This is a genomic window from Sphingomonas sp. LR55 (assembly GCF_036856015.1).
In the GTDB taxonomy this organism is placed as follows: domain Bacteria; phylum Pseudomonadota; class Alphaproteobacteria; order Sphingomonadales; family Sphingomonadaceae; genus Sphingomonas.
The window spans coordinates 2,501-60,171 of the sequence record NZ_JASPFO010000001.1 but is presented as its reverse complement, the minus strand read 5'-3'; the positions used below and the strand labels follow the sequence as shown (position 1 = coordinate 60,171).

39 protein-coding genes, 2 tRNA genes, 2 rRNA genes and 14 pseudogenes (1 of these 57 cut by a window edge) are annotated in these 57,671 nt (G+C 65.4%); 28 read left to right on the top strand and 29 right to left on the bottom strand.

The window, feature by feature from the left end:
- On the bottom strand, positions 1-205 hold the start of the coding sequence (locus QP181_RS00310) for an ArsR/SmtB family transcription factor (protein WP_333927195.1). 749 nt of this gene lie to the left of the window's left edge; only the first 205 of its 954 coding nucleotides appear in the window; the start codon lies at positions 203-205; the stop codon falls past the left edge of the window.
- A 193-nt stretch (positions 206-398) separates the two neighbouring features.
- Here QP181_RS00310 and QP181_RS00305 point away from each other — a divergent pair, with 193 nt between their 5' ends.
- From QP181_RS00305 to QP181_RS00295, 3 genes and pseudogenes are all read left to right on the top strand, one after another.
- Positions 399-770, top strand: a complete 372-nt coding sequence (locus QP181_RS00305) for a hypothetical protein (RefSeq protein WP_333927194.1) — start codon at positions 399-401, stop codon at positions 768-770.
- A gap of 114 nt (positions 771-884) precedes the next feature.
- Positions 885-1,103, top strand: a complete 219-nt coding sequence (locus QP181_RS00300; protein WP_333927193.1) for a hypothetical protein — start codon at positions 885-887, stop codon at positions 1,101-1,103.
- A pseudogene (locus tag QP181_RS00295) lies at positions 1,100-2,046 on the top strand (aldo/keto reductase). Before QP181_RS00300 ends, QP181_RS00295 begins: the two are co-directional and overlap by 4 nt.
- 154 nt (positions 2,047-2,200) lie before the next feature.
- Here the strand turns inward: QP181_RS00295 and QP181_RS00290 are convergent.
- The 5 genes and pseudogenes from QP181_RS00290 to QP181_RS00270 all read right to left on the bottom strand — a co-directional run bounded on the left by QP181_RS00290 (position 2,201) and on the right by QP181_RS00270 (position 8,153).
- Positions 2,201-2,515, bottom strand: coding sequence for a hypothetical protein (locus QP181_RS00290; protein ID WP_333927192.1), 315 nt, complete (start codon positions 2,513-2,515; stop codon positions 2,201-2,203).
- A 48-nt stretch (positions 2,516-2,563) separates the two neighbouring features.
- Positions 2,564-3,766, bottom strand: coding sequence for a prolyl oligopeptidase family serine peptidase (locus QP181_RS00285; protein ID WP_333929519.1), 1,203 nt, complete (start codon positions 3,764-3,766; stop codon positions 2,564-2,566).
- Between the two features lie 106 nt (positions 3,767-3,872).
- A pseudogene (locus tag QP181_RS00280) lies at positions 3,873-4,652 on the bottom strand (S9 family peptidase); the annotation flags it as partial.
- Positions 4,653-4,666: 14 nt separating this feature from the next.
- Positions 4,667-6,740 (bottom strand): annotated as a pseudogene (locus QP181_RS00275) (prolyl oligopeptidase family serine peptidase).
- 42 nt (positions 6,741-6,782) lie between these two features.
- Positions 6,783-8,153: a cytochrome P450 gene (locus tag QP181_RS00270; RefSeq protein WP_333927191.1), complete on the bottom strand. Its 1,371-nt coding sequence runs from the start codon at positions 8,151-8,153 to the stop codon at positions 6,783-6,785.
- 104 nt (positions 8,154-8,257) lie between these two features.
- On the opposite strand from QP181_RS00270, the gene QP181_RS00265 reads away from it, so the two are divergent.
- Positions 8,258-9,037, top strand: coding sequence for an SDR family NAD(P)-dependent oxidoreductase (locus QP181_RS00265; RefSeq protein WP_132897604.1), 780 nt, complete (start codon positions 8,258-8,260; stop codon positions 9,035-9,037).
- A 254-nt stretch (positions 9,038-9,291) separates the two neighbouring features.
- Here QP181_RS00265 and QP181_RS00260 read toward each other — a convergent pair whose 3' ends face one another.
- Both QP181_RS00260 and QP181_RS00255 read right to left on the bottom strand, forming a co-directional pair.
- Positions 9,292-10,911: a choline dehydrogenase gene (locus tag QP181_RS00260; RefSeq protein ID WP_333927190.1), complete on the bottom strand. Its 1,620-nt coding sequence runs from the start codon at positions 10,909-10,911 to the stop codon at positions 9,292-9,294.
- A gap of 56 nt (positions 10,912-10,967) precedes the next feature.
- On the bottom strand, positions 10,968-11,540 hold the full coding sequence (locus tag QP181_RS00255) for a TetR/AcrR family transcriptional regulator (RefSeq protein WP_333927189.1): 573 nt from the start codon (positions 11,538-11,540) through the stop codon (positions 10,968-10,970).
- Between the two features lie 95 nt (positions 11,541-11,635).
- Between QP181_RS00255 and QP181_RS00250 the strand changes: the two are divergent.
- From QP181_RS00250 to QP181_RS00225, 6 genes and pseudogenes are all read left to right on the top strand, one after another.
- A pseudogene (locus QP181_RS00250) lies at positions 11,636-12,887 on the top strand (acetyl-CoA C-acetyltransferase).
- Positions 12,887-14,423 (top strand): annotated as a pseudogene (locus tag QP181_RS00245) (acyl-CoA synthetase). The pseudogenes QP181_RS00250 and QP181_RS00245 overlap by 1 nt, the downstream one beginning before the upstream one ends.
- Complete coding sequence (locus tag QP181_RS00240; RefSeq protein ID WP_333927188.1) at positions 14,420-15,517, top strand: acyl-CoA dehydrogenase family protein; 1,098 nt, start codon at positions 14,420-14,422, stop codon at positions 15,515-15,517. Before QP181_RS00245 ends, QP181_RS00240 begins: the two are co-directional and overlap by 4 nt.
- 12 nt (positions 15,518-15,529) lie before the next feature.
- Complete coding sequence (locus QP181_RS00235; RefSeq protein WP_333927187.1) at positions 15,530-16,732, top strand: acyl-CoA dehydrogenase family protein; 1,203 nt, start codon at positions 15,530-15,532, stop codon at positions 16,730-16,732.
- Positions 16,733-16,769: 37 nt separating this feature from the next.
- A complete protein-coding gene (locus QP181_RS00230; protein ID WP_333927186.1) occupies positions 16,770-17,450 on the top strand; it encodes a succinate dehydrogenase/fumarate reductase transmembrane subunit in 681 nt (226 codons plus the stop codon).
- Positions 17,451-17,514: 64 nt separating this feature from the next.
- Positions 17,515-18,919, top strand: a pseudogene (locus tag QP181_RS00225) (coniferyl aldehyde dehydrogenase).
- Positions 18,920-19,101: 182 nt separating this feature from the next.
- Here QP181_RS00225 and QP181_RS00220 read toward each other — a convergent pair.
- A complete protein-coding gene (locus tag QP181_RS00220) occupies positions 19,102-20,028 on the bottom strand; it encodes an ATP-binding protein (protein ID WP_333927184.1) in 927 nt (308 codons plus the stop codon).
- 35 nt (positions 20,029-20,063) lie between these two features.
- Positions 20,064-20,840 carry a PAS domain-containing protein gene (locus QP181_RS00215; protein ID WP_333927183.1) on the bottom strand — a complete coding sequence of 259 codons (777 nt, stop codon included), beginning with the start codon at positions 20,838-20,840 and terminating at the stop codon, positions 20,064-20,066.
- Here QP181_RS00215 and QP181_RS00210 point away from each other — a divergent pair.
- Complete coding sequence (locus QP181_RS00210; RefSeq protein WP_333927182.1) at positions 20,821-21,066, top strand: hypothetical protein; 246 nt, start codon at positions 20,821-20,823, stop codon at positions 21,064-21,066. The genes QP181_RS00215 and QP181_RS00210 overlap by 20 nt on opposite strands.
- 16 nt (positions 21,067-21,082) lie before the next feature.
- On the opposite strand, the gene QP181_RS00205 is transcribed toward QP181_RS00210, so the two are convergent.
- Positions 21,083-22,594: an ATPase domain-containing protein gene (locus QP181_RS00205; RefSeq protein ID WP_333927181.1), complete on the bottom strand. Its 1,512-nt coding sequence runs from the start codon at positions 22,592-22,594 to the stop codon at positions 21,083-21,085.
- Between the two features lie 155 nt (positions 22,595-22,749).
- On the bottom strand, positions 22,750-23,907 hold the full coding sequence (locus QP181_RS00200; protein ID WP_333927180.1) for a lactonase family protein: 1,158 nt from the start codon (positions 23,905-23,907) through the stop codon (positions 22,750-22,752).
- Positions 23,908-24,386: 479 nt separating this feature from the next.
- On the opposite strand from QP181_RS00200, the pseudogene QP181_RS00190 reads away from it, so the two are divergent.
- Positions 24,387-25,674 (top strand): annotated as a pseudogene (locus QP181_RS00190) (MFS transporter).
- A complete protein-coding gene (locus tag QP181_RS00185; RefSeq protein ID WP_333927179.1) occupies positions 25,671-26,675 on the top strand; it encodes a helix-turn-helix domain-containing protein in 1,005 nt (334 codons plus the stop codon). The pseudogene QP181_RS00190 and the gene QP181_RS00185 overlap by 4 nt, the downstream one beginning before the upstream one ends.
- 16 nt (positions 26,676-26,691) lie before the next feature.
- On the opposite strand, the gene QP181_RS00180 is transcribed toward QP181_RS00185, so the two are convergent.
- The 7 genes from QP181_RS00180 to radA all read right to left on the bottom strand — a co-directional run bounded on the left by QP181_RS00180 (position 26,692) and on the right by radA (position 32,487).
- Positions 26,692-27,018, bottom strand: a complete 327-nt coding sequence (locus QP181_RS00180; protein ID WP_132739451.1) for a DUF423 domain-containing protein — start codon at positions 27,016-27,018, stop codon at positions 26,692-26,694.
- Positions 27,015-28,778, bottom strand: coding sequence for a cation:proton antiporter domain-containing protein (locus QP181_RS00175; protein ID WP_333927178.1), 1,764 nt, complete (start codon positions 28,776-28,778; stop codon positions 27,015-27,017). The genes QP181_RS00180 and QP181_RS00175 overlap by 4 nt, the downstream gene beginning before the upstream one ends.
- The gene (locus QP181_RS00170; RefSeq protein ID WP_333927177.1) at positions 28,778-29,209 is read right to left on the bottom strand and encodes an iron-sulfur cluster assembly scaffold protein; all 432 of its coding nucleotides are present in this window, start codon (positions 29,207-29,209) and stop codon (positions 28,778-28,780) included. Before QP181_RS00170 ends, QP181_RS00175 begins: the two co-directional genes overlap by 1 nt.
- Positions 29,206-29,772: a CvpA family protein gene (locus tag QP181_RS00165; RefSeq protein WP_333927176.1), complete on the bottom strand. Its 567-nt coding sequence runs from the start codon at positions 29,770-29,772 to the stop codon at positions 29,206-29,208. The genes QP181_RS00170 and QP181_RS00165 overlap by 4 nt, the downstream gene beginning before the upstream one ends.
- 59 nt (positions 29,773-29,831) lie before the next feature.
- Entirely contained in the window at positions 29,832-30,413 is a 582-nt protein-coding gene (locus QP181_RS00160; RefSeq protein WP_333927175.1) for a YkgJ family cysteine cluster protein, read from the bottom strand.
- Positions 30,414-30,416: 3 nt separating this feature from the next.
- Complete coding sequence (locus tag QP181_RS00155) at positions 30,417-30,737, bottom strand: hypothetical protein (protein ID WP_333927174.1); 321 nt, start codon at positions 30,735-30,737, stop codon at positions 30,417-30,419.
- 379 nt (positions 30,738-31,116) lie between these two features.
- Positions 31,117-32,487 (bottom strand): DNA repair protein RadA, encoded by a 1,371-nt coding sequence (gene radA / locus QP181_RS00150; RefSeq protein WP_132897587.1) that lies wholly within the window; start codon positions 32,485-32,487, stop codon positions 31,117-31,119.
- Positions 32,488-32,590: 103 nt separating this feature from the next.
- On the opposite strand from radA, the pseudogene QP181_RS00145 reads away from it, so the two are divergent.
- Positions 32,591-33,741, top strand: a pseudogene (locus tag QP181_RS00145) (glycosyltransferase family 4 protein).
- A 167-nt stretch (positions 33,742-33,908) separates the two neighbouring features.
- On the opposite strand, the gene QP181_RS00140 reads toward QP181_RS00145, so the two are convergent.
- Entirely contained in the window at positions 33,909-34,199 is a 291-nt protein-coding gene (locus QP181_RS00140; RefSeq protein WP_333927173.1) for a DUF2218 domain-containing protein, read from the bottom strand.
- Positions 34,196-34,786, bottom strand: a complete 591-nt coding sequence (locus tag QP181_RS00135) for a PadR family transcriptional regulator (protein WP_333927172.1) — start codon at positions 34,784-34,786, stop codon at positions 34,196-34,198. The genes QP181_RS00140 and QP181_RS00135 overlap by 4 nt, the downstream gene beginning before the upstream one ends.
- A 272-nt stretch (positions 34,787-35,058) precedes the next feature.
- Here QP181_RS00135 and QP181_RS00130 point away from each other — a divergent pair.
- The 6 genes and pseudogenes from QP181_RS00130 to QP181_RS00105 all read left to right on the top strand — a co-directional run bounded on the left by QP181_RS00130 (position 35,059) and on the right by QP181_RS00105 (position 39,741).
- Positions 35,059-36,376, top strand: a pseudogene (locus QP181_RS00130) (replication-associated recombination protein A).
- Positions 36,369-37,240, top strand: a pseudogene (locus tag QP181_RS00125) (hypothetical protein). The pseudogenes QP181_RS00130 and QP181_RS00125 overlap by 8 nt, the downstream one beginning before the upstream one ends.
- 32 nt (positions 37,241-37,272) lie before the next feature.
- A tRNA-Thr gene (locus QP181_RS00120) sits at positions 37,273-37,348 on the top strand.
- A 95-nt stretch (positions 37,349-37,443) separates the two neighbouring features.
- Positions 37,444-38,395 (top strand): annotated as a pseudogene (locus tag QP181_RS20200) (beta-N-acetylglucosaminidase domain-containing protein); the annotation flags it as partial.
- Between the two features lie 61 nt (positions 38,396-38,456).
- The gene (locus QP181_RS20195) at positions 38,457-39,440 is read left to right on the top strand and encodes a beta-N-acetylglucosaminidase domain-containing protein (protein ID WP_522731687.1); all 984 of its coding nucleotides are present in this window, start codon (positions 38,457-38,459) and stop codon (positions 39,438-39,440) included.
- A 31-nt stretch (positions 39,441-39,471) separates the two neighbouring features.
- A complete protein-coding gene (locus tag QP181_RS00105; protein WP_333927171.1) occupies positions 39,472-39,741 on the top strand; it encodes a GCN5-related N-acetyltransferase in 270 nt (89 codons plus the stop codon).
- Positions 39,742-39,747: 6 nt separating this feature from the next.
- Here the strand turns inward: QP181_RS00105 and QP181_RS00100 are convergent, their stop codons facing one another.
- The 4 genes from QP181_RS00100 to QP181_RS00085 all read right to left on the bottom strand — a co-directional run bounded on the left by QP181_RS00100 (position 39,748) and on the right by QP181_RS00085 (position 42,207).
- Positions 39,748-40,413, bottom strand: a complete 666-nt coding sequence (locus tag QP181_RS00100) for a UPF0149 family protein (protein ID WP_333927170.1) — start codon at positions 40,411-40,413, stop codon at positions 39,748-39,750.
- Positions 40,414-40,438: 25 nt separating this feature from the next.
- Positions 40,439-40,636: a hypothetical protein gene (locus tag QP181_RS00095; protein WP_165886517.1), complete on the bottom strand. Its 198-nt coding sequence runs from the start codon at positions 40,634-40,636 to the stop codon at positions 40,439-40,441.
- Between the two features lie 88 nt (positions 40,637-40,724).
- A complete protein-coding gene (gene rsgA, locus QP181_RS00090; RefSeq protein WP_333927168.1) occupies positions 40,725-41,747 on the bottom strand; it encodes a ribosome small subunit-dependent GTPase A in 1,023 nt (340 codons plus the stop codon).
- Positions 41,748-41,910: 163 nt separating this feature from the next.
- Positions 41,911-42,207 (bottom strand): hypothetical protein, encoded by a 297-nt coding sequence (locus QP181_RS00085; protein ID WP_333927167.1) that lies wholly within the window; start codon positions 42,205-42,207, stop codon positions 41,911-41,913.
- A gap of 291 nt (positions 42,208-42,498) precedes the next feature.
- Here QP181_RS00085 and QP181_RS00080 point away from each other — a divergent pair, with 291 nt between their 5' ends.
- Entirely contained in the window at positions 42,499-43,395 is an 897-nt protein-coding gene (locus QP181_RS00080; protein ID WP_333927166.1) for a glycoside hydrolase family 16 protein, read from the top strand.
- Here QP181_RS00080 and QP181_RS00075 read toward each other — a convergent pair.
- On the bottom strand, positions 43,380-44,624 hold the full coding sequence (locus QP181_RS00075) for an MFS transporter (protein WP_333927165.1): 1,245 nt from the start codon (positions 44,622-44,624) through the stop codon (positions 43,380-43,382). The genes QP181_RS00080 and QP181_RS00075 overlap by 16 nt on opposite strands.
- 280 nt (positions 44,625-44,904) lie before the next feature.
- Between QP181_RS00075 and QP181_RS00070 the strand changes: the two are divergent.
- From QP181_RS00070 to QP181_RS00035, 7 genes and pseudogenes are all read left to right on the top strand, one after another.
- Positions 44,905-46,998 (top strand): annotated as a pseudogene (locus QP181_RS00070) (TonB-dependent receptor); the annotation flags it as partial.
- Positions 46,931-47,953, top strand: a complete 1,023-nt coding sequence (locus QP181_RS00065) for a TonB-dependent receptor domain-containing protein (RefSeq protein WP_333929516.1) — start codon at positions 46,931-46,933, stop codon at positions 47,951-47,953. The pseudogene QP181_RS00070 and the gene QP181_RS00065, both read left to right, overlap by 68 nt.
- Before the next feature lie 215 nt (positions 47,954-48,168).
- Positions 48,169-49,746, top strand: a pseudogene (locus tag QP181_RS19830) (tryptophan halogenase family protein).
- Positions 49,746-50,456 carry a SapC family protein gene (locus QP181_RS00050; protein ID WP_333927164.1) on the top strand — a complete coding sequence of 237 codons (711 nt, stop codon included), beginning with the start codon at positions 49,746-49,748 and terminating at the stop codon, positions 50,454-50,456. The pseudogene QP181_RS19830 and the gene QP181_RS00050 overlap by 1 nt, the downstream one beginning before the upstream one ends.
- Positions 50,449-51,480: a cupin-like domain-containing protein gene (locus QP181_RS00045; protein ID WP_333927163.1), complete on the top strand. Its 1,032-nt coding sequence runs from the start codon at positions 50,449-50,451 to the stop codon at positions 51,478-51,480. Before QP181_RS00050 ends, QP181_RS00045 begins: the two co-directional genes overlap by 8 nt.
- Positions 51,477-52,989 (top strand): annotated as a pseudogene (locus QP181_RS00040) (tryptophan halogenase family protein). Before QP181_RS00045 ends, QP181_RS00040 begins: the two are co-directional and overlap by 4 nt.
- A 10-nt stretch (positions 52,990-52,999) precedes the next feature.
- Complete coding sequence (locus QP181_RS00035; RefSeq protein ID WP_333927162.1) at positions 53,000-54,046, top strand: LacI family DNA-binding transcriptional regulator; 1,047 nt, start codon at positions 53,000-53,002, stop codon at positions 54,044-54,046.
- Between the two features lie 89 nt (positions 54,047-54,135).
- On the opposite strand, the gene QP181_RS00030 is transcribed toward QP181_RS00035, so the two are convergent.
- The 3 genes from QP181_RS00030 to QP181_RS00020 all read right to left on the bottom strand — a co-directional run bounded on the left by QP181_RS00030 (position 54,136) and on the right by QP181_RS00020 (position 57,460).
- Positions 54,136-54,212, bottom strand: a tRNA-Met gene (locus tag QP181_RS00030).
- Between the two features lie 83 nt (positions 54,213-54,295).
- Positions 54,296-54,410, bottom strand: a 5S ribosomal RNA gene (gene rrf / locus QP181_RS00025).
- A gap of 254 nt (positions 54,411-54,664) precedes the next feature.
- Positions 54,665-57,460: ribosomal RNA gene (locus tag QP181_RS00020) — 23S ribosomal RNA — on the bottom strand.
- Between the last annotated feature and the right edge of the window lie 211 nt (positions 57,461-57,671).

Sequence of the window (57,671 nt, the reverse complement as noted above, 5' to 3'; positions counted from 1 at the left end):
CGACGAACACCCAGCTGCCCTCCTTGCGACGTTCCGCAAGCCCGGCATCGCACAGGATCTTCACATGCCGCGAGACGCGCGGTTGGCTCTGCCCAAGTACCTGCGCGAGTTCGCCGACCGACAGCTCCATTCGCCGCAACAGCGCAAGGATCCGCAACCGGGTCGCGTCCGCCAGTGCACGGAAGATTTCGAGCGCCATCGTCATGAAAGTTCATATAAAGATTTCTTTATATGAGGTCAACGCAGGCGTGCGCATCTTCCATTTCCGCCATAGGTCTCTGCGACTTATCGCATCGCGCGCGATCGTGACGGATCGGAAACGCTTTCTCCGCGTTCGATTGCGCTATGGGCTGGGGATTCCCCGGTCCACAAGACGACATCCACGGGAGTAGATACCTATGAAGAAGTTCCTCATCCCCGCCCTGGCGCTCACCGCCGGTCTCGCCGCTTGCAGCAACAACGCGCAGGACCAGACCGCACAGGCCGCCAACGCGATCGCCGCAGACGCCAGCGCCACCACCGCCAACGCGGTCGACGACGTCAGCGCAGCCAGCGATCGCGCGCTGGGTTCGGCAGAGCGCTCGCTCGACAACGCCGGTGCGAAGCTCGACAACGCCACCGACAATCTCGATGTGAAGGCCGATCGCGCCGGTGACCGGATCGAAGCCGGCGCAGACCGCGCAGGTGCGTCGATCGCCAACGGTGCCGACCGCGCCGCCGACGCCACCGGCAACGCGCTGACCCGCGCCGGCAACGCGATCAAGGACTAAGCCTTGCCAAGGCGCCCCCACCTCCCCGTCATCCCAGCGAACGCTGGGATCTTCCGGTTCGGGTCACGACGACCGGCACGGAGAGATACCAGCTTTCGCTGGCATGACGGTGTGATGGTGGGGGCGCTGTTCGCTATTTCTTCGTTGGCAGCCTGCTCACCGGCCAGCGAATCCGGCGCCGTCACCGCCGACGAAGCGCATCAGTTGAACGAAGCCGCCGCGATGCTCGATGCCAACAGCGTCGATCTGAACGCGGTCGCCGCCGCTCCTGGCGATACAGAACTACCCTCGAATCCCGAACTATCCTCGAATCAAAGCGATCAGACTCGATGACCCTTCGCCGCCTCGGCTCGACCGATCTCAGGATCGCCCCCTCGTCCTCGGCGGCAACGTGTTCGGCTGGACCGCCGACCGCGCCGCGAGCTTTGCGGTGCTCGACGCGTTCGTCGCCGGCGGCGGTACGATGATCGATACCGCGGACGTCTATTCGGCGTGGGTCGACGGTCACAAGGGCGGCGAGTCCGAGGCGATGATCGGCGAATGGCTGAAGGCCAGCGGCAAGCGCGACGACGTGCTGATCGCGACCAAGGTCGGCATGCTCCCAGGCGAAGGTGGCGAAAAGCTTGCCCCCGCGCGCATTGCCGCGGCCGCCGAAGCCTCGCTCAAGCGCCTCGGCACCGATCGCATCGATCTGTATTACGCACACCAGGACGACGACTCGCAAACGCAGGAAGCCGTCCTCGAAGCGTTCGGTAAGCTGGTCGATGCGGGGAAAGTCCGCGTCATCGGTGCTTCGAACTTCCACGCCGCCCGCCTCAAGTCCGCTGTCGAGGCCGCGAAGACGTCCGACCTGCCGCGATATCACGTGCTCCAGCCCGAATATAACCTCGTCAGCCGGACCAAGTTCGAAGGTGAATTGCAGGATTACTGCGTCACCGAGAATATCGGCGTGCTGCCCTATTACGGTCTCGCCTCGGGCTTCCTGACCGGCAAATACCGTACCAAGGACGATCTCGGCCAGAGCGTTCGCGGTGGGCGGATGGCCGAACTGCTCGAGGGCAAGGGCAAGGCCGTTCTCGACGCGATGGATGCGGTGGTCGAGGCCACGGGTGCCACCCATGCACAGGTCGCACTCGCCTGGCTGATCGCACAGCCCGGCGTGACGGCACCGATCGCCAGCGCCACCAGCGTGAAGCAGGTCGAGGACCTGCTCCCCGCGATGACGCTGGAACTGACCAAGAACCAGTTGGACTCCCTGACCGAAGCCGGCGCCTGACCCAACGACCCCCCGCAAGGGGGAGGTGGCTGGTACTTGCCAGACGGAGGGGGAGGATAGGGTCGCCGAGGTTGCGTGTTCCGCCCCCTCCGTCACCTTCGGTGCCACCTTCCCCCTTGCGGGGGAGGATCGATAGTCTAGCACCCAGCCCTCGTTACGATCCCCAAGGACTCGCCGTCTTCGGCACCGAAACACCCGGCGTCTTCGCGGAAGCGCCATCCAACCCGGCCAGCGGCAACGCATCTGCCGCATTTCCGCTCGCGACCGGCACCGACACCAGAATCGCGATATCCGCCGCCGCCTCGGGATCGGTCAGCCGATGGACGATGTCGCGCACCGTCGCCACCTCCCAACCATCGTCATACGCGATCGCGAGCTTGTGACCGACCGCCGGCAGCGCATCGAACTCGTAATCCTCCTGCCGATCCGCCGCAGCCCAGCTCGCGCCCATGAAAATCCGAACCAGCATCCGCGCACCTTCTCGTTTCGATCCGGCACCGCTCCGAGTGCCGGGCCGTTATTTAGCCAGCCCAAGTTGTTGCAGCATGAACGCCTGCCACTCGGAATTCTGGCGATAGCGTTCGAAGCGGCCGGACTTGCCGCCATGCCCCGCCTCCATGTTGACGCGGAACAGCAGCGGGTTGGAGTCGGTCTTCAGTTCGCGGAGCTTTGCGACCCATTTGGTCGGTTCGTAATATTGCACCTGGCTGTCCCATAGCCCGGTGCCGACATAGAGCGCCGGATAGGCCTTCGCCTTGACGTTGTCGTACGGCGAGTAGCTCAGCATGTAGTCGTACGACGCCTTCTGCGCGGGGTTGCCCCATTCGTCATACTCGAACGTCGTCAGCGGGATCGATGCGTCGAGCATCGTCGTGACGACATCAACGAACGGCACCTGCGCGATGATGAGCTTGTAATCCTGCGGCGCCATGTTCGCGACGCCGCCCATCAACAGCCCGCCCGCACTGCCGCCCATCGCCGCGACGCGGTCCTTGGCGGCGTATTTCTGCGCGACGAGATACCGGGTGACGTCGATGAAGTCGGTGAAGCTGTTCTTCTTGTTGAGCAGGTGCCCGTCGTCATACCAGCCGCGCCCCATCTCCTGCCCGCCGCGGATATGCGCGATCGCATACACCACGCCGCGATCGAGCAGCCCGATCCGGCCCGGATCGACGCCCGGATCGCTCGATATCCCGTAGCTGCCATAGGCGTATTGGAAGAGCGGCGCGGTGCCGTCTCGCTTCGTGCCCTTGGCATAGACCAGCGACACCGGCACGCGCGTGCCGTCCCGCGCCGGTGCCCATACTCGCTCCGTGACGTATTTCGCTGGATCGTAGCCCGGCACCGGGGCGACCTTCAGCACGCGGCGCTCGCCGGTTTTCGCGTTGACCTCATACGTGGTGGTAGGCGTGACGAGCGAGCCGTAGGTGTAGCGGACCCAAGGCGTTGCGATTTCCTCGTTGACGTCGAGCGACATGCGATAGGCGGGCTCGTCGGCAGTGACCGCAGTCGACTTGCCGGCGTCGTTCAGCACGCGGATCATCCGGTTGCCGCCCTCGCGCTGGTCGATCGCGACGAACCCGTCGAACGGCTTGAAGCTCTCGATGAAGACGGTGTCGCTGGCGGGAGTCAGGTCGCGCCACGCCGCCGTGCCCTTGGCCAGATCGGCGTCGGCGACAGTCACGAGCTTGTAGTTCTTCGCGTCCCTGTTGGTGCGGATGATCCAGCGGTTGCCGATGTGATCCGACCTGTAGCGGAACTCGCGCGCGCGGCGCGACGATCGTGAAATTCGTCGGGGCGGCGGCTGGGGCGCAGCGCTGCTCGTCGCTGACCGTGCTGCTCACGCCGATGCAGACGAACTTGTCGTCGGACGTGCGCGAGACGTCGATCGAGAAGGTGTCGTCCTTCTCCTCGTACAACAGCCGATCGCTGGCGACCGGCGAGCCGAGGACGTGCGCCTTCACGCGGTAGCCACGCAGCGTCACCGGGTCCTTTTCGACGTAGAGCAAGGTCTTGTTGTCGTCCGCCCAGACGACGTTGGGTTCGATGTTCGAAACGGAGTCGGCGATCGTCGCGCCGGTCGCGAGGTTCTTCACCTTGAGCACATATTGGCGACGGCCGACGGTGTCCTCGGCCCAGGCGACGCGGGCGTTGTCGGGGCTCACCGCCCAGTCGCTGAGCGCGAAGAAGCTGTGGCCCTTCGCCATCGCCGGCTCGTCGAACAGTGTTTCGGCGGGCGCGGTGCGGCTGCCCTTGCGGCGTTCCAGGATCGGATAATCCGCGCCGGTCTGGAACCGCGATCCGTAATAATAGCCGTTCTTCGCATAGGGGACCGAGCTGTCGTCCTGCTTGATATGCGATACGGTCTCTTCGTAGAGCTTGGCCTGGAGCGGCTTCAGCGACGCGAGTTGCGCATCCGCATAGGCGTTCTCCGCGGCGAGATAGGCGAGCATCTCGGGGTTCTTCCGCGTGTCGTCGCGCAGCCAGTAATAATCGTCCTCGCGCGCGCCATTGGGCGACGTCACCTGGAACGGCTTCTTCGCAACGCGCAGGGGCTGGACCTGCGCGACCGCCGCGGTCGAGACCAGCGCCACGCCGGCAAGCATCATGTACCGTATCGTCATTGTGCTGCTCCCTGTGCCGGTGCTGTTGCGACTGCCGGCTTCCGGTATCGATCGAACCAGGCGATGATCGCCGACGCCTTGGCTGCGGATTGCGACGGGCGCGCGGCAAGGCCACCGTGGCTCGCGCCTGGCACCTTCACCAGCGCGGTCGGCACGCCGCGGATCTGGAGCGCCGCATAATATTGCTCGGACTCGCTCACCGGGGTCCGGTAATCGTCGCCCCCGACCACCACCAGCGTCGGCGTCTTCACGTTGCCGACGATGCTCAGCGGCGAGCGGTTCCAATAGCTCATCGGATCCTCCCACGGCAGCTTAATGAACCAGTAGCGCGAGGTGAACAGCGTGTTGTCCATCGTCAGCGCCTCGCTGATCCAATTGATCACCGGCTTCTGCGTCGCAGCGGCCTTGAACCGGTCGGTCTTGCCGACGATCCACGCGGTCAGCAGCCCGCCGCCGGATCCGCCGGTCACGAACAGATTGTCGGGATCGGCAGTGCCCTCCGCGATCGCCGCATCGACCGAGGCGATCAGGTCGTCGTAATCGGCCGCCGGATAGGTCTTGTCGATCAGGTTGGCGAACTCGGCGCCATAGGAGGTCGAACCGCGCGGGTTGGTCCAAAGCACTGCATAGCCGGCGGCGGCGTAGAGTTGCATGTCGGTCGCGAAACCGGGGCCGTAGGCAGCGTTCGGACCGCCGTGGATCTCGAGGATCAGCGGCACGCGCTGCCCTGCCACGCGGCCCGGTGGCGTTGCGAGCCATGCGTCGATCGGGCGACCATCGGGCGCAATCACCGCGATCTTCCGCACCGGCGCGAGCGCCTTCGATCCGGTCAGCACCGCGTTGAGCGTCGTCAGCCGGCGCGGCTTGCCGCCCGCCAGCACCCAGACGTCCGCGGGCGTGCTCGCATCGCCGCCGGTATAGGCGATCGTGCCGCCCTTCGAGACCGAGAACTCGCCGCCGGTATAGGGCCGGTCGAGACCGCCGCCCGCGACATTGTCGATCAACGGCGTGACGCGACCGTCGACACCGATGCGCGCAACACGGCGCTGGCCGTGGTCGTCATAGCTTGCATACAGGCTGCGGCCATCGGCGGACCACACCGCGTCGTCGATCGCGCGGTCGAGCGTGGCGGTCAGCGAGCGCGGCGAGGCGGCGTCGCGGTCGCCGACATAGAGCTGCGTGTTCTCATAGCTGCGGCGTTTGTCGTCGAAGCCGAGCCACGCGATCTTCGCGCCGTCCGGCGACACCCGCGGCTGCGCATCGGGACCGTCGCGCGTCGTCAGCGTTCGCATCGTGCCGCTCGTCGCATCGACCGCGATCACGTCGGAGTTCATCACCTGGCGATCGGCCGCCGGCCCCCGGATTGCGGCGAAGACGATGCTGCGGCCGTCTGGCATCCACGACAGCGGGCCGCCATCGTCGAACTTGCCGTACGTCAGTTGGCGCGCCGCGCCGCCGTCGGCACCGACCACGAAGAGGTGATCATAGCCCGGCTTCACATAGCCCGGCCCGTCGTTGCGGTAGTTGACGCGGTCAATGATCGTCAGCGGCTCGGCCCATTTCGCGCCCTCGGGCTTGGGCGGCTGCGTGCCGAGCTTGGTCCCCTCGCCCGCTACCGTCGCGATATAGGCGAGCTTGGTCCCGTCCGGCGACCAGGCGAGCGCTTGCGGATCGCCCGGGAAGCTTGTCACGCGCGCTTTGCGCACCGCCGACCCAGCGGACGAACAGCTGCGACCCCTCGCCGTCGCGCGCGGCATAGGCGATCCTTGCCCCGTCGGGCGACCAGCGCGGGCTGCTGCCGTCGGTGGCGAACGGCGTCTGGCGGCCGCTCGCGACGTCGATCAGCCAGAGCGACGATTGCATCTTGTCGGTCATCACGTCGCCGGTGCGGCGGACATAGACGATCGTCTTGCCGTCCGGGCTGATCTGCGGATCAGCCGCGATCGTCAGACCGAACAGGTCGCTGCCGGTGAAGCTGCGGGTCGGGCCATCGGCGACCGGCGCGACTGGCTGTTGCTGGGCAAGGGCCGGCGTCGCCGCGAGCAGGAGGAGAGCAAGGGTCAAGCGCAACGAACGGCTCCTTCGAATGAACCGCGCGAAGATGACACACTATTACGAGGTGGCAAGCGGTACGAACGTCACCGGCAAACCATCCTTCGGGCGTGGGATCGGGAAGACCTGCCACGCATCGCCGCTGCCCGCCGCCGCCTCGATCCGGTAGCGCGTGAGCAGATGCGCGATCAGCAGCCGCATCTGCATCGTCGCGAAATGCAGCCCGATGCACATGTGTGCGCCGCCGCCGAACGGCACCCACGCGAACCGGTGGCGGCCCTTCGACGCTTTGGGCGTGAAGCGGAGCGGGTCGAACTTGTCGGGATCGGGCCAATGCTCGGCCATCCGGTGGGTATAGGTGATACCGGTGTTCACGCTCGTGCCCGCCGGGATATCGAACCCGCCGAAGCTGAAATCCTTCAGCGCGCGCCGCGGGATCGACGGGACGGGCGGCATCATCCGCAGCGATTCCTTGAACGCGTATTCGGTGAGGACGAGGCGATCTAGTTGCTCGGTCAGCGGCACATCCGGATCGAGCGCGACGACCTCTTCGCGTAGCCGCTCCTGCCATTCCGGGTTGCGCGCGAGCAGCATGACCAGGCTGGTCGCGGACGAGGTGATCGTGTCGTGCGCCGCCATCATCAGGAAATTCATGTGGTCGGCGATCGCCAGCGCGGTCAGCGGCGCACCGTCGTCATCGGTCGCGCGGCAGAATTGTGAGAAGAAGTCCTGGCCATCGCCGGTCCGCCGTGCGGGTATTTCGCGCTCGAAAAAGTCGACCAAATACGCGCGGGCACGCACGCCTTTGCGCATCTGCGTGCCGGGCCAAGGCTTGCGGATCGGAGAGACGCTCGCCTGGACCTCGTCGACGAAAGCCTGGTTGATCCGGTCTGCCTCCGCGCCAAGCGGCACGCCGAGGAAACTGGTCGCGGCGAGATCGAGCGTGAGCTTCTTGACCGCGTCATAGAAGCGCAAGGTCTGCCCGGCCCAGCCGCCGACCGCGGCCTCGATCCCGGCATCGAGTTCGGTCGCGTAATGCCGCATCGGCTCCGGTTTGAAGGCGACCGACAACGTCTTCCGATCAGCGCGATGCTTGTCGAAGTCCATCAGCATCAGACCGCGCGGGAACAGCAGGTTGAGCACCGGTCCCCAGCCCTGTTCGGACGAGAAAATCTTGTCGCGATCGAACAGCACCAGTTCGTTCGCGTCGGGCCCGAGCAGGTTCACGCCGGTGCCACCAAGCGCACGATTGCGATACACCGGGCCGTACCGCGCCGCCATGTCTTCCGAGAACGCGATCGGATCGGCGAGCAACTTGAAGGTGTTGCCGACGAATGGCAGGCCGTAATTGCCTGGGATGTGATCGAGCGCGCCCTTTCGCTGACGCGGGAGCCAGTGCGGGCTGGCGTTCTGCAACATGGCGTGGCTCATCGGCGGATCCTCAGCGACATGCCGGCTTGGCAAGCCCAGGATACGGGCATAACTAATGTTCTGCAACCGGGACACGAATCTCGGGGCTTTGACAGGAGAGATGCATGGACCTCGCAAACAAGGCTGCCGTCGTGACCGGCGGCGCATCGGGCCTGGGCGCCGCCACCGCACGCGCGCTGGCCGCCAAGGGCGTCAAGGTGGCGATCTTCGATCTCCAGGCTGACAAGGGCGAAGCGCTCGCGGACGAGATCGGCGGCGTGTTCTGCAAGGTCGACGTGACGTCCGACGACAGCGTCGATGCCGGGCTCGCGGCGGCACGCGCCGCACACGGCCAGGAGCAAATCCTCGTGAATTGCGCCGGCACCGGCAATGCGGCGAAGACCGCGGGACGATCGAAGCAGGACGGCTCGATCAAGCATTTCCCGCTCGATGCATTCGATCGGATCATCCAGATCAACCTGGTCGGCACGTTCCGCTGCCTCGCCAAATCGGCAGCAGGCATGTTGACTCTGGAACCCGGCGAGGACGGCGAGCGCGGCGCGATCGTCAACACCGCGAGCGCCGCGGCGGAGGACGGCCAGATGGGCCAGGCCGCCTATTCCGCCTCGAAGGCCGGCGTGGTCGGCATGACGCTGCCGATCGCACGCGACCTGATGAGCGAGGGCATCCGCGTCAACACGATCCTGCCGGGGATCTTCGACACCCCGTTGCTGGCCGCAGCCCCGCAGCAAGTCCGCGATGCGCTGGCCGCATCGGTGCCGTTTCCGAAGCGCCTCGGCCGGCCGGAAGAGTTTGCGGCGCTGGCGCTGACGATGATCGAATGTGGGTATTTCAATGGGGAAGACGTGCGGCTGGATGGCGCTATCCGGATGGCGCCGCGGTAAAGATGGCCCCACCCTTCCCACGGCCGGGCGTTCGCGGGCTCCTTTGGGAGAGGACCACAAAGACGGCGATGGGTGAGGATGGACACGTGCGCGGGGTACCAACCTCCACCCCGGCGGAGGCCGGGGCCCAATTGGGGGACGTTGGTAACTGAGGTCCGTGCTCCGTTACTGCGACCTTTCCAATTGGGCCCCGGCCTCCGCCGGGGTGGTATCTATTGAGCGGAGGTAGTGCTCGGTGTCGCGGAACCTGACGCTTAAGCCGCCCGAGCCAATTGCCGTCCCTTGATCATGTCCGCCGCCTTCTCCGCGATCATGATCGTCGGTGCGTTGGTGTTCGACCCGATCAACGTCGGCATCACCGACGCGTCCACCACCCTCAGACCCTGCAAGCCGCGCACCGCCAACGTCGCATCGACCACCGCCAGCTTATCGTCCGAAGTGCCCATCTTGCACGTCCCCACCGGGTGGTAGATCGTCTCCGCGGTCCGCCTTACCCAGGCGTCGATCTTGTCGTCGGTCCGGACGTCCTCGCCCGGCGACAATTCCCCCGCCCGGTACGGATCAAGCGCCGCCTGCCGCGCCACATCACGCCCGATCCCGACGCAGGCGCGCATCACCCGCCGATCCTCCGCAGTCGCGAGATAGTTGGCGACGATCACCGGATCGGCGAACGGATCCGCCGAGCGCAGCCCGATCCGGCCTCGGCTCTCGGGCCGCAGCTGGCACAGATGCAGCGTGAAGCCATCCTCGGTCGCCTTCACCTTGCCGTGATCCTGCATGATCGCGAGCACCGCGTGGATCTGCACGTCGGGCCGCGACAGACCTTCGCGCGATGACACGAACGCGCCCGCCTCGAGGAATTGCTGCCGCCCCGCCCCCTTGCCGCGCAACAGGTAATTGAGCCCGACGCCGATCATCCCGACGCCCTTGGTCATCGCGTACCCGGTCCGCAGCCCGCGCGATTTCCAGTTCATCACGACGTCCAGATGATCTTGCAGATTCTCCCCCACACCGGGCAACGCATGCACGACGCCGATCCCCGCCGTGGTCAGCCGATCGGGATCGCCGATCCCCGACAGCTGGAGGATGTGCGGCGACTGCACCGCCCCCGCGCACAACAGCACTTCGCGCGTCGCGGTCACGCTCTCTGCCCGCGCGCCCTTGTCGAGCACATAGTCGACACCGACCGCACGCCCCTTGTCGATCCGAATTCGCGTCGTCCGCGCCCCCGTCACGCAGGTCAGATTGCGCCGCCCCAACACCGGCCGAAGATACGCCGCCGCCGTGCTCCACCGCTTCCCGTCCGCCACCGTCAGGTCGTAGCGCCCAAACCCCTCCTGGCTCGCGCCGTTGAAATCCTCGGTCACCGGATAGCCCGCCTGCCGTCCCGCCTCGACCAGTGCGTCGTAGAATGGACTATCGGACTCGCCGCCCGAGATCGTCAGCGGCCCGCCGCCGCCATGCAGATCGCACTCACCGCGATGATGGCCTTCAAGCCGCTTGAAATACGGCAGCACGTCGTCGAACGACCAGCCCGGCAGCCCCATCTGCCGCCACTCGTCGTAATCCTGCGGATGGCCCCGCGTGTAGATCATGCCGTTGATCGACGAACTGCCGCCCAGCCCCTTGCCGCGCGGCCACCACAGGCGGCGATTGTCGAGATGCGGCTCGGGCTCGGTCGAAAAGCCCCAGTTGCTCGCATTCTTGCTCTTGATGAGTTCGCCGACGCCCGCGGGCATCCGCACGAGCACGCCGTCGTTGCGCCCGCCCGCCTCGAGCAGCAGCACGCTCACATCGGGGTCCTCGGTCAGTCGCGCGGCGAGCACACAGCCGGCCGAGCCCGCGCCGATAATTACGTAGTCATACGTCTGCATGCCCGCATCCTCTTGTTCACGCTCCGCTTTTTACGGAGTCGCGTCAGTTCGCTACGCTAGCGCTCGCACAGCAGGGTCAGCAATCCCTCACGCAACACGCTACGCTCGATCTCTTCGGCCGCAGCGACCTGGCTAAGCCCGATTGCCAAGAGCGCGTAACCCCGAATCCCTGCCTCAACCGGCTCGAACCCATGTGCCACGAGTTGCTCGACGAGGAACGCCATTACCTTGTCGTCATGCTCGCGGATCGCCGCCGCCACCCGCGCGTCGCTTTTCGCCCAGGCGCGCATCGCCAAGGCCAGCTGGGCCATGTCGTGGTCGCGAACGTGGTCGGCGAACGCACGGATCCGTTCGACCGGCGGAAGCCCCGACGCGGACAGCGTGGCGATCAACGGATCGATATGCGCTTCGACGAAATACCCGGCAAGCGCCGCATGATATCCGTCGAAGTCCTTGAAGTGATGATAGAAGCTCCCCGTCGATGCGCCCAGCGTCTGCGCCAGGCCGCGAAGTTTCAGCGCACGCAGCCCGCCGTCCTTCAGCAACTGCAAGCCGATTTCCAACCAGTCGCGCGGCGCCAGATCAGCGCGTGGTGTCGCCCCGTCTTCCAACAATACCCTGCTTGACAAGCCATTCCCCATAACGAATGTTACGTCGTACCGAAGCCGGACGCAATCCGGCTCAGGCACCACGACCGAACCGGCGGGTGCAACAGGAGAGCGATGTGGCCGAGGCACTGATCATCGACGCCGTCCGTACCCCGCGCGGTATCGGCAAGACCGGCAAGGGCGCGCTTGCGCACATGCACCCCCAACATCTCGCCGCGACCGTCCTGAAGGCGATTGCCGAGCGAAACAAGCTGGATACCGCCGATGTCGACGACATCATCTGGTCGACCTCGACTCAGCGCGGCGAACAGAGCGGCGATCTCGGGCGGATGGCGGCGCTCGATGCGGGCTATGACGTCAAGGCGAGCGGGACGACGCTCGACCGGTTCTGCGGCGGCGGGATCACCGCGGTGAACTTCGCCGCGGCGCAGATCATGAGCGGGATGGAAGACCTCGTCATTGCCGGCGGCACCGAGATGATGTCGCTGACCACGACGATGATGCAGGACGACATGGCCGCGGGGAAGCGCCCGCTCGGGATCGGCTCGGGCAACGCCAGGCTTGACGCGGCGCATCCGCAATCGAACCAGGGCATCTGCGCCGACGCGATCGCCAGTATCGAAGGGATCGACCGCGAAACGCTCGAAGCGCTTGGGCTGGAAAGCCAGCGCCGTGCCGCGGTAGCGATCGCCGAAGGGCGGTTCGATCGCAGCCTCGTGCCGGTCACCGACGATACCGGTGCGCTGGTGCTCGAGAAGGATGAATATCCGCGGCCCGATACGACTGCCGAGGGCCTTGCGGCGTTGCGCCCTTCGTTTGCCGGGATTGCCGACATACCGCTCGACGACAAGGGCACGACGTATCGCAAGCAGATCAACCGGCGTTATCCCGACGTCGATATCAAGCACGTCCATCACGCCGGCAATTCCTCCGGTGTGGTCGATGGCGCCGCGGCCGTGCTGCTCGCCAGCGCCGATTACGCCGCCAAGCATGGCCTCAAGCCCCGCGCGGATCGTCGCGATGGCGAACATGGGCGACGACCCGACGCTGATGCTCAACGCCCCCGTTCCCGCCGCGCGTAAGGTGCTGGCGAAGGCTGGGCTGACCGTCGACGACATCGATCTGTGGGAGATCAACGAGGCGTTCGCGGTGGTCGCCGAGAAGTTCATCCGCGACCTGAAACTCGACCGTGACAAGGTGAACGTCAACGGCGGCTCGATCGCGCTCGGCCATCCGATCGGCGCGACCGGCGCGATCCTGATCGGCACGATCCTGGACGAACTCGAACGCCGCGACCTGAAGCGCGGGCTCGTGACGATGTGCGCGGGCGGCGGGATGGCCCCGGCGATCATCATCGAGCGCGTCTGATGCACCCCGTCGCGCACGCGCTGACGACGCCCGACAAGCCCGCCTATATCATGGCGGCGACGGGCGAGACGGTGACGTATCGCGACCTCGACGTCCGCGCGAACCAGGGCGCGCATCTGCTCCGGTCGCTCGGGCTCAAGCGCGGCGACGGGATCGCGGTGCTGATGGACAATTCGCCGCGCTACCTTGAGGTGATGTGGGCGGCCGAACGCACCGGCGTGTACTGCACCTGCCTATCGTCGAAACTGACCGCGGCAGAGGCGGCGTACATCATTCGCGACGGCGATTGCCGCGTGCTGATCGCGAGCGAAGGTTGCGCAGAGGTGGCAGCGGCCCTGGTTCCGATGCTCGATGACGTGCGGCGCTACGTCGTAGACGGCGCGATCGACGGGTACGCGTCTTACGAAGCCGCGCGCGATGCGAAACCCGCCACGCCCATTGCCGATCCCTCGCCCGGCGGCATCCTGCTCTATTCGTCGGGCACCACCGGCAAGCCGAAGGGGGTCAAGCACGCGCTTTCGGAAGAGCCGTTCGGGACCAACGTCTCGCCGCTCGTGATGCTCGGCAAGGGGCTGTACGGCTTCACCCCCGAGATGGTCTATCTCTCGCCCGCGCCACTCTATCACGCGGCGCCGCTGCGCTGGTCGATGGCGGTGCATCAGGTCGGCGGTACCGTCGTCGTGATGGAGCATTTCGACCCCGAGGCTGCGCTCGCCGCGATCGAGCGGTTCCACGTCACACACGCGCAATGGGTGCCGACGCACTTCATCCGGCTGCTCAAGCTCCCGCCTGAAGTCCGCGCGTTACGACGTGTCGTCGCTGAAAGCGGTGTGGCACGCCGCCGCGCCCTGCCCGCTCCCGGTCAAGCAGGCGATGATCGACTGGTGGGGGCCGATCATCGGCGAATATTACGCGGGTACCGAAGGCAACGGGTTCTGCGCGATCTCCAGCGCGGAATGGCTGACGCACAAGGGCTCGGTCGGCCGCAACCTCACCGCGCAGACGATGATCTGCGACGAGGAGGGCAACGCATTGCCCCCGCGCGCTGAAGGCGACGTGTATTTCGCGGGCGGCGGCGCGTTCGAATATCACAACGACCCCGCCAAGACCGCGGAAGCCGCCAACGCGCAGGGCTGGACGACGCTCGGCGACGTCGGCTGGCTCGACGAGGAGGGCTATCTCTACCTCACCGACCGCAAGAGCTTCATGATCATCTCGGGCGGCGTGAACATCTATCCGGCCGAGATCGAGAATTTGCTCGTCACGCACCCGAAGGTCGCCGACGTCGCGGTGATCGGCGCACCCGACGACGAGATGGGCGAACAGGTGGTCGCGATCGTCTGCCCCGCCGACCCGACCGAGGACCGCGCGCAGCTCGCGGCCGAACTCAGCGCGTTCGCCCGCGCGAACCTCAGCCACGTCAAGGCGCCACGCCGGATCGACTTCCGCGAGACGCTGCCGCGGCACGAGACGGGCAAGCTCTACAAGCGCCTGCTCCGCGACGAATATTGGGCGAAGCCTAAGGAGTCCGCATGAACTTCGATTATTCCGACGACCAGAAATTCCTCAAGGACGAAGCGCGCAAATTCCTGACGGCGCATTGCGGCAGCGACCGCGTCCGCGCGGTGCTCGACGATCCCGCCAAAGCGCATGATGCGGACTTATGGAAAGCGGTCGGCGCACAAGGCTGGCTCGGCGCAGCGATCCCCGAAGAGTTCGGCGGACTAGGCCTCGGCCATATCGAACTCTGCGCGATCGCCGAGGAACTGGGGCGGGCCTGCGCCCCGATCCCGTTCGCCTCGACCATCTATTTCGTTGCCGAAGCCTTGATGCTCTACGGCAGCGACACCCAAAAGGTCCGATGGCTGCCGAGGATCGCGGCGGGTGACGTTATCGGCGCGTTCGCCACCTCGGAAGGCGCCGGCCCGGTCACCGCACGCTCGATCCGCACCACCGTCTCCAGCGGCAAGCTCACCGGCGAGAAGATCCCCGTCACCGACGGCGACGTCGCCGACCTGATCGTCGTCCTCGCGCGCGATGGCCCCTACCTCGTCGAAAACGGCGCTGGCGTTACCGCGGAAGTCCTCGAAACCCTCGACCCTACCCGCAGCGCCGCCCGCCTCACCTTCACCGACGCGCCGTGCGAAAGGCTCGGCGCCGACGACGGCATCGCCGCGATGCAGGCCGTGTTCGACCGTGCGGCGGTCCTCCTCGCGTTCGAGCAGCTCGGCGGCGCGGATCGCTGTCTCGACATGGCGAAGGGCTACGCGCTCGATCGCTACGCGTTCGGGCGGCAGATCGGCGGGTACCAAGCGATCAAGCACAAGCTCGCCGACATGTACGTGAAGAACGAACTGGCGCGCTCGAACGCCTATTACGGCGCGTGGGCGCTGAACGTCGGCGCCGCCGAACTGCCGCTCGCCGCCGCCACCGCGCGCGTCGCCGCGTCCGACGCCTATTGGTTCGCGTCGAAGGAGAACATCCAGACGCATGGCGGAATGGGCTTCACCTGGGAGTCCGATTGCCACCTGTATTACCGCCGCTCGCGCCAGCTCGCACTCGTCGCCGGCAGCCCCGCGGCATGGCGCGAACGCCTCGTCGGCCAACTCGAAATGCGCAACGCCGCCTGATCGGAGCAGATGATGGACTTCAAGGACAGCGACGCGGAAGCCTCCTATCGTGCAGTCGCGCGCGACTGGCTCGACGCGAACATCGCCGAGCATGACGCGGGCCACTACCCCGACGACATGGTTAAGGCGAAGGCGTGGCAGGCACGCAAGGCGGCGGGCGGCTATGCGTGCATCACATGGCCGCAGGAATGGGGTGGCGGTGGCGGCACACCGATCGAAAGCGTCATCTTCGGGCAAGAAGAGGCGAAACACGCGGTCGACGGCAGTTATTTCACGATCGGGCTCGGTATGTGCGTGCCGACGGTGATGGCCTATGCCGACGACGCGACCAAGCGGCGGTTCGTCGGCCCGGCGGTGCGCGGCGACGAGATCTGGTCGCAGCTTTTTCCGAACCCGCCGGCGGCTCGGACGTCGCCGCGATCCGTACGCGCGGTAAGAGACGGCGACGACTGGGTGATCAACGGCCAGAAGGTCTGGACCTCGGGCGCGCATTACAGCGACTACGGCATCGTCCTGGTCCGCACCAATCCCGACGTGCCGAAGCACCAGGGCCTGACGATGTTCTGGCTCGACCTGAAAGCGCCGGGGATCGAGATTCGACCGATCCACCAGATGTCCGGCGGGTCGAGCTTCAACGAAGTGTGGTTCGAAGATGTCCGGATATCCGACGCACAGCGCCTTGGCCCAGTCGACGGCGGCTGGAAGGTCGCGCTGTTCACGCTGATGAACGAGCGTCTCGCGATCGGCACGAGCGGCGGCGTCGGCCCCGCGGACATCCTCGCCTTCGCCGCCCAGGCCAACGGCGCTGACGGCCCGCTGCTGAAAGACACCGCGTTCCGCCAGACGCTCGCCGACTGGTGGGTGCAATCGGAGGGCCTGCGCAACACCCGGATGCGCACGATCACCGCGCTGTCGAAAGGCCAGGTGCCCGGCCCCGAAAGCTCGATCGGCAAGATCGTCGCCGCCAACCAGTTGCAGGCGATCGGCAACACCGCGATCGAGGCGGGCGATCAATACGGCATCATATCCGACCCCGCGCTGACGCCGCTCAAAGGCGCGTTCCACGCCGCGACGATGTGGGCGCCGGGCTTGCGGATAGCCGGCGGCACCGACGAGATCCTCAAGAACATCATCGCCGAACGTGTCCTAGGCCTCCCCGGCGAAATCCGCGTCGACAAGGACCAGGCGTTCCGGGATTTGCCGGTAGGGGCATGAAAATTAGCAATCGCGCCCTAGCCGTTGATCGTCGCCGATGACTGGCGATCATCCCGTCATCATACTTAATAACGGTGATGATCGAACGACGCGCCGCCCGTACAAGTCAACGCTTCGCGTCGCGCATAGAACGTCCGGCCTGGTGTTGCTGACGTTTGCCGCCCTACACATGGCTAATCACTTGGTGGGCCTGCAGGGTCAGGCCGACCATATCGCGTTCATGGCCGCGATCCGCCCCGTCTATCGCAACCCGGTCGTGGAGCCGATCCTTCTCACGCTGATCACAGTCCAGGTGTTGAGTGGTATCACGCTCGTCATTCGCGGCTGGCGCGGAAGAACGGGCATCGTGGCTTGGCTTCAGGCCATCTCCGGTCTGTACCTGTCGGCGTTTCTGCTCAATCATGTCGCCTCCATACTCTACGGGCGGATCGCGCTCGCGCTCGACACCGATTTTCGGTTCGCTGCGGCAGGCTTTCATGTCGCCGGATTCTACTGGTTTTTTGCGCCCTATTACCTGCTCGCGATCACCGCGCTTTTCACGCATCTGGGGTGCGCGGCCTATTGGCTGACGTACGCCCGAAGCCAACGGTTGGGAGCCGGCCTGTTGGCCGCTTTCTGCGGCACGGGCATCGTCTTCGGCGCGTTTGTAATCGCGGCCTTGTCCGGCTTGCTGTACGCGGTCGATATCCCGACGGCGTACCTCAGGACATATCAATAGCATCACCAGTCATGCGCTCGAATGCCTGAAAACTCCCCATTCCTAGGATGTCCCGATGACCGACATGCACACCATCCTCACCGCCCAGCGCGAAGCGTTTATGGCCGAGATGCCGGTCACCAAGGCCGTCCGCCTCGATCGGCTGAAGCGCACCGCGGCGATGGTGCGCGATAACGCCGCGCGGTTCTGCGACGCCGTGTCGGAGGATTTCGGCCACCGGAGTCGCGAGCAGACGATGATGACCGATATCGGCGCCTCGCTCGCGCCGATCGCGCATGCCGCCAAGCATCTCGACCGGTGGATGAAGCGCGACCGCCGTCCGGTCCAGTTCCCGCTTGGCCTGCTCGGCGCGAAGGCGTGGGTCGAATACCAGCCCAAGGGCGTGATCGGCATCATCGCGCCGTGGAATTTCCCCGTGAACCTGCTGGTCGGGCCGCTCGCGGGCGTGTTCGCCGCGGGCAATCGCGCGATGGCGAAGACGAGCGAGTACACCCCCGCCACCGCCGCGCTGTTCGAGGAGATCGCCTCCAAATATTTCGCGCAAGAAGAACTCGCGATCGTCTCGGGCGATGCGGAGGTGGGCAAGGCGTTCTCCGCACTCCCGTTCGATCACCTCATCTTCACCGGCGCGACCGCGATCGGCCGCCACATCCTCCACGCCGCCGCCGATAACCTGACGCCGGTCACGCTCGAACTCGGCGGCAAGTCGCCCGTCATCCTCGGCGCCTCGGCGGATATCGCGCGCGACCGAACGCGTGACGCTCGGCAAGATGATGAACGCCGGCCAGATCTGCCTCGCGCCCGATTACATGCTCGTGCCCTCGGCGGATGAGGCCAAGGTCGTCGACGGCATCAAGGCCGCGGCCAGCGCGATGTACCCCACCCTGCTCGCCAACGCCGACTACACCTCGGTGGTCAACGATCGCCACCACCAGCGCCTCACCGACTGGATCGCCGACGCTCGTGCGAAAGGCGCGACGGTCGAGGTCGTGAACCCCGCCAACGAGGATTTCGGCGCCGCCAACTTGCGGAAGATGCCGCTGCATATCGTCCGCGACGCGACCGACGATATGATCGTGATGCAGGAGGAGATCTTCGGCCCGGTCCTGCCGATCCGCCGCTACGACGGCATCGACGACGCGATCGCGCAGGTGAACCGCCGCGACCGGCCGCTCGGGCTCTATTATTTCGGCAGCGACGACGCCGAACGCCGACGCGTGCTCGACCGGACGATCTCGGGCGGCGTGACGCTCGACGACGTGATCTTCCACATCTCGATGGAGGACCTTCCGTTCGGTGGCAGCGGTCCGTCGGGCATGGGCGCGTATCACGGCATCGACGGCTTCCGCACGTTCAGCCACGCGCGCGCCGTCTTCAAGCAATCGAAGCTCGACGTTGCCAAACTCGCCGGCCTAAAACCGCCTTACGGCGCGGCCGCCGCCAAGACGATCGCGCGCATGATCCGCTGAGTATCCTTTTCGAGTAAGCAAACCTGTTTCCCCGCGAAGGCAGGGATCCAGGCTGTTCTCCCGCCTCTGCGAGAGAACAGGGCGCGGGGCAGTCGATTTTACAGACCGTGGAGGCCGGACCGTGTCCGGCATGACGGTGAGAAAGCCGAGGTGGCAGTCTCAAATCGAATGCGCGATCAGCCTTAGTCGACCGCGCGCAGTTTCGGCCGTCCCGCGGGCGATTGCCGCAGCAATTCGTCGACCCGCGCGGCCAGGTCGACCTGCCGAAACGGCTTGGCGAGCCGGATGATGTCGTCGGGGACATCCTCGCCCGCCGCCGCATAGCCGGTGACGAGCAGCGCCGGCATGCGGTTGCCTGACGATCGCAACTCCCCGATCAATTGGCCCCCGGTCATCCCCGGCATCAGGTAGTCGCTGACGAGAATATCGGCATCGACGCCCGATCGGATCGCCGACAGCGCCTGGCTCGCCGATGCCATCTCGATGACGACATAGCCGATGTCGCGCAGCATATCCGCGGTTGCCGCGCGCACCAGATCCTCGTCGTCGACCAGCAGCACCTTCGCGCCCTGTCGCGCCTGGACGGGTTCGGACGCGGTCTCGATCGCATCGACGGGCGTCTCGGTCGTCGCGGGCAGCCAAAGCTCCACTGCGGTCCCGGCACCCGGCTCGCTCGTCAGGCGTAGCGTGCCGCCCGATTGTGCGGCAAGACCATGGACCATCGACAAGCCGAGCCCGGTGCCTTTGCCCACGCCCTTGGTCGAGAAGAACGGCTCGGTGGCCCGTGCCAGCGTCGCGCGGTCCATCCCGGTTCCGGTATCCGCCGCGGTCAGCCGGACATAACTCCCCGCCGCGAGCCCGACCATATTGCGGTCGTCGACCACCGACTGACTGACCGACAGCGTCAGCCGCCCGCCCCCCGGCATCGCATCGCGCGCGTTGATCGCGAGGTTGAGAAGCGCCAATTCGAGCTGGTTGGGATCGACCCGCGCGGACGACAGATGTCGCGGCACTTCGAGCACCACGGTGATCGACGGTCCGAGCGATCGACGGATCAGGTCGACAAGCCCGTCGATCAACGCGCCGATATCGACCGCGCGCGGCTGCAACGCCTGGCGCCGCGCGAACGCGAGCAGGCGCTGGGTCAGCGTCGCCGCGCGCTCGGCCGCCTGTAGCGCGCCCCGATCATCCGCTGCGTCCGCTCGTCATCCTTGTGCCGCCGTCGCATCAGGTCGAGGCTGCCGACGATCGGGGTCAGCAGATTGTTGAAATCATGCGCCACGCCACCGGTCAGCTGGCCGATCGCGTCCATCTTCTGCGCCTGCGCGAGTTGTGCATCGGCTTCCTTGCGATCGGTCACGTCGGAGATGACGCCCGACATCCGTACCGCCGCGCCTTCGGGATCGTGGCGGACCCGGCCTTTGAGGACGACCCAGCGCTTGACCCCGTCGGCCGCGTCGATGCTGCATTCGAGATCGAGCGTCCCGATCCGCCAGGCCTCGTCGACCGCATGCTTCACGTCGTCGCGCTGCTTGGGATCGATATGCTCGAGAAACGAGTCGAGGTTCCACTGCGCAACCCCGTGCGGATACCCGAAGATATCGTCATGCCGCTGGGTCCGGCGCGTTTCTCCGGTCTTCAGGTCGAAGTCCCAACTGCCCATCCCTGCCGCATCGAGCGCGATTTCGAGGCTTTCACGCGCCAGCCGGAGTTCGGCGGTACGATCCTCGACCGCACGCTCGAGCGTGACCGCGACATCGCGCAGTTCATATTGCCGACTGCGTGCGGTCAGCGCCGACCGGATCGCGCCCAGCATCGCCTCGGCATGGAGCGGACGTTCGAGCAGCACGACATTGCCAAGATCGCGCAGGCGCTGCGTCGCGTGCAATGTCCGCGGCGTCTTGGTGCCGTTTGTCAGCACAACGAACGGGATATCCGCCCAGCTTGGTTGCGCGGACACCCAGGCGGTCAGCGCGGTCGAGATCCTCGGCGGTCAGCGCCTCCTCGGTGAGCAGCACCGTACCCGCCGCGACATCGAGGTGTCGGAGCAACGCCGCTTGATCGTCGCAGATCGTCGCAACGATCGCGTTTCTGTCGAGCAGGTCGGCCGCAATTGCCGCATCGCGGCCACGCGGCGCGAGAATTAGCACCCGATCCTGCATGCTAGCGCTGCACGTCCTCGGTCCCGATCCGGCTAGCCATGAGTGTTTTCCCTTCACCGGAGAATGTCGGCACGCCGGTCAGCACGCCCTGGAAATGCCGGAGAGGTTCGCCGACATGCAGACCACTGCTGCCGATCTGAAACTCCCGGATCGTCCGTTCGTGCCGTGCGGTACGCGTCTTGATCACCGAAATCGCCTGACGGACTTCGCCATGCGCCTCGAAATAGCGCAGTTGGACGATCGTATCGGACAGATAGCTCAGGTCGACATCGGACCGGACGTCCCCGGTGATCCCGTGCAGCCCGAGGATCAGCAGGCTGACGATGCCCTTCTGGCCGAGATAGGTCAGCATCTCGTGCATCTGCAGGATCAAGAACTGCTCGTTCGGCATCGCTTGCAGGTATGCGTTCAGGCTGTCGATCACGACGACCTTGGCACCGTGTACCTCGACCGCCGCACGCACCGCGTTCGAGAATTCCCCGGGCGACATTTCGGCAGGGTCGATCGCGCGCAACAGCAATTGCCCGCTGTCGACGAACGGCGCCATGTCCATGCCCAGCGCGGCACTCCGCTTGAGCAACGTCGGCAACCGCTCGTCGAACAGGAAATAGGCGGCGCGCTCGCCGCGCTTCAGCGCTGCGATCATGCACTGTACCGATGCGGTGGTCTTGCCGACGCCGGCCGGGCCGGTCAGCAGCGTGGCCGTGCCGGGAATGAGCCCGCCGCCGAGCAAGGCGTCGAGTTCGTTCGACCCGGTCGACATCGCCTCGTCCGAATAGGGATCGCCGTGCTCCGACGCGACCAGTCGAGGATAGACGCGAAGCCCGCCTCGCTCGATCTCGAAGTCGTGATAGCCGCCGCGGTACCGCACGCCGCGCATCTTGACGACGTGCAGCCGCCGCCTTTGCGACCCGAAGCCGGACAGCGTCTGCTCGAGCGACACCACACCGTGCGCGATGCTGTGCAACTGGAGATCGCTGCCGCTGCCGCTCTTGTCGTCGAGAAACAGCACGGTGCAGTCGCGCGTCGAGAAGAAGTGCTTCAGCGCGAGGATCTGGCGACGATAGCGGATCGCGCTCTGCGCGAGCAGGCGCAATTCGGACAGGCTGTCGATGACGATCCGCGCCGGGCGGATTTCGTCGACCTTTGCCATCACGTCGCGGATCGTCTCGCCGAGTTCGACTTCGCTCGGGTGGAGCAACGTCTGTTCGTGATCTTCGCTGAACCCGTCCGCAGGGACCATCTCGAACAGCACCAGCGGATCCAGCGACCAGCCATGCGTCTTGGCGACCGCGCGCAGTTCGACCTCGGTCTCGGCCAGCGTGATATACAGGCCGATTTCACCCGCCTCCACGCCAGCGAGCAGGAACCCCAACCCGAGCGTGGTCTTGCCCGTGCCCGGCGTCCCCTCGATCAGATACATCCGGTCCGGGGTCAGTCCGCCATTGAGGATATCGTCGAGCCCGTCGATCCCTGTCCGTGCCCGCGTCGGCAGGTCGTCGTCTTGTGCCAATTGGCACTCCTTCCTCTCGCCCGGCGCGCCAATATCGGACACCAATGCACGGCGAACATAGGAGATCGCGGGATAATCGCAAAGCGGGGGCGATGTCTGCATTACCGCTGGCTCAAAAGACGCGCAGATCGATGCCCCGGTCGCGTCGGATATGACTATTCCGGTCGCCCGAGGAACACGACGCCCGGTACGGACAGCGTCTCCCCGGTCGCCGCGAGACGGCCATCGCCGGCGACCCGGAAGACCACCAGCGTCCCCGATCGCTCGTTGCCCACGACCAACTGCCGTTCGTCATCGAGCAGCGCGAAGACGCGTGGCCAGTGCCCACCGCTGGCGATGTGCTGGAGCAGCGTCGGCACGCCCGCGGCGTCGAGTGCAAAGACGGCGATGCTGTCATGCCCGCGGTTCGAGACGTACAGCCGCCGCCCGGCGCGATCGATCGCGATATGCGCAGCCTGCGACGCGCCGGTATAGCCTTTGGGCAGGGTCGAGATGCTGTGACGGGTCACGAAGTGCCCGTCCGTGCGCGCATCGAGCGTATAGAGTGCGTTCGACAGCTCGCAGACGACATAGGCCAGCGGCTGCCGCGGATGCCGGGCGATGTGACGCGGCCCCGCCCCGGCCGGCGCGCGCCATGCGACCACCGGCGGCGCCACGCTTCGCGCCTGCGGATCGAAGCGATAGGCGAAGATCGCGTCGGCCCCGAGATCGACCGCATGAAGCCAGCGCCGGTCCGGACTGAACCCGACCCAGTGCGCATGCGGGGCTTCCTGGCGGTCGTGATCCTTCCCGGTACCCATGCCCGCGCCGATACCGGTATCCGCATGGCGGAACACCGTCGCGGGTGCGGGCACCCCGGTACGCCGATCGAGCTGGATGAACGCGACGCTGCCGCTCGAGTAGTTCGCGACGGCGAGGCAGGCGGATGGCCGATCGAGCGCCAGGTGGCACGGGTCGGCACCACCGGTCGACACCGTCGCGCGGTGATCCCAGCCGGTGGCCCAGCCGGTGGAATAGGCGGACACTTCGCCCTGCGCCTGTTCGCGGACCAGATACCACATGCCGCCGGGGCCGCCGCCGATCCCGAACGATGCATCCGCGATCCCCGTGACCGGCGCCCCGACCCGCCATCGATCGCCCTCACCGGTAATCGGATACAGACCCTTGCCGCCCTCGCGCGCATAGGTTCCCGCGATCAGTCTCGGTGCGAGGCTCGCGGCCCTAGATGCGCGCGCCGCCGCCGCCGCCAGCGGAAAGACGAGGGTCGCGCCCATCGCGCCGAGCACCGTCCTGCGTGTCGTTCGATATGCCATGCTCTACTCCCCTGCACCCGGCCTTTTAGACGCCGGCGCCAGCCAAGCAAGCATCGCCGACCGGGCAAAGGATCGGCATCACTCTATCGATTAACTATAATCTGCAGGGCCATTTGCGCCGATTGCTCGACCAGTTTTCGCGATATCTGCAACAAGCATAACAATACTTACCCCAGACTGGTCGCCAAAACCTTGGTTCTAAAAACCGGCCCGATTTGGATGTTTTTATATTCTACCCGAAGACAGGATTCGGCCAAGCTAGTCCTGCCCCCCGCCCCTACGATCTTGTCACAATTACCCCACCCACCGCCGCCTGATGGCACGGCCGCCGGCCGGTCGCGACCAAGGCTTGACCCCTGCGACGGCGAAGACCAAGTCGCTGCTGTTATTGGAAATATCGAACGCCGGGGGCGCGGGTCATCAGGCGTATTATTACCATATTCGCCACGCTTCATTGTCTCGCGTTCATCGATCGTACCATGATTGGTGGCGCGTTGCCGTTGATGCGTGTGGACCTGCCGATGACCGATGCCGGAGCGGGTTGGCTGATCGGGACCGCGTTCGCCTTGCCGTATGGCGTGACCGCATTGGTGCTGGCGACGATCCTCCGTGGGCGGCGGGCATCGCTATGGTGGTTGATCGGCGGCGTGACGATCTGGACCGCTGCCACGCTCGTGACCGGCGCGGCACAGTCCACCGCAGCGCTGATGCTGGCGCGAGCGGGGCTCGGCATCGGTCAGGCGATGTTTGTGCCGGTCGCGATCGCCTGGCTCGTCGACGTTGCAGGCATCGACGGTCGCGCGCGCGCTGTCGCTCTTCACGAGCGGGTCGACGATCGGGCGAAGCACCGCGCTGTTGACGATCGGCGCCCTGCTTTCGGCATTGACCGTCATCACCCCCGGTAATTCCGCAAGCACTCTCGGCGGCATCGCGCATTGGCGCCTGCTCTTCATGATCACCGCGTTGCCGAACATCGTGATGATCCCGCTGCTCGCCGGTCTCCGCAGGAGAGACGCGCGTCACCGCTCCGTCGCGCCTGCGTTCGATGATCCCATGCCCGATCCGCTCCCGAGCCCATCGGCGACTGCGCTACGGGCGCCACCCCGGGCGCCGGCACACGCCGGTGTCCAATGGGGGACCATCGCGCTGTTCTTTGCGGCGGCGATCATGCCCATAATGCTTATTCAGGCGATGGGCGCGTGGTTGCCGACTCTGTTCGTACGAGACCGCGGGATCCTGCCCGCCCAGGCGGCAATGCTGCTGGGGGCCATCACGCTCTTCACCGCGCCCGCTGGCCAGCTTGCGGGCGGCTGGCTGATGACGCGCTATGCATCCTGGCACCGTCATGTCCCGGCGATCATCCTGATCAGCTTGATCGCAACATTGCTGCCGCTGGCGGCGCTGGTCTGGGCGCCGGGATTGACGGAGGCGGCCGTCGGCGTGGCGATCGCGAACCTTACGCTCGGGATCGCATCGTTTTGTGGGCTGTTCGGTGTGCAAATGCTCAGTCCGGTGTCGGCACGCATCACCATCAACGGCATCTTCTTCGCGCTGGTCACGCTGGTCGGCGTGGGTATCGGACCGTTGCTGACGGGGGCGCTGGCGACCTTTGCCCATAGCGGTCCCGCTACGATCGGGGCGGGCACCACGTCCCCGGCCGGGGCGCTCGGCACCGCGTTGTTCACGACAGGCGTCATCGCAAGCTGCGCCTGCGCCATGGCGGTCGGTGCGGTACGATACCGCTATCGCCAGCACTGCGCCGCATGACCAGTCCCGAAACACCCGAGCGGGTCGCGTTCGACAGCGAGGCGTTGCCACCGGACGAACGGATGGATCGCTATCGCGCATTATATGCGATCGGCGCCGACGTCACGCAGGTCGGCCCCAACCCGCGTGCGACGTTCGAGGCGTGGCGACTGGACCGCGCGCTGCTCTACAACCGGCGGCTGAACGACATAAGCCATAGCCGGAGCGAACAGCGGGTCGGTCACGACGGGTTCACGCACTGGACCGTCACCCTGGTATTCGAAGGTCTGTTGCAGGTCGATTTCGGCGATGGCATGCAGGATATCAGGGCCGGCGAGATCGTCCTGATCGATGTCAGCCGCGCGACACGCAACATGATGCGGGACGCGCGGATCGCGACGCTGGCGATCGCGCAGGACCGGATCGAGGAGACCGTAGGGCCGATCGGCGCGCTCCATGGGCGCGTGCTAGCCGCCGATCATTGCCGGCTTTACGCCGATTTCGTCCGGTCGCTGCTATCCAACCTGCCAACGATGAAGACGTCGTCGCTCCCGGCTGCGACCTCCGCGCTCTGCACGCTGTTGAAGGTTGCGCTGGAAGCCTATGGTCTGCACGACGCAGTGGTCGAAGGCAGCCGCGACGGGCGGCGGCTTGGTCAGCTTCGCACGTTGGTCGATGGAAGGCTGGGCGACCCGACCTTCGATCCCGAGACGGCGATTGCGGAAAGCGGCGTCTCGCGCGCCACGCTGTACCGGATGCTGCGGCCGCAACGCGGGCTCGCGGCCTTCATACTTGCACGTCGCCTCGAACATGTTCGGCGGGCGCTCTCCAACGCCGCCGAACGGCGCTCATTCGCAGACATCGCGCTCGATGCAGGGTTAGTCACCGAAAGCCATGCGAGCCGTGCATTCCTGGCCCGCTATGGACTGCGTCCCGGTGGCTATCGCGCGGCGATCGCCACCGCCATCGCCGAGACCGATCCGATCCAACAGATGCGGTTATGGCAGCAGGAACTGCGCTGATCTGCACGCGAAAGGTTTAGCCGCGCGCGGTCCAGGCCAGCCACAACCAGCCGCCGATCAGCAGCGCCCCGCCGATCGGCGTGATCGCGCCGAACCAGCGCGGTGCGCCCAGCGCCATCGCGTACAACGTCAGCGCAAAGATCGCCGCACCGACCACGAACAGCCACGCCGGCCCGCGCGCCTCCATCCGGATCGCAACCAGCGCCGCGACGACGTGGACGAGCTGATATTGCGCGCCGGTCTTCAACCATTCCGCGGCCGAGCCGGTCGCACCGTGCGCACCGAACGCCCCTGCCGCGACTGCGATCGCCCCGGACAATGCTGCGAGAATGGCGATGATCATTGCGTATCATTCCCCCAGGGAAAGCGTTTGGCAGTCTCGGCCCGCGCCGCGCGCATGTCGCCGGAGTCGATCTGCAACTGCAACCGCTCCTTGTCGCGCGACCGGTATTGCTCCTCCGCACGGTCGATATCCGCCGGCGACACGTCGAGCCCGCGCAGCGCCAGCCGCGCCATCTTCACCGCGGACTCCATCACTTCGCGCACCACCGCGGTCGCCGACGTGTTCTTCAACTTCACCAGCGCACGGCGATCGAACGCGCGGACGTAAATCGCGGCGTCCGGGAACGCCTCATGCACGCCCTCGATCGTGTCCGGATCGAGCTGGTCGCCGTCCATGCAGAAGCAGATGATCTCCGCCTCCGCCGCGCCCGCCTGTCGCAACAGGTCGAGCCGCGTGCCGTCGCCATAATAAACCTTCGCGCCGAACTCGCCGGCGATGTCGATCATCTCGATATCGGTGTCGATCAGCGTCACCGGGATATCCTGCGCGAGCAGCATCTGGCCGACCGTCTGGCCGAACCGCCCATAGCCGACAATGATCGCATTGGCGCCGTCGACCTTGGGGCCGTCGCGCTCCTGCCCTTCGGCGATCGGCTCGGTGCGGAAGCGGCGGGTGATACCCATCAGGAACGGCGTGGTCGCCATCGACAGCGTGATGATCGCCCCGAACAGACTTGCCGCCTGCGGTTCGATCAGCAGCCCGGCCTGCGCCTGCGCGAACAGCACGAAGCCGAACTCGCCACCCTGACTCAGCAACAGGCCGAGCGCGAACGCCTGCCGCCACGTCATCTTGAACGCCATGCCGATCAGCATGATGACGCTGGTCTTGGTGAGGATCAGCGCCGCCGCCATCGCCATCACGAAGACCGGGCGTTCGGCGATCGCGCCTAGGTCGAGCACCATGCCGACCGCGAGGAAGAACAGGCCTAGCAGGATCGAGCGGAACGGCTCGACATCGGCCTCAAGCTCATGCCGATACGGGCTGTCCGCGAGCATGACGCCGGCGATGAACGCCCCGAGCGCGGTCGACAGCCCGAGCCATTCCATGATCGCCGCGCTGGCGATGACGGTGAACAACCCCGCGAACACGAACATCTCGCGTTCGCCGAGATTGCCGATCAGCCGGAAGAACGGCCGCAGCAGGAAGCGCCCGGCGATCACCAGACCGACGACCGCCAGCACCGTATAAACCGCGAGCAGCCATCCCGGCGGCGCGTTAGCATCGGCCGGGTTGCGGCTCATCGCCGCGACGATCGTGATCAAGGGCACGATCGAAAGGTCCTGAAACAGCAGGATCGAGAAGGCACGCTCGCCGAACGGCGTCCGCATCCGCCCCGACGAGCGCAGCATCGGCAGCACCTGCGCGGTCGACGACAGCGCGAGCGGGAGCCCGAGCGCGAGCGCGGCGGGGAGCGAGAACTTCGCCCCGACCCAGACGATCGCGGTGATTGCGAGCCCGCAGATCGCGACCTGCAAGAGGCCGAGCCCGAAGATCTCCTCCTTCATCCTCCAGAGGCGTGACGGGTTCAGTTCGAGCCCGACGATGAACAGCAGGAGCGTGATGCCGAGTTCGGCGAACCCGAGCTTCGACTCCGCATCGCCGACCAGTCCCAGCACATGCGGCCCGACGACTGCGCCCGCGACCAGGTAACCCAGCGTCGCACCGAGCCCGAGCCGGCGGAACAGCAGCACGAACATCAGGCCGAAACCGAGCAATACGACGCCGTCGCGGAGCAGCGACGGGGCCGTACCCTCCGCCATCAGACTTTCGCCTTTGCAGCGGTGTCGGCAGCCTCGGCGGCGGCTTCGAAGGCGAGGCGGATCGATGGGTGGCGCGCGGTATAGTCGAGCGCGGGGGTGAAGATATCCATCCCCGGCCAATCGGGCGCATCGCCTTCGCGCGCAAGCCACGCGGTCAGCGCGTCGCGGGTCGCGGCGAGTTCGGCAGGGGTGCGGCCGAGGATGTTCGCCGCCAGCAACGACGACGACGCCTGCCCCAGCGCGCAGGCGCGGACCAGCAAGCCGACCTCGCTGACGCGACCTTCGCCGTCCACCGCGACGTCGATCGTCACCCGGCTGCCACAGATCGGCGAGCGTTTCTCCGCGGTCGCCATCGGCTCGGTGAGGCGTTCGTGATACGGGATCGTCGCGGCAAGGCGGAGGATCTCGGCGTTGTAGAGGGGCGCGCTCATGGCTTTGGTTCGCTTGCGTTATCGGATTTGGAAGGCGGCGTTCTGGCACCGAACACCGGCTGACCGCGGCGGCGGCGGTCGACGAAATCGGCGATACCCGCGCTGGTCGCGTTGAGCAGCGGATACGTCCGCGACCGGGTCATCCATTCCGGCCGGCGCGATGGTCCGCCACTCATCGTGTCGATGACCAACGTCGCGAGCAGGAAGACGAGGCTGGCGAGGATCAACCCTTTCAACGCCCCGAAACCGAAGCCAAGCGCACGGTCAACCGGACCAAGGATCGAAGTCCGCGTCCGCGCCCCGATCGCGTTGGCGACCAGCCGCCCGCCGATATAGGTGACGCCGGTGATGATCGCGAACGCCAGAACCGCGGCACCACCAACGGTCCCGACCATCGGCGACAGCGTCGCGGCGAGCGGGATGTGGAACAGCTTCAACATCGCCACCATCGCCACCCAGGCGAACATCGACAGCACTTCGGTGACGAACCCGCGGATCAGCCCCAGCACCGCCGAGCCGGCGACGGCGAGCAGGACGACGATGTCTAGGGCGGAAAGGTTCATGGCTTCTGGAATAGGGACGCGGGAGGCGAACCGCTAGTGCGGGTTGCGCCCGACGAGTCTTAGCGGTGCAAGCCGAAAACACCGTAGCGTTCGCGCCACGCGGCGACTTCGTCCTGCAGATGTGCGGGCGCTGCCTCTCCCGAGAGGACGAAGCCAGCGACGTCGTTGTCGGGATGCATCAGCATTTTCTCCGCCCCGTCGCTGAACCACACCGGGACTAGCTGGTCGCACACGGCGTCCAATACCGCCGCCGCCATGCCGTTCGCGATCGCATCGCTGCCGGCGAGCAGACGGACATGGATCGAGACGCCCTCGAGACAGGTCTGCGGCCTGTCGACGAAATTGAGTGAGACGAGCAGCCCGGACCGGTCGGGCCGAGCCGCGTCCGGCAGGCTCGCGACCCGGCGCCAGACGCAGAACCACGTCCGGCAGATGCGCGGGCGATCCGCATGGATACCGCACCCTTGGTCGCAGAGGTGGACACACGGCGTTCCCGCGGGTTTTGCGAATTCGGGCGTCTTCACCGTCAGCTCGGTGCAGCACGCGGTGCAATCCCCGCACTCGCGATTGAGAAGGATCGGTCCCAGCAGCGTGGTTTCCACGTCGGCAGGTGGTTGGGTCGGGATGTCACGCCGATCCACGGTTCAATTCCCTTCGGAATCCACCGTGAAGACCATCGGCTTGCCCCGAGACATCGGCTCCCATCCCGCCTGCAAGGCGGCCCGCACGCCGCGCACGATCGTCGCGTCGTCGATCTGGAGCCGCCCGCGCGGCAAGCCCTTCAACAGACGCTTAGGCGCGGGGAATTCCAGCAGCGCTTCGCGTTGCGCATCGTCCTGCAGCAGCGAGATCGTCATGCCCTTCCAGCCTTCGGCATCCGTGTGCTGCGGCTCGCGCTCGAGGTTCCAATCGTATCGGGTGCCATCGACCTCGACGGTACCGGTATTGCTTTTAGTGTTCGCCATGCGGGCGCCATAGCATGGCTGTCGCGAGAGGCCATGCGTTGGGAGTGGTCGCGGTTTTGCTGGCGGGGATGCCGTCACGCGCTTGATTGATCGGTGCCTAACGAACGCAGTTGGTGCACCACCCCGGCGGAGGCCGGGGCCCAATTGGAAAGGTCGTGGTGGCGAAGCGCAGCGACCGCCACCAGCGTTTCCCAATTGGGCCCCGGCCTCCGCCGGGGTGGTACCTAGCCGGGAGGTTAATAACGAACCGCAGCCATCCCATCATAAAGGTATGCGTGGTTCCGCACCGTCACTACGATCGGCCCTGTTCTCCCGCGAAGGCGGGAGCCCAGTCTGGGTCCCCGCCTTCGCGGGGAAACAAGCTACCTTCTTGTGTTCGTTACCCCCGTCCCATCATGTGATCCACGAACGACGCGAGCGTCTTGAAGCCCGAGAGCTTCATCCCGCTTTTCTCCCCCGTCATTGACGCCGGTACCAACGCGCGTTCGAAGCCGAGCTTGCTCGCTTCCTTCAACCGCAGCGGGCCATGCGCGACCGGACGGATTTCCCCTGACAGCGCGACCTCACCAAACGCCACCGCATCGACCGGCACCGGCCGCTCCGACATCGCCGAGATCAGCGCCGCCGCCACCGCCAGATCCGCAGCCGGATCCTGCACGCGGTAACCACCGGCGATGTTGAGATAGACTTCGGCGTTCGAGAAGCTCAGCCCGCACCGGGCTTCCAGCACCGCGAGAATCATCGCCAATCGGCCCGAGTCCCAGCCAACCACTGCGCGCCGCGGGGTCGCTCCCGACGCCAGGCGAACGGTGAGCGCCTGGATCTCGACCAGCACCGGCCGCGTCCCCTCCAGCGCCGGGAACACCGTCGCCCCCGTCATCGCGTCATCGCGGTGCGTCAGGAACAGCGACGAGGGGTTGCCGACCTCCGCCAGCCCCTCGGTCTGCATCGAAAAGACGCCGATCTCGTCGGTCCCGCCGAAGCGGTTCTTGATCGCGCGGAGGATGCGGTACTGGTGGCTGCGCTCGCCCTCGAACGACAGCACCGTGTCGACCATATGTTCCAGCACGCGCGGGCCGGCGATCGAACCGTCCTTGGTGACGTGACCGACCAGAACGACAGCCGTACCGCGCTCCTTGGCGAACCGGATCAATTCCTGCGCCGAGGCACGGACTTGGCTGACCGTCCCCGGAGCGCCCTCGATCAAGTCGGAGTGCATCGTCTGGATCGAATCGATCACCAGCATCGCTGGCGGCTTGGTCTGCAACGTCGTCAGGATGTCGCGCGTCGACGTCGCCGCCGCCAACTGCACCGGCGCATTGCCGAGCCCGAGCCGCCGCGCGCGCAGACGCACTTGGTCCGCCGCTTCTTCGCCCGAGACATACGCGACCGACTGCCCGGCCAGCGCCATCTTCGCCGCCGCCTGCAACAGCAGCGTCGACTTGCCGATCCCAGGATCGCCGCCGATCAGCGTTGCCGAACCCTCGACGAACCCGCCGCCCAGCGCCCGGTCGAGTTCGGCGATGCCGGTCGCCATCCGGTCGGGCAGCTTGATCTCCGCATCGAGCCCGACGAGCTGGATCGCGCGGCCGCCGGTCTGGAGATTATGCTTCGAATGGAACGGCGTGGCGGCGGTGTTCGCCTCCTCGACCAGCGTGTTCCACTCGTTGCAATCGGCGCATTGCCCCGCCCAGCGGTGCGACACCGATCCGCAGGACTGACACACATAACGCTTCTGGGGTTTCGCCATGCGGCCGATGTACGAGAACGATACGGGAACATCAATGGCCGGCATACGACCTATGTTGCGGATTTAGTGGCGCTTGACAGCGCACGGCGTTATCCGCGCGATGATGCACGCCACCGACCTGCGCATCGCCCTGTTCAGCGGCAACTATAATTACGTCCGCGACGGCGCGAACCAGGCGTTGAATCTGCTCGTCGGTCATCTGTTGTCGAAGGGCGCGACGGTACGTGTCTATTCGCCGACCAACGCCAAGCCGGCCTTCCCGCCGACCGGCGATCTGGTCGCGGTGCCGTCGCTGCCGCTCCCTGCAGGGCGCGGCGAATACAAGATGGCGCGCGGGCTGCCCGCGGCGATCCGTCGCGATCTCGATGCGTTTGCGCCGAACATCGTACACGTGTCGGCGCCCGATTTTCTCGGCCACCGCGCGATCAGCTATGGCCGGCGCAACGGCATCGCCACGGTCGCGTCGCTGCACACGCGGTTCGAGACGTATTTCCGCTATTACAAGATGGCGTTCTTCGAGCCGATCATGGTGAAGATCCTCACGCGCTTCTACAACCGGGTCGACGAAGTGCTGGTGCCGGGGCGCGGCATGGCGGAGATCGTCCGCGACTGGGGCGTGACGACGCCGACCGCGATCTGGTCACGCGGCGTGAACCACGACCGCTTCGCACCGACGCGCCGCGATCTCGAATGGCGGCGCGCGCGCGGATCGCCGATGGCGAGGTTGCGGTCGGGTTTCTCGGGCGACTGGTGAAAGAGAAAGGTCTCGACGTCTTCGCCGACGTGATCCGAACGCTGGAGCAGCGCGGGGTACGGCACAAGGTACTGGTGATCGGCGAGGGCCCGGCACGCGACTGGTTCGCCGAGCGCGTGCCGGGCGCGGTCTTCGCCGGGTTCCAGTCGGGTGACGATCTCGGCCGCGCGGTCGCGTCGATGGATGTGTTCTTCAATCCGAGCGTGACCGAGACGTTCGGCAACGTGACGCTGGAGGCGATGGCGGCAGGTGTTCCCGTCGTCGCAGCGCGCGCATCGGGCGCGGTCGGGTTGGTGGATGACGGCGTGACCGGGTTCCTCGTGCCGCCGACCGATATCGCGGGATACGCCGACGCGATCGGGCGGATTGTTTCGGAGCCGGGCCTGCGCGAGACGATGGGCTGGGCCGGACACGACAAGGCCGCCGGGTATCTGTGGGATACGATCAACCAGACGGTGCTGGATACGTATCTCGAGGTGATGGTGCGGCGGGGTGGCTAAGTTGTCTGCCACGTGTACCTTTCGAATTCACCTTCCCCCGCTCCCTCCCCGTCACCCCAGCGAAAGCTGGGGTATCCCTGTTGGCGGGCGCCGCGACCCGAATGGGGAGATCCCAGCTTTCGCTGGGATGACGATCGAGGGCCGGGATGACGGTTTGGGGGACGATGTCAGACCGTCGCCCAATCGAACGTCAGCGGCGCCTCGCGGAACGCAAACCGGTCGAGGTGGCTCGACACCACCCCGCGCATCCGCTCGACGTCCTCGCCCTCCGGCACGGTCAGCGCGACGTCGAGCGTTTCGCTGTCCGCGCGCATCTCCAGAACCGCCCCGTTCGGGAAGGCGATGCGGCCCTCTTCCTCCGAGAAGGTGACCTCCATCTTGTGGCTCCAATGCTTGGCGAGCTGATGGAGATACTTGCTCGCCGAATGCGTCGGCACGCGTGCGACCGAGACGCTCACTTGAGCCGCTCGATCTTCTGCGCGGCTTCGTCGAGCAGCGCCGCAACCTCGTGCAGCGTGTCCTCGTTGACGTCCTCGCGCATCAGCCGGTGCTGGAGCACCTGCCGAAGATTGCCCATCGCCCGCCGGATTGGCGCGCCATCGGTCCGCTCGGATTCCGCCCCGACCGCCGACAGCCGCGCAAACAGGCCGTCCACCACGGCGGCATTCTCGGCCAGATGCGCACGCCCCTCGTCGCTCGCCGCAAAGCGCTTCTTCGCGCCCTCCGACTGCTGCTCCTCGATCAGCCCCATCTCGTCGAGCATGCTGAGCGTCGGGTAAACAACGCCCGGGCTCGGCGCATAGCCACCCCCGGTTAGCCCCTCGATCTCGCGGATCAGGTCGTAGCCGTGGCGCGGTGCGTCCGCAATCAGCTTCAGCATGACGAGCTTCAGCTCGCCGCCATCGAACAGCCGCCGGCCACGCCCACGTGGGCCACCACCCTGCTTCCACGCAGCATGCTCAGGTCCGTGGTCGCGACCACCATGCCGGTGACCGTCGCCACGGGGGCCGCCGGTCCAAGCTCCATATCCAATACCAAAACGCATTTGAGTGTTCTCCGATATATCTTCGTTCATGAACCAAGATATATCGCAGACTGTTTCGGGTTCAAGAGGTGCGTCGGAAAATTCGCTGTTCCATTTGTCCGTCATCCCCGCGGAGGCGGGGACCCAGATCCTCGGACCGCTCGGCTATTTGGTGCGTCAGCCAGTATGGATCCCCGCCTGCGCGGGGATGACGATGCGCGTTAGGATGACCAGCGCGCATGGGTGGCCCCCAACGGATGGGCAAACCTCTCCCCCGCCCCTATCTTCCGCGCATGGCTGATCTCTTCGCGGGCTTCGAACCCGCCGCCCCCACCGAACCGCATCCCGAAAACGCGCCGCTCGCCGACCGCCTGCGTCCGCGCACTTTAAGCGAGGTGGTCGGGCAGGATCACATCACCGGCCCCGAAGGCGCGATCGGGCGGATGGTGTCTGCGGGACGACTGTCCTCGATCATCCTTTGGGGGCCCCCGGCACCGGCAAGACCACGATCGCGCGGCTGCTCGCCGACGCAGTCGACCTGCGGTTCGTTGCGATCTCGGCGGTGTTCTCCGGCGTCGCCGACCTCAAGAAATCTTTCGCCGAGGCACGCGAGCACGCCAAGATCGGCAAGCGCACCTTGTTGTTCGTGGACGAGATCCATCGCTTCAACCGCGCGCAGCAGGACGGTTTCCTCCCCTATGTCGAGGACGGCACGGTGACGCTGGTCGGCGCGACCACCGAGAACCCGTCGTTCGAACTCAACGCCGCTCTGCTCAGCCGCGCGCAGGTACTTATCCTCGAACGCCTCGGTCGCGGTGCGCTCGAACAGTTGCTCGACCGCGCCGAGACGGAGATGGAGCGCCCCTCCCCCTGACCCCGCCCGCCAAGGACGCGCTGATCGCCAGTGCCGATGGCGACGGCCGTTTCCTCCTCAACCAGGCGGAGACACTGTTCTCGGTCAACCTGCCCGAACCGCTCGATCCCGCCGGGCTGTCGAACTTCCTGCAACGCCGTGTCGCGGTGTACGACAAGGATCGCGAGGGGCATTACAACCTCATCTCCGCGCTGCACAAATCGATCCGTGGGAGCGACCCGCAGGCGGCGCTCTATTATCTCGCGCGGATGCTGACCGCAGGCGAGGAACCGCTGTTCCTGCTCCGCCGCCTGACCCGCGCCGCAGTCGAGGATATCGGCCTCGCCGACCCGCAGGCGCTGGTCCAGTGCATCGCCGCCAAGGACACCTACGACTTCCTCGGCAGCCCCGAGGGCGAACTCGCTATCGCGCAGGCCTGCGTCTATCTCGCCACCGCGCCCAAATCGAACGCGGTGTACAAGGCGCAGAAGGCGGCGTGGAAATCGGCGCGCGAGACGGGTTCGCTGATGCCGCCCGCGTCGATCCGCAACGCGCCGACCAAGCTCATGCGCGATATCGGCTATGGCAAGGGCTATGCGTACGATCACGATACCGAGGATGCGTTCTCCGGCTCGGATTACTGGCCCGACGAGATGAGCCCGCAGACCTTCTACACGCCGACCGAACGCGGGTTCGAGAAGCGCCTGTCGGAACGGCTCGCCTATTGGGATGCCTTGCGCACCGAGAAGAATGGCTGAGCCACGGTTTACGCGGTTTGCGGCGATCGACTGGTCCGGCGCGCAGGGGCATCGTCACAAGGGCATCGCGGTCGCGATCTGCGAAACCGGTGATGCCGCGCCGAGACTGGTCCCGCCGCCGGGAGCGTCGGCATGGTCGCGCGACGATGTCCTCGACTGGTTGATCGACCAGGACACGCCGACGCTGATCGGCCTTGATCTCTCCCCCGCGTTTCCGTTCGTCGACCTCGCCGGCTATTTCCCCGGCGCCCCCGAAAGCCCCCAGACGCCCGCGCGCTCTGGGCGATGGTCGACCACGCCTCCGCCGCCGATCCGCACCTCGCGGTATCGACCCTGCTCACCGATCCAGACATCCGCCGGCACTTCCGCCAGCACCGCGATTGCGGAGACCTGTTCCCCGGCGGCGCAGGCCGGATGCGCGTCTGCGAGGACGGCCAGCGCGCGATGGGTTTCTCGCCGACAAGCTGCTTCAACCTCGTCGGTGCGGCGCAGGTCGGCAAGTCGAGCCTCACCGGCATGCGCGTGTTGCACCGCCTCGCCGGCCGCGTCCCCGTCTGGCCGTTCGATCCGCTGCCCTCGGAAGGACCAGCGATCGTCGAAATCTATACCACGATCGCCGCGCGCGCCGCGGGTATCCGCAAGGGCCTCAGCAAGATGCGCGATGCGGATGCACTGGATACCGCGCTGGACGCTCTCGGCAGCGCGCCCCATGATCTGCTCGCCCGCTACGACGATCACGCCACCGACGCGATCCTGACCGCCGCCTGGCTCCGCACGGCAGCGCATCGCCCGGACCTCTGGACACCGACCGCGATGACACCGCATATTGCGCAAACCGAGGGCTGGACCTTCGGCGTGTCTTGAAGCATTGGGCGGTTAGGCCTGACACGCACCGGGCCGGTTTAGCTCAGTTGGTAGAGCGCCAGTTTTGTAAACTGGATGTCGCGGGTTCGATTCCTGCAACCGGCACCACCCCTTCCAAATACTCTCGTACACATCCCTTGCCGCACCCGCGCCATAGCCTTATCGAATGACAACAAGACCAATCTGATACCGGGGAGCAGAGGATGGCGCGACGTGGCGAAAAGATTGGCGCCGTCGGAGCGCTGATGGTGACGTCCGCGAGCTTGGCGATCGCGGTGCCGAGCCATGCATCGGGACACCCGGTGATGCGCCCCGTGATATTCCCGGCGCCCACTTCGATGGTGCTGACCTCGGGCACACTCGCCTTGGGCACCGCCGTCGTGTTGATCACAGCGCCGGGTACCGATCCCGAGACCATTGCCCGGGTCCGCGACATCCTGACGGCGGCGGGGGTGAAGACGATCGCATCGGTGCGCCGGCTGCCCGTCGCGTCCGACCGCGTTCACATCGTCCTCGGCCTTGGCGACTCAGGCGTCGTGCGCGACTCGCTATCACGCAGCAAGGCCACGCTGGAGACGCATGCCGAAGGCTACACCCTCGCCGTGTTAGCGGCCGGTGCGGGCATAGTCACGCTCGCCGGTCACGACGCCGATGGCCTGTTCCACGCGGTCCAGACGTTCCGCCAGCTCGCCCGGCGCCCGACCCTGCCCGCGCTGGTGATCCAGGATTACCCCGCAATGCCGATCCGCGGCACGATCGAGGGCTTTTACGGCGCGCCCTGGTCGATGGCCGATCATACCAGGCATCTCGACTTCCTCGCCACGGTGAAGGCGAACACCTATGTCTACAGCCCGAAGGACGATCCGTACGCGCGATCGGTGGCGCGAAGCCTATCCTGCCGCGACCTTGTCGGCGCTTGGCACGTTGGCGAAGACCGCGCGGCGCAACCATGTCGATTTCGTCTACGCGGTCTCGCCGGGCCCGTCGGTCTGTTTTTCCGACCCCGCCGACGTGCAGGCGCTGGAACGCAAGTTCGACGCGCTGCGAGCGATCGGCGTCGGCAGCTTCTACGTCGCGCTCGACGACATCGAATATACCAAGTGGAACTGCGAGCGCGACAAGACCGCGTTCGGCCCCTCGGGCGCGGAAGCGGCCGGCGTCGCGCAGGCGCAGTTGCTCAACGCGGTGCAGGCCGGCCTGAGCGCCAAGGATCCGGGTGCGCGCGCTGATCATGGTGCCGACCGAATATTACGATGCGAAGGAAACGCCGTACAAGGCGGCGTTGCGCAAGCATCTCGACCCGCGGATCGTCGTCCAGTGGACCGGCACCGACGTCGTCCCGCCCGCCATCTCGATCCCCGATGCCAAGGCGGCGACCAAGGCGTTTGGCCGCAAGACGCTGTTATGGGACAATTATCCGGTCAACGATTACGCACAAACTACCGGTCGGCTGCTGATGGCACCCTATACGCGACGCGAGGCCGGACTGTCGGGCGAACTGACCGGCATCCTGTCGAACCCGATGAACCAGGAGGCCCCGAGCCGCCCGGCGGTCACCGGCGTGGCCGCATTCGGCTGGAACGACACCGCGTACGATGCCGAGCGGACCTGGCATTTCTCCGCGCGCGAACTGGCGGGCGGCGACGAACGCGCGACCGCAGCCTTGCTCACTTTCTTCGATACGCAGCATATGGCGCCGACCTTCGGCAGCCAGCCCTGGCAGGAGCAGGCGCCGCGACTGAAGGCGGCGCTCGACGCGGTCCGGGAAGCGCTGGCGGATGGCGATGCGGCGGCGCGGGAGCGGGCGATCACGGACCTGACCACGCGTGCCGACGCAATCGCCAACGCGCCCGACATCATCCGCTCCGGGACGATCGACCCCAGCTTCGCGGCGCAGGCGCGGCCTTGGCTCGACGCGATGCAGCGCTGGGGACGCGCGCTCCAATTGACGGCCGCCGGGCTCGGCGCCGCCAATAGCGGCAGCACTGCCGCCGCACGCTATTTCGCAGACGCGGGGAGACTGGCGCGCGAGGCGGCTGCGATCACGACGATCCCCGGCGCGACCCGGTTCGATGGTCCGATAAGAATTGCGGACGGCGTGCTCGACGCCTTCGTCAGCGACGCGCCGACCCTGATTGCCGCCGCGCCCGCAATCGAGGCCGGCGGCGCGGTACCGGTGCGATCCGATGGCCCCAAATGACCGGTCTTCAGCCGAGGCTCGCTGGCTTGAGTTGACGCGCGACATCCTGCCGACCGCGGCGCCGACGCGTGGCTGGCCGGTCCGCGCCGATCATTGCTTCCAGCGTATCTTCCTCGACAACGCCTGTGGCGGCGTCTGGTACGACTTCATACCCGATCGACCCGCCTATGCGCGCGCCGACCGCGTCGTGCTCGATCGCGCTATCGCGCTCGCCGAAGCGAGCTTGGCGGGCGAACTGGATCTGGTCGTACTCAACCGGCAATCGCTGGCCTGGCGAAGGGCTCGCGCCGCACGCAAATGACGCCCGTCACCCGCAGCAGCGTTTGGACTTCTTGCCCGATCCGCATGGACAGGGATCGTTCCGTCCTGCCTTGACCGACGCTGCGCTGGCCGTTGGCAGCGGAACGGCGGCAGCCGCCCGCAATCGGGACGCATGGAGCTGGAGGACACTCGTCGCGAGATCGGCCGGTGCCTGGTCCTCGCGTTCGTTGATCTCCATGCTGTCCAGCGCGCTTTCGTTGCGCGCGATCGCGATTAGCACCGACAGACGCGCGAGGCCGTCGACCGCCTCGGGGTCGTCGCCAGCCGCCACCGCGTCCCAGCTTTCGGGCCGCAACGCCATCGCTTCGGCGAACCCGTCGATCCACAATTCCCAAAGGATGTCTCCGGTCCGCTCGTCCACGTCGAAGATCGGACGCAGCTTGCCACGCTCCAGATCGCGGGCGATCTCGGCGTAGCGTGCCATGACGGCGTCGACGAACCATTGCACGTCGAGCGGATCCTCGAACGGTGCGATGCCGTCCTCATCGAGCCCCCATATGCTCTGCAGCCATTCGCCTTGCTCGATAGGCTCGGGTCCGACCAGCAGCCCGGTGAGAAACCCGTCGAGCTCGGTCAGCAGCATCGGCTCTTCGAGCGGCAGGTCAGCCAGCGCATCGTCAAGACGACGGAGTCGGGACGGGCGCGGCTTCATGCCCCCAGGCACCGTGTCGTCGTCATCACAGGCTCAAATTCCGTTTGGTCATTTCGGCTGCCGCCATCGCGGTCAGCGGCGCGCGCGTTGCTCGAGCGAAGATATCCGCCAGATCGAGCAGGTCCTCGTCGTTCAAGGCGGTGATCGACGCCTCGATTTCCGCCAGGCACAGCACCGCCCGGTCATGCTCGATCATGCGTCGCTTGATACGGGATTTCAACATTGTCAGGCCGATAGCAGGAGGGGATGGAAAGACAGACGCGGATACAATCGGCTTTGGGGGCCCGCCTTGGGGAGCGCCCCGGTGGCTGTTACACCCCTTTAGGAGACCTTCGCTTGGTCTGTTTGGCGGTGTTCGCGCGCTCTTCGGCGCCCAGCCTTTGCCAACGCTCGAACCGGGCACGCGTCAGATGTCCCGCTGCGATCCCGGCCTGAACCGCGCACCCGGGTTCGACGCTATGCGAACAGTTGGAAAAACGACACTCCTCCGCAGCCGCGACGAAATCGTCGAAGATCTCCGCGATCCCGGTGGCCGCGTCGGCCAACTGCAATTCGCGCATGCCCGGCGTATCGAGCAGCCACCCTCCCTGCGCCAGCCGGTGCATCTCGCGCACCGTCGTGGTGTGGCGACCGGTGGAGTCGTTCGCACGAATGGCCTGGGTCGCGATGCTGTCCGAGCCGCGTAGCGAGTTGACCAGCGTCGACTTGCCGACCCCGGACGAGCCGAGGAACGCGACGGTCTGGCCGGGGCCGCACCAGTCCGCGAGGCCGGTGACGGCGTGTGGATCACGCCCATTGACGATCTCGACCCGCAATCCGGGCTCGATCGCTCGCGCCGCCGCGACGTAAACGTCGGGTGTGTCGGTCAAGTCCGCCTTGGTCAGCACGACCACCGGGGTAACCCCAACGTCGTGCGCCAACACCAGATAGCGCTCGAGCCGCGCGACGCTGAAGTCTTCGTTGCACGAGGCGACGAGGAATACCGTATCGACGTTCGCGGCGATCATCTGTTCGCGACGCGGATCGCCCGGCGCGCGACGCTTGAACAGGTTCTTGCGACGAAGCACGCGGATCGGCAACCCGGTCGACGTCTCGATCAGCACCCAGTCGCCGACTGTCGGATGATCGTCGGTCGGTTGCGCCCCCGCGATATAGGGCGTCACGAGCTGCCGGCCGCCGGCTCCCGCCACCGCGATCTGACCACGATGGACCGACATCACCCGGACGGGATGACGGTCGCGCAGGTCCTCGTCCGACAGCTGGGCGCTGAAATGGTCATCCCAGCCAAGATCTTCCAATGTCTCGTCGGTCGGCATCATAGGGCGCAGCGGCATCTTTCTTCACGACGGTTCGCGATCATCGTAGGGCGGGCTCACCGATATGGCGATCCTTGCCCGGTATGACACGCTCGGCTCCGCGAAGCGACCATGCAGGGCATCCGGCGGGACGGCAAACGGGCAACGTCCGATTTACTGGTCCCGGTTCACTGGTCCCGGTTTATTGGTAATGCGTGACCTTCTCGAAGCCGTCGTTGAGCTTCACCATCCGGATCACCTTCTTCGCATAGCTGCGGACGTGCCGGTCGAAACGCGTGTCGTCGTAGACGCCGCGCCAAATATACTCGTCTCGCTCCAGCAGCGCGCGGAGGAGGTTCGATACCGCCTCCTGCGTATCCAGCGATGCTTTGGCCTTCAGGATCAGCGAGCAGACCATCTCCTCGGCGCTAGCCTTATCGCAATCGTCCTGAAGCTCCCGCCCGCCGCGCTCCGCGACGACCTGATCCGCGCGCCGCAACGACCCGGCTTTCCAGCCATTTGCGGGCCACCGCCCCGTCCCAGGTCTTTACCATCTTGTCCGCCACACGCTTCTCGTTTTCTCTCGCACGCGACGAAGGCCTGCCGACGTTTCCCGGCCGGCCACGGTGATCACGCCAGCCGACCGCCGCCGATACCACCGCCGCTCGGCCAGGTACACCGCGCCTTGGCAGGACCGGAGTTGAGCTCGCGTACCGATTGACCTAGGTCTGCCGCGCTACCCGAACGCATCCGCATCACGCGGTGACGGCTCCGGGGCGAATTGGGAGAGGTGCCGCATGAACCAGCAGCCAACGCACCGGTTTGTGCCGGACGGGTCGATCAGGCGCATCATGATTTCGAGGGCGATCCGATGATCCTGCTGATACTTGCCGCGCAAGCCGCCACGCTGGGCGCGACCAATTACAGCGTCAGTGCACCGATGCCCGTACCCAAAGGCCGCCCGAGCTTTGCCGACGAGTTCGACGGCAAGGCGATCGATCAGACGAAATGGCGCTTCGACGTGTCGCGCAATGCTGAGGGCTGGTACAATCACGAACGCCAATATTACGCCAAGGACCGGGCCGAGAATGCGCGGATCGAAAACGGCGCTCTGGTGATCGAGGCGCGGCGCGAGACGCTGTCGAAGGCGCGCTTCGCCGATTGGGGCGGTCAGGCATATACCTCAGCCAAGCTCGTCTCGCGCATCCCGCGTGGGTATGGCTTTTACGAGGTCCGCGCGAAACTGCCGTGTGGGCGTGGCAGCTGGCCGGCGATCTGGCTGCTGCCGTCGGGCGGAAAATGGCCCGACGAGGGCGAGATCGACATCATGGAGATGGTCGGCTGGGATGCAAACGTCGTCCATGCGACACTCCACACCGCGGCATTCAATCACACCAAGGGCACGCAACGCGGCGCGCAGATCGGACTCGCGACCGCCTGCACGGCGTATCACCGCTATCAGCTCGACTGGCGCGCCGATGCGATCACGATCGGTGTCGATGGCCGCGCGATCATGCGCGTCGCCAACGACCAGCCCGGCGGCAAGGCGGCGTGGCCGTTCACGCGCCCCTATGACCTGATCCTCAACCTCGCGGTGGGTGGCGACTGGGGTGGCCAGAAGGGGATCGACGACGTGGCGTTTCCGCAGCGGATGGCGATCGATTACGTCCGCTACTGGCAGCGCTGACCGAAGCCCCCTTCACCGGCGCCCTGCGCGAAGAGGATGACCAGCCCGCCGCACAGCGTCAGTGCGGCGAGCACGAGCATCACCCCATCGAAGTCAGTCGGCGTGGCAAGTGCCCAGGTCAGCGTCGGTCCAAGCAGGCCGGGCAGCGTGTTGGTCAGGTTGAGCAACCCGAGATCGCGGCCACGATGGCGGGCGTCGGGCAACAGCTGCATCGCGAACGACGCATGGAGCGCCAGGAACACCGACGTCCCGGCGCTGTAGACGCAGAACGCGACCGCACCGCCCGTAAAGCTCTGCGCACCCGCCATTCCCACCAGTCCGGCAGCCGCGACGACGGTTGCCGCGAAGAGGAACGGCTTGGTCCGACCCGAACGATCGGCAAGACGACCGACGAAGACCGCGATCGGCAGCGGCACCGAATAGGCGACGATCATCACCGTTCCCATCCGCGCCGCGATCGTCGCTGGTGCGACTGTCGGCGCGACGCTTTCGAGATAGTAGAAGAAATAGACGAACAGCGCGCTGCCCGCGATCTGGACGAACAACCGTGCGATCCAGGCCAGCGCCAGATCGCGCCGTAGCACCGCCCTCGCCGGCCGTGGCGGGTCGTCCGGCACGACCGGTTGCGCGCGCTGCAGCAACAGGGGCATCGTACAGGCGACCACTACGAGTGGCACGATCGCCAGCCGCGCCGCCTCGCCGAGCAGGGCGGTTGCCATCAACGCCGCCGCCAGCGCCGCGGCGACCGGGCTTGCCACCGCGAGCAGACCGCCGGCTAGCCCCTTCTGCGCATTGGGCACCTCGTCGGCCATGATCGCCAGCAACGGCGCGAGCACTGCGTTCACCGCGACCTGGAACGTCACAACCGACAGGATGAGACCGGTCGACGACGTCGCCGCGCCGATCGCCGCATAGGACAGCGTCGTGGCGACGAGCCCGCCGGCAAGCCACTTGCGACGCCCGCCACCGCGGGCCACCGATCGGTCGCTCAGCCAACCGAACGCGATGTTGGCGACGCTGGCCGAAAGCGCGCCGGCAACCACGATCATGGTGAGGACGCCCAGCCGCCCTGCCCCGGCGACGGCAGCGACCTTGATCGGCAACAGCAACGTCAAGAACGGCAGGTAGCCGATGACTCCACCGACATAAGCGAGCGCGAAAACCAGCAGAAAGCCGGTTGACCGACGGTCGGGTAGCGGCGCGGTCGGGAGAGCGGGATGGCGCGCCATTGCGCTGTTCCTAGGCCGCGCGATACCAGCAGGGCAACCTCCGTCCGTCGCCAACACGGTCGTCTCTGAGGCCCTTGGCGCGACGCATTGCATCGCCGCACGACCCGACGCGCAGCCCCTTCGAACCGCGACGTGTTGCAGCGCGGACACTATATTCAACATAATTTGTGAACGTTCACAACGGTAGCGCTACCGTGCTTGACACACTGTGACGGACAGAGAATGTGAACGTTCACGGGGAAGGCGCAGCTTATAGCGCCGTCTACAGGGGAGGACTATCATGCGTGGCTTCACAGCTCGCTCGCTTTCGCGTTTCGTCATCGGCACATCGGCACTGGCCTTAGTTGGCCTGCCCGGCATCGCCATGGCGCAGGACGCTGCCGCAACGGTCGGCAATCCAGGCTCTTCGGACATCGTACCGCAGGCCACCCCCACCGGTCCGAACGAGGCCACCGACGATATCGTCGTCACCGGCATCCGCGCATCGCTGCGCGAGGCGATCGACATCAAGCGCAATGGCCAGGGCGTGGTCGACGCGATTTCGTCGGAAGATATCGGCAAGTTCCCGGACACCAACCTCGCCGAGTCACTGCAGCGCATCACCGGCGTATCGATCGACCGCTCGAACGGTGAAGGCTCGACCGTCACCGTCCGCGGCTTCGGCCCGGAATATAACCTCGTCACGCTGAACGGTCGCCAGATGCCGACCTCGACACTCGGCGACGGCGCCAGCGCGCCCGCCTCGCGCTCGTTCGACTTCGCCAACCTCGCCTCCGAAGGCGTCGCCGCGGTCGAGGTCTACAAGACCGGTCGCGCCGCCGTGCCCTCGGGCGGCATCGGCTCGACGATCAACATCCGCACCCCGCGCCCGCTCGACAAGCCGGGCACGCGTGGCAGCATCGCCGCCAAGGGCGTGCTCGACAGCTCGCGCAACGGCAAGGACCAGATCACGCCGGAAGTGTCGGGCATCCTGTCCACCACCTTCGCCGACGACCGGATCGGTATCCTGTTCAGCGGCGCGTATCAGCGTCGCAAGGCGAGCAACAACTCGGCGAGCGTCGGCTTCCGCGACGGGTTCCTGGGGGCTGAGAATAACTGGGGCACGCTGGCACAGCCCGGCACGCCGGGCGCCGCCAACATCACCAACCGCCCCGGTCCGACCGACGTCTATGAGATCCCGCAGAGTGCCGCCTACGACGTCATCGACATCGACCGCGAGCGCATCAACGGCCAGCTGGTCCTTCAGGCCAAGCCGACCGACACGCTGACGGCGACGCTCGACCTCACCTATTCGAGCAACAAGGTCGAGGTGCGCGACAGCAGCGTCGGCATCTGGTTCAACTTCGGCGACACGCGCAGCGCATGGACCAACGGGCCGGCAGCCGGTCCGGTCTTCTATTCGGAGAATTTCGCGCCGGGCAAGGATCTGTCGTACAGCAGCTCGCTCACCGCGAACAAATCCGAGAACAAGTCGATCGGCGGCAACCTGACCTGGGAAGCGCCCGGCAACGTCACGATGTCGCTCGACGCGCATCACTCGACCGCGGTTTCCAAGCCGACCAACGATTACGGTAGCAGCACGTCGATCGGCGGCGCGATCTTCGGCGTCCAGTCGCAGACCGTGAATTTCGAGAACGACCTGCCGATCATCTCGTACCAGATGTACCCCGGCATCGACCCGCTGAACGCGTCGTTGATCACGCCGACCGGCAACGCGTTCCGCAACGCGTATTTCAAGGACGAGATCAACCAGCTCCAGCTGAAGGGGCATTACGACCACGACGGCGACTTCCTCGACAGCATCGACTGGGGCTTCTCGTACGTCGACAACAAGGTCCGCTCGGCCTACGGCTTCATCCAGAACGAGACCTGGGGCGGGATCGATCCGCGCGGCGCGGCGGCCGGTGCAGCGGCGGTTCCCGACGATTTCTTCAACCTCACCAGCATCCCCGACAAGTTCAAGGGTGTCTCGGGCGCCAACAATCCGGCGATCCCGCAGTCGATCTACACGTTCAATTTCGAGCAGATGGCCGAACTGCTGCGGTCGCAGTATAATATCTGCAGCGCCCCACAGACCGGTACCGCCGCGCCTGGCACGTGCCTTGCCAACTACACCAATGATCGCCGCATCCGCGAGCGGACGATCTCGCCCTACATCCAGTTCAACGGCAAGTTCGACGTCTTCGATCGACCGGCGCACATCATCGGTGGCGTCCGCTACGACGAGACGCAGGTGAACTCGTCGGCATTGGTGCCGATCCCGACCGGTACGCGCTGGACCGGGGCGAACGAATTCGCCCTGACCTATGCGGCCAACGCCGCGTTCACGACGCTCAAGGGCCGCTATCACAACTGGCTGCCCGCGGTCGATTTCGACATCGAACCGGTCCGCAACGTCAAGCTGCGCGCGTCGTACAGCCACACCATCACGCGCGGATTACGGCAGCCTCCAGGGCGGCCTGAACATCGACTCCAACCCGCGGATCGGTGGCGGCACCGGCAGCCAGGGCAACCCGAACCTGATCCCGTACAAGTCGAAGAACATCGATCTGTCCGCGGAATGGTATTACGGCCGCGAAAGCTATATTTCGGTCGGGTATTTCACCAAGGACGTGCAGAACTTCATCGGCACGACGCAGATCAACACGCCGGCATTCGACCTGCGCAACCCGGGCTCGGGCCCGCGCTATCGTCAGGCGGTGGCGGCACTCGGATCGACCGACAACAATTTGGTGCGCGATTACATCCTGCGCAACTTCCCGGCCTCGTCGCAGGTCACGGGGACGAGCGATGCGGGTCTGCTGACGGGCAATATCTTCGGCCTGCCGCAGGACGATCTGTTCAACTTCCAGGTGAGCCAGCCGTTCAACAGCGACCAGACTGCCAACATCAATGGCTGGGAATTCGCGATCCAGCACCGCCTGTGGGAAACCGGGTTCGGCGTCATCCTGAACTACACGATCGTCAACGGCGACGCGAAGTACGACAACGCGCTCGATCCGAATATCGGCCAGTTCGCGCTGACCGGGCTCAGCGACAGCGCCAACGCGGTCGGCTATTACGACAAGAACGGCTTCCAGGCGCGTGTCGCGTATAACTGGCGCGGGCAATTCTATGCCGGCGGCGCGTTCGACCCGACCTATGTCGAGGCGTACGGCCAGGTCGATGCGAGCGCGAGCGTCCAGATGACCAAGGGGCTGGCGGTGTTCGGCGAGGTCATCAACCTTACCGGCCAAGGGCGTCGCGGGCATCGTCGCTCGGACAATTTCGTCACCTTCGCGCAGCCGGGCTACGCACGCTATTCGGCCGGCCTGCGCTTCAACTTCTGAGGAGCACAATCCTCCCCCGCAAGGGGGAGGATTGCAGGGTATGGACGCGCCCCAAACCGCTCCGTCATCCTGACGAAAGTCAGGATCCAGAGTGGCAGAGGGTCGTCTTTCGGTACTCCGGGCCCTGACTTTCTCCGGGATGACGGTCAAGGATGGCGCTCCTGCCGCCGACGGAGCAAGTTGGCATGCGGAAACAGGGAAACAGGCAGCAGACGATGGCCACGAATACCGGCCCCGAAGCAACGAGCGACCACCCGATCACGAACATCGTGATCGTCGGGGGCGGTACGGCCGGTTGGCTCGCTGCCTGCCTGATCGCCGCCCGCACCGATCGCGGCGCCGGACATCCCCTCGAGGTAACCCTGATCGAATCCCCCGACGTCGCGTCGATCGGCGTCGGCGAAGGCACGTGGCCGACGATGCGCCGCACGCTCGAACGCATCGGCATCACCGAGACCGACTTTCTCCTCGCCTGCGACGCATCGTTCAAACAGGGATCGCGGTTCGACGGCTGGCGGACCGGCGCCCCCGACGACAGCTATCTCCACCCCTTCACCGCACCCGTCGACGGCGACCCGCGCGACATCGTCGCAGCCTGGGCCGAGCACGGCGGCCAGTTCGCGAACAGTGTCGGCGCGCAAGGCGAGATTTGCCACCGCGACCTCGCGCCTCGCCAGCGGGCGATGCCCGACTACGCGGGCACTTTGAACTATGCCTACCACCTCGACGCCGGCAAGCTGGCCGCACTGCTGATGCGTCACGCAACCGAGCGGCTCGGCGTGCGCCACGTCCGCGACCACGTCGTCGGCATCGACGGCACCGAGCACGGCGACATCGCCGCGGTCCGCACGCGCGCGTCGGGTGCGATCGCGGGCGACCTGTTCCTCGACTGCACAGGCCACGCCGCGCTGCTGATCGGCGGCCATTACGGCATCGCCACGATCGACCGCGGCGGCGAGCTGTTCAACGATCGCGCGCTGGCGGTGCAGATGCCGGTCGCGCCCCACAGCGCGATCGCCTCGCAGACCAACGCCACCGCGCACGCCGCGGGCTGGATCTGGGACATCGGCCTGCCGACCCGCCGCGGCATCGGCTGCGTCTATTCCTCAGCGCATCTGAGCGACGACGCCGCGGCTGAGACGCTTGAGCGCTATATCCGCACCACCGTGCCCGACGCCGCATTACCCATTTTCCGCCAACTCAAGTTCCAGTCTCGTCACCGCGCGGTTCTGGGAGCGCAACTGCCTCGCGGTCGGGCTGTCCGCCGGGTTCCTGGAACCGCTCGAAGCCTCGGCGATCGTCCTGATCGAATTGTCGCTCGATGCGCTGCTCGACAATTTCCCCGCGACGCGGCGCGCGATGGATATTCACGCGACGCGCTTCAACACGCTGTTCCGCTATCGCTGGGACCGGATCGTCGAGTTCCTGAAGCTGCATTACGTGCTCAGCGAGCGCGACGAACCCTATTGGCTAGATCACCGCGACGCCGCATCGATCCCCCGCGGCTCGCCGAACTGCTGACGCTCTGGCGCCACCAACCGCCGTCGCGCACCGATTTCCCGATGATCGACGAGATCTTCCCGGCCGCGAGCTATCAATATGTCCTGTACGGCATGGGCTTCCCCGTACCGACCCGCGGACCGATCGCCACGGCGGACCGTACGCGGACGGAAACCTTGCTGGCGCAGGTCGATCAGCGCAAGCGTATGCTCGCCGCTGGCCTGCCGACCAACCGTGCCTATCTCGATGCCCTGCGGCATGCGACCGCCCCTGCCATGGAATTGTCAGCCTGATGTCCGACCACGTCATCCTCACTGCCGAAGATCACCGCGACCTTCGTATCCGTACAGAACGCGCCCCCGAACTTGGCGACGCGGTGATGACGTGCATCACCGTCCCGAGCGAGTTCCGGCGGGTCCAGACGCACTATCCGATCCTGTTCCAGCTCGACGCGGAGCGCGACAGCTTCACCGCGCTGGCGATGTTCGGGTTCGAGCCGGGCGAGAACCTATTCCTGACCGACGCCGGTTGGGACGTGCGCTATCGTCCGCTCGCGATCGACAGCCAGCCGTTCCTGGTCGGGCGCGGCGCCGGCGACGTCCGCCAGGTCCATATCGACATGGCGAGCCCGCGGATCGGGGCGGACGAAGGCATGCGCGTGTTCGACGATACGGGCCGACCGACGCCGTATCTCGAACGGATCGCCGATCAGCTCCGGGCGCTCGACACCGATTATGTCGCGTCCGCCGATTTCTTTGCCGCATTGCGCCGCTACGAGCTGCTTGAACCACTGACGCTCGATGTCACGCTCGACGATGGCGCGAAGAACCGGCTGGTTGGGTATCACGTGATCGACGAGGACCGGCTGGCCGCGCTCGACGGCGCTGCGGTAGCGGACCTGCACGCTGGCGGGCACATGATGCCGATCTTCATGGCGCTCGCCTCGCTCGGCAACATCGGCGATCTCGTCGCGCGGAAGAACCGGCGGATGACGCGTGGCTGACGCGGGGCCCGGCATCTTCGCGACCATGCCGCGCATCCGCGAGATCGTCATCCGCGATGCCACGGACCTGGACGTGCATCTGCGCGAGGCGACCACACCGTTCATCGTGCGCGGGCTGATCGCCGACTGGCCGATGGTCCGCGCCGGGCTGCAATCCGCGAAGGCCGCACGCGACTATATCCAGGCCCACGCGCGCGACCTCCCTTTCGCAGTTTCAGTCGCGATGCCTGACAGTGGCGGCCGATTGTTCTACGACGCGACGCACGCGATGAACTTCCAGATGCTGCGCGCGAAATTGCACGAGATCTTCGCACGGATCGACGCCAACGAAGGCGCCGTCGACGCGCACGCGATCTATCTCGCGTCGATCGACCTGCATCAGTTCTTTGCCGGATTGCACGAGGCCAACCATGTCGACCTCGGCGACCGCACGCCGCTTGCCAGCATCTGGATGGGCACCCGGACACGGATCGCCGCGCACAACGATGTTCCCGACAACCTCGCCTGCGTGGCGGTCGGCCGGCGACGCTTCACGGTCTTCCCGCGCGATCAGTTCCGCAATCTCTACCTCGGCCCGGTCGACAACACGCCAGCGGGCCGCGCGGTCAGCATGGTCGATTTCCACGCCCCCGACTTCGCCGCGCATCCCCACTTCCGCGAGGCGCTGACGCACGGCCAGGTCGCCGAGCTGGAGGCGGGCGACGCGCTCTACATCCCGGCGATGTGGTGGCATCATGTCGAGGGGCTGTCCGACTTCAACGTGCTGGTGAATTACTGGTGGCGCGAGACGCCGCGGTGGCTCGGCCAGCCGCAGGATGCGCTGAACCACGCGATGCTGGCGATCCGCGATCTGCCTGCGGACGAGAAGCAGCACTGGCGCGAGATGTTCGATCATTACGTCTTCGCCAATGGCCGCGAGGTCGTCGACCATATCCCCGAAGCAGCACGCGGCGTGCTCGCGCCGCTCACCACCGACACCGCGGGTCGCCTCCGCGCCTTCCTCCTGAGAGCGCTCAGCCGATGACAAATACACCTGTTCGTCGCGTCGTAATCGCCGGGGGCGGCACCGCCGGCTGGATGGCCGCCGCGGCGATCGCCCGCACGATGGGCAGCACGATCGAGCTCACGCTGGTCGAATCCGACGCGATCGGCACGGTCGGCGTGGGGGAATCGACGATCCCGCCGATGATCACCTTCAACCGCCTGCTCGGGATCAACGAAGCCGAGTTCATGCGCGAGACGCAGGCGACGTTCAAACTCGGTATCCTGTTCGACGACTGGAAGGATCGCGGCGAGAGCTATTTCCACTCGTTCGGCATCACCGGCAAGGATCACTGGTCCGCCGGCTTCCAGCATTTCTGGCTGCACGGGCTGACCAAGGGCCACGACCAGCCTTACGACGATTACTGTCTCGAGCTGCGCGCGGCGTTGCAGGGCAAGTTCGCGCATCTACCCGACGATCGGATGAACTATGCGTATCAGCTCGATCTCGACGCGCTACGCGAAATATCTGCGCGGGATGGCCGAAGCCGACGGCACGCGCCGCCTCGAGGGCAAAATCGCGCAGGTCGAGCTTAACGGCGAGAGTGGCGACATCGCCGCGCTGGTGCTCGAATCCGGTGCGCGGATCGAGGGCGACCTGTTCCTCGACTGCACCGGCTTTCGCGCGCTGCTGATCGAAGGCGCGCTGCACGCGGGGTTCGACGACTGGACGCATTACCTGCCCTGCGACTCCGCGATCGCGATCCAGACCGAGAGCGTCCGCCCGGCGCTCCCCTACACCCGCGCGATGGCGCATGATGCGGGCTGGCAGTGGCGTATCCCGCTCCAGCATCGCACCGGCAACGGCCTGGTCTATTGCAGCCGCTATCTCGACCGCGATGCGGCGCTCGACCGGCTGCTCGGCAACATCGAGGGCAAGACGCTCACCGAGCCGAACATGATCCGCTTCGTCACGGGAGCGCGACGCCAGCAATGGCATCGCAACTGCATCGCGATCGGCCTGTCGGGTGGGTTCATGGAGCCGCTGGAATCGACCAGCATCCACCTGATCCAGCGCGCCGTGCTGCGGTTGCTGCGGCTGTTCCCGTCGGGCGCGGTCAGCCCCCGCGACGTCGCCGAGTTCAACGACCAGCAGCATACCGACATGCTGCAGATCCGCGATTTCCTGATCCTGCATTACAAGGCGACCGAGCGCCGCGACAGCGCGTTCTGGCGGCAATGCGCGGCGATGCCGATCCCCGCCTCGCTCGAACAGAAGATCGAGCTGTTCCGCGAAACCGGCCGCGTTTTCCGCAAGAACGAGGAGCTGTTCGCCGAGAACAGCTGGGTGCAGGTGATGCTCGGCCAGGGGATCGTGCCGCGGAGCTATCACCCGATCGCCACCAAGCTGCGCGACGAAGAACTGGCGCGACTGCTCGCCGGCCTGCGCGACGGCACCAACGCGACCGTCGCCGGGCTGCCCGAGCACGCCGCCTATGTCGCGCGCTACTGCGGCACCGCCCCCACTCCCTCGCCCGTCCTCGCAGCCTGAACTCAGACGCATGGCACGGCGACGTCAGGCGGTAACGATCAAGCATGTCGCGGCGGATGCAGGCGTTTCGCTGCAAACCGTAAGTCGCGTCGTCAACAAGGACTCGGGCGTGCGCCCCGAGATGATGCGCCGCGTCCAGGCGTCGATCGACAAGCTCGGCTACGTCCCGTCGATCGCCGCGCAACGCATGGGCGGATCGCGCTCGTACCTGATCCTCGCGCTCAACGACCGCGAGCGGACGATCGCCGACTGGCGCGCGCGACAGGGTACCGACTGGTTCGACCAGATGATGCTCGGCGGCATGCTCACCTGTGCCGAGCACGGCTACCGCCTGATCGTCGAGCTGGTCGACACGCATAGCGACCATATCGAGCGCGAGCTGCAGGCCGCGATCGCCGCGCTGCAGCCCGATGGCGTGATCCTGACGCCGCCGCATTCGGGCAATCCGCTGATCATCAACCTGCTCGAGGCCCACGGCATCAGCTTTGCACGGATCGGCTCGCTGACCGACGGGCCTGGCCTCCGACTGGTCATGGACGATACGCGGGCCGCATGCATCGCGACCGAGCATTTGCTCGAACTCGGCCACCGGCGCATCGGCTTCATCGCCGGGCCGGCAGACTATGAACTCAGCGCGTGGCGGGTCGATGGCTGGCGCGCGGCGATGCAGGCGGCGGGGGTCGCATGCGATGATCTGTTGGCGGTCGGCGACTTCAGCCACGCGTCGGGACGCGCCGCGGCGATGCAGCTGCTGGCGCTGGCCGAGCCCCCGACCGCGATCATCGCGAGCAACGATCAGATGACGCTTGCGACACTCGAATTGGCGCGCGAGCGCGACTTGGCAATTCCTTGCGACCTGTCGCTGATCAGCTTCGACGACACACCGATCATTCGTCTCGCGCATCCACCGCTGACCGCGGTCGTCCAGCCGATCGCCGAAGTCACCGCGCGGGCGGTCGCGCTGATCATCGCGGATCTCGACGCCCGACTGGCAACGACCACGCCCGTGACGGTCCCTGCGGTGCTGACGTTACGCCATTCGACATCCGCACCTTAACGGGGGCCTGTACGCATGCTGGAGTTTGCGAGCGGTGCGTGTGGGCCAGACACAACAAAGCCCCGCTTTGTGGGCGGGGCTATTGTAGTTGGTTGCGGGGACAGGATTTGAACCTGTGACCTTCAGGTTATGAGCCTGACGAGCTACCGGGCTGCTCCACCCCGCGACATTCGCTTTCGCGAAGGGGGTATGAGACATGGTGAATGGGTTTTAAGCGTTCTGTTTGCGTATTGCCGCACGGGCTTCAATGCCTGGCGACGACCTACTCTTCCATCGCTTGAGCGATAGTACCATTGGCGCAGTCGGGTTTCACGGCCGAGTTCGGAATGGGATCGGGTGGGACACCGACGCTATAGCCACCAGGCAATGGAGCCGGTGCGACGATACGTTGGGGAATGCTTTGGGTACCCCGTCGGCGCTTTCGCTGAGACGGGGCTTAAAATCGATACCGTGCACATATTGGTTGCCAGCCTCTCGGAACACCGAGTGCTGGTGTATTTGTAGTTGGTACCAATCCCTCGACGGCGAGGGGATTGGCAATCTGGCGTCGTCTTAATCATCCGCACGCATCGTTTGTCGCTACTGGTGACCCAGTGTTGTCATTGATGGTGTGAGACTCTCAAGCGCGAATAGAGCAATTAGTATCGGTTAGCTCCATGCGTTACCGCACTTCTACATCCGATCTATCAACGTCGTGGTCTCCGACGGCTCTATGAAATCTTATCTCGAGGGAGGCTTCCCGCTTAGATGCTTTCAGCGGTTATCCCGTCCATACATAGCTACCCAGCTGCGCTCCTGGCGGAACGACTGGTACACCAGAGGTATGTTCAACCCGGTCCTCTCGTACTAGGGTCAACTCCTCTCAAATTTCGACGCCCACGGCAGATAGGGACCAAACTGTCTCGCGACGTTCTGAACCCAGCTCACGTACCACTTTAATTGGCGAACAGCCAAACCCTTGGGACCTGCTCCAGCCCCAGGATGTGATGAGCCGACATCGAGGTGCCAAACAACCCCGTCGATATGAGCTCTTGGGGGTTATCAGCCTGTTATCCCCGGCGTACCTTTTATCCGTTGAGCGATGGCCCTTCCACGAGGGACCACCGGATCACTATGACCGACTTTCGTCTCTGCTCGACTTGTCAGTCTCGCAGTCAGGCGGGCTTATGCCATTGCACTCTAACAGACGGTTTCCGACCGTCCTGAGCCCACCATTGCGCGCCTCCGTTACTCTTTAGGAGGCGACCGCCCCAGTCAAACTACCCGCCACAGAGGGTCCCTGTTCCGGCTTACGGAACGAGGTTAGACATCAGAAACAAACAGGGTGGTATTTCACCTATGGCTCCACATCAGCTGGCGCCGATGCTTCAAAGCCTCCCACCTATGCTACACAGTTTCTTCCTAATGCCACTCTGAAGCTGCAGTAAAGGTGCACGGGGTCTTTCCGTCTAACCGCGGGTACTCCGCATCTTCACGGAGAATTCAATTTCGCTGAGCATGTCCTGGAGACAGTGGGGAAGTCGTTACGCCATTCGTGCAGGTCGGAACTTACCCGACAAGGAATTTCGCTACCTTAGGACCGTTATAGTTACGGCCGCCGTTTACCTGGGCTTCATTTCAGAGCTTGCACCCCTCCACTTAACCTTCAGGCACCGGGCAGGCGTCAGGCCCTATACGTCGTCTTGAAGCCGACTTAGCAGAGCCCTGTGTTTTTGCTAAACAGTCGCTACCCCCTGGCCTGTGCCCCCTCAAAGTGCTTGCGCATAGTGAGGGCCTCCTTCTTCCGAAGGTACGGAGGCAATTTGCCGAGTTCCTTCAGGACACTTCTCTCAAGCGCCTTGGTATACTCTACCTGACCACCTGTGTCGGTTTCGGGTACGGTCTATACGGTGGGGCTATTTCCTGGAACCATTTCGAAGCCATCCCAATCCGATAAGGGATGACAACACACATGATCCGTCACACACCACCAGGCCCACGAATATTAACGTGGTTCCCATCGACTACCCCCTTCGGGCTCGTCTTAGGGGCCGGCTCACCCTGCGCGGATTAGCCTTGCGCAGGAACCCTTGGTCTTTCGGCGAGAGGGCATCTCACCCTCTTTATCGCTACTCATGTCTGCATTCGCACTTCCGATACCTCCACGACCCATTACCAGATCGCTTCACAGGCTTACGGAACGCTCCGCTACCGCGTACCACATAAGTGGCACACCCTAAGCTTCGGCACGTATCTTGAGCCCCGTTACATCTTCGCCGCAGGACCTCTTGTTTAGACCAGTGAGCTGTTACGCTTTCTTTAAAGGATGGCTGCTTCTAAGCCAACCTCCTGGTTGTTTTGGAAGTCCCACATGCTTTCCCACTTAGATACGATTTGGGGGCCTTAGCTGTAGGTCAGGGCTGTTTCCCTTTTGACGACGGACCTTAGCACCCGCCGTCTGTCTCCCGCATATCACTCTTAGGTATTCGGAGTTTGGTTAGGTTTGGTAGATCTCGCGACCCCCTAGCCCATCCAGTGCTCTACCCCCTAAGGTGTTCGTGCGAGGCACTACCTCAATAGTTTTCGCGGAGAACCAGCTATTTCCCGGCTTGATTGGCCTTTCACCCCTAAACACAACTCATCCGGTAACTTTTCAACGTTAATCGGTTCGGACCTCCAGTGCATGTTACTGCACCTTCATCCTGGTCATGCCTAGATCGCCGGGTTTCGGGTCTAATACATCAAACTCTGGCGCCCTATTCAGACTCGCTTTCGCTGCGCCTACACCTATCGGCTTAAGCTTGCTTGATACATTAAGTCACAGACCCATTATGCAAGAGGTACGCTGTCAGGCCATAAAAGCCCTCCAACTGCTTGTAGGCAATCCGTTTCAGGTACTGTTTCACTCCCCTCATCGGGGTGCTTTTCACCTTTCCCTCACGGTACTAGTTCGCTATCGGTCACATACGAGTATTTAGGCTTGGAGGGTGGTCCCCCCATGTTCAGACAGAATTTCACGTGTTCCGCCCTACTCGAGTCCTGAATTCTCACTTTCGTATACGGGGCTGTCACCCGCTATGGCGTCACTTTCCAGAGACTTCTACTAGTTGAAATTCAGGCACTGGCCTGGTCCGCGTTCGCTCGCCACTACTAACGGAATCTCGGTTGATGTCTTTTCCTCCAGCTACTGAGATGTTTCAGTTCGCCGGGTTCGCTTCACGAAGCCTATGTATTCAGCTAAGTGATACCTAACCTAATTAACTCGACCTGTGCGTTACCGCGCAAGTAGAATTAATCGGGATAGGTGGGTTTCCCCATTCGGAAATCGTCGGGTCAAAGCTTGCTCACAGCTCACCGACGCTTATCGCAGCGTGCCACGTCCTTCATCGCCTGTATGTGCCAAGGCATCCACGAATTGCCCTTACCTCACGCTTGAGAGTCCACACCACCAACGACATCACTGGGTGCGTTCCGAAGAACGTCACCAACTCGGCAGAGCAGTGCGCGTTAGCTTTTGTCAGGTGCGGATGATTATAATCTCAGCCAGATTATTAGTTATGATGATGTCGATATCTGGAGCCTCGAACCGCTCGCTTGGCTCGCTGACGCCGAAGCGCTCACGAACCGCCGAAGCAATCCTCGTCCC

Coding starts and splice junctions, on each gene's coding strand:
- rsgA (WP_333927168.1), bottom strand. CDS start 41,747: ATGCCGCTGCGCCCTATGATGCCGACCGACGAGACATTGGAAGATCTT.
- radA (WP_132897587.1), bottom strand. CDS start 32,487: ATGGCGAAACCCCAGAAGCGTTATGTGTGTCAGTCCTGCGGATCGGTG.
- QP181_RS00035 (WP_333927162.1), top strand. CDS start 53,000: ATGGCACGGCGACGTCAGGCGGTAACGATCAAGCATGTCGCGGCGGAT.
- QP181_RS00185 (WP_333927179.1), top strand. CDS start 25,671: ATGACCAGTCCCGAAACACCCGAGCGGGTCGCGTTCGACAGCGAGGCG.
- QP181_RS00165 (WP_333927176.1), bottom strand. CDS start 29,772: ATGAACCTTTCCGCCCTAGACATCGTCGTCCTGCTCGCCGTCGCCGGC.
- QP181_RS00240 (WP_333927188.1), top strand. CDS start 14,420: ATGAACTTCGATTATTCCGACGACCAGAAATTCCTCAAGGACGAAGCG.
- QP181_RS00170 (WP_333927177.1), bottom strand. CDS start 29,209: ATGAGCGCGCCCCTCTACAACGCCGAGATCCTCCGCCTTGCCGCGACG.
- QP181_RS00155 (WP_333927174.1), bottom strand. CDS start 30,737: ATGGCGAACACTAAAAGCAATACCGGTACCGTCGAGGTCGATGGCACC.
- QP181_RS00095 (WP_165886517.1), bottom strand. CDS start 40,636: ATGTTGAAATCCCGTATCAAGCGACGCATGATCGAGCATGACCGGGCG.
- QP181_RS00290 (WP_333927192.1), bottom strand. CDS start 2,515: ATGCTGGTTCGGATTTTCATGGGCGCGAGCTGGGCTGCGGCGGATCGG.
- QP181_RS00305 (WP_333927194.1), top strand. CDS start 399: ATGAAGAAGTTCCTCATCCCCGCCCTGGCGCTCACCGCCGGTCTCGCC.
- QP181_RS00135 (WP_333927172.1), bottom strand. CDS start 34,786: ATGCGTTTTGGTATTGGATATGGAGCTTGGACCGGCGGCCCCCGTGGC.
- QP181_RS00260 (WP_333927190.1), bottom strand. CDS start 10,911: ATGCAGACGTATGACTACGTAATTATCGGCGCGGGCTCGGCCGGCTGT.
- QP181_RS00300 (WP_333927193.1), top strand. CDS start 885: ATGGTGGGGGCGCTGTTCGCTATTTCTTCGTTGGCAGCCTGCTCACCG.
- QP181_RS00100 (WP_333927170.1), bottom strand. CDS start 40,413: ATGAAGCCGCGCCCGTCCCGACTCCGTCGTCTTGACGATGCGCTGGCT.
- QP181_RS00230 (WP_333927186.1), top strand. CDS start 16,770: ATGACTGGCGATCATCCCGTCATCATACTTAATAACGGTGATGATCGA.
- QP181_RS00180 (WP_132739451.1), bottom strand. CDS start 27,018: ATGATCATCGCCATTCTCGCAGCATTGTCCGGGGCGATCGCAGTCGCG.
- QP181_RS00065 (WP_333929516.1), top strand. CDS start 46,931: ATGCGGCCAACGCCGCGTTCACGACGCTCAAGGGCCGCTATCACAACT.
- QP181_RS00200 (WP_333927180.1), bottom strand. CDS start 23,907: ATGGCATATCGAACGACACGCAGGACGGTGCTCGGCGCGATGGGCGCG.
- QP181_RS00050 (WP_333927164.1), top strand. CDS start 49,746: ATGTCCGACCACGTCATCCTCACTGCCGAAGATCACCGCGACCTTCGT.
- QP181_RS00265 (WP_132897604.1), top strand. CDS start 8,258: ATGGACCTCGCAAACAAGGCTGCCGTCGTGACCGGCGGCGCATCGGGC.
- QP181_RS00270 (WP_333927191.1), bottom strand. CDS start 8,153: ATGAGCCACGCCATGTTGCAGAACGCCAGCCCGCACTGGCTCCCGCGT.
- QP181_RS00235 (WP_333927187.1), top strand. CDS start 15,530: ATGGACTTCAAGGACAGCGACGCGGAAGCCTCCTATCGTGCAGTCGCG.
- QP181_RS00175 (WP_333927178.1), bottom strand. CDS start 28,778: ATGGCGGAGGGTACGGCCCCGTCGCTGCTCCGCGACGGCGTCGTATTG.
- QP181_RS00075 (WP_333927165.1), bottom strand. CDS start 44,624: ATGGCGCGCCATCCCGCTCTCCCGACCGCGCCGCTACCCGACCGTCGG.